Raw genomic sequence first — 57,671 nt, forward strand, 5'->3', positions numbered from 1 at the left:
TGTACACTGGACGATTTTTGCCAAATGGTAGCGAGAACGGCAGAGCTCGTTGGAGTCGAGCATCTAGGTATTGGCAGTGATTTATGCCTCAATCAACCACAACACGTTCTTGAATGGATGCGAAATGGTCGTTGGTCAAAAGTGATGGATTATGGCGAAGGATCTCAAGGGAATGCGGGTTGGCCAGATGCTTTACCTTGGTTTTGTGGTGCTGGTGGTATGGAAAATATCTATAACGGATTATTAAACATAGGCTTTAGCGAAAAAGAATCGGGAAGAATACTGGGTGACAACTGGTTTGAATTTTTGAAACAAGGGCTTGAGTCAAAGGCATAATTCTCATTTTTATTGTGGAGTCAGCGTATGTCTGATTTAGCGAAGAGTATCAAAGCGTCTGCGCATGGACGTTCAGTAAATAGCGTTTATCGCAAGAATTATTTTAAAGAAAATGCCACTAAGTTTGGCCTGAATAATCCAGCGCTTTGGTATAGCAGCAGTTTTGTAGGTGTTTTTGTTACTGCTGCACTCTATGATGGTGAAAAGTTAAATAAAATAGTAAACAACGGCTTTCAGCTTGCGGTTAGCTTCTTTGGTCCTTATTGGCAGGTTCTGCTGCTGCTGACCTTTCTCATTGGGCTTGGTTTAGCCTCTGGCAGAACAGGTCAGGTTAAGCTAGGTGGTTTAAGCAAACCAGAAATGAGCAGCTTTCGTTGGGTGGCAATCATATTTTGCACACTTCTAGCTGGTGGTGGTGTATTTTGGGCCGCAGCAGAACCGATTGCCCATTACGTTAGCCCACCACCGCTATATCTTGAGCAGACCGATAAACACCAACTTGCAGTCAATGCTCTTGCTCAATCCTTCATGCACTGGGGATTCCTCGCTTGGGCTATAGTGGGAGGCCTTACTTCGATTGTGGTTATGCATTTGCATTATGATAAAGGGTTGCCTCTTAAACCCAGAATTCTTCTTTACCCTTTATTTGGCAAGAAGGTCATCAAAGGACAACTCGGGGCGCTCATCGATGCTTGTTGTATTATTGCTGTTGCTGCAGGCACCATTGGCCCAATTGGTTTTTTGGGATTACAGGTTAGCTATGCATTAAATGCTTTGTTTGATATCCCTGATAGCTTTACTACGCAATCCCTGATCATTTTGTTTGCCATCGTTTTATATACCGCTTCTGCACTGAGTGGGATCAATCGCGGTATGCAACTCCTCAGCCGTTATAATGTTATTCTGGCTGTCATACTAATGGTTTATATCCTAATTTTTGGCCCGACAAGCTTTATCTTCAACGGTTATATCCAAGCTGTTGGCACTATGGTGGATAACTTTATACCGATGGCAACTTATCGTGGTGATGAAGCATGGTTGAGCTGGTGGACAGTGTTTTTCTGGGGCTGGTTTTTAGGTTATGGCCCAATGATGGCGATTTTTATTGCGCGTATTTCGCGTGGCCGTTCGATACGTCAATTGATAACCACAATTTCAATTGTTGCCCCATTAACCACTTGTTTTTGGTTCACCATTGTCGGTGGAGCTGGATTAGCATTTGAAATGTCACTACCGGGTACAGTCAGCAATGCTTTCGAAGGTTTTAATCTTCCGGGTGCTTTATTAGCAGTCACTCAACAATTACCACTTCCAACTTTGATCTCCATCCTCTTCTTGATTTTGACAACCATTTTTATTGTCACAACTGGAGACTCTATGACTTACACTATCAGCGTTGTTATAAGTGGTGAAACAGAACCAAACCCTCTGATTCGTGCATTTTGGGGAGTTGCAATGGGCGTGACAGCACTGATTTTAATTTCGCTTGGGGCGGGCGGGATTACTGCTTTGCAGTCGTTTATTGTCATTACAGCGGTGCCTGTTTCCCTCATTCTTCTGCCCTCTTTATGGAATGCTCCTCAGATAGCGCTTAGCTTGGCTAAAGAGCAAGGCGTTTAAGGATGGGTAACAGAGGAGAAGTTATTAGAGGAAACCATTAAAGGTTACTTGGAAATATAAAATAGTCTGAATATTAATGATAACAATAGGTGGTGAGCAAAATGGACGCACATCGTTCTACAGACGCAGAGACAATACTAAGAAAGGCAGCTATTGTCATGGACCCAAATCGGCTAGGAGCCATGCATCAAACTCGAATCAGTTTTGCGAGAAGTTTGATTCGAAAGATAGCGAGTCACGCTTGGCAATTTTCTTTAACGGAGTGGCAATTATGTCCACGCGGGTTTGGTTACGTTATCTATCGAATAGTCACGCCTGAAAACAGGTATCACTTTATCGCTTTTTGTAATGAAATAGAAGATGATGAGCGTAATGATAGAGTCATTGCTAATAAATGGGATGTGACTTTTGCACTTGTACAAGGTGAAGTAGATGCAGAGCTATTAAGGCAGTTAAGTGAAAACATTCCATTACAAGAAGCGGGGCGAAATTCTAACAAAGTATTAGTACTTGCCCGTGCAAATAAAAGTGTTCGTGTTTTTGAGCATATAATAAAAGCTTTATCTGAGGGGGTACAGCCACAAGCTCACGAGTTGATTGAAGTGGGTTATATTCTGCGTACTACAGCGGTTTATGGTAATGGTAAATTTGGTATTGCAGACTTTAATCGTCTAGAGAACAATCCTGATTTTTGCCAATCATTTAGTGCTCAAATGTGTGCCGTTTATCTGCTTAGGTCGTTCAGCTTAGATTGGGTTCATTATCTGGCAAGGCAGAAGGGAAATAATAACGCCGTTACCCTGAATAGAGAGCTTCAACGTTATCTTGGTGTGGGTAATGCAACTGGGTTAGGCATGGCCCCATTTTTAATTCATCACCCTTGTATCGTTGATCAGTGGATGACTACTCGAGAAAAAGCGATTGCTGAAGTCTTAGCATTAGATTGTGACATCCAGCAATGGAATGCTTTGGAGCGTTTGTTGCTTAAAGCGGTACGTCATTTAAAGCAGATTGTAACGATTAACGACTATCAGCAGCAGCTCAATCAACAAGCGATAAAAGACGTAAGGCAACTTATAAACTGTATGCCGTGGTTCATCGACAATCAGAAAACATGGTCAGAACTCGTTGAGCATAGTAGAAGTTTTGGTTTGGAGAGCCAAGAAATTCTGTTGTCATGTTTAATTGAACTCTACCCATGCATGGTTGATTCACTTTCTGAGCAAATGAATACAAGTGAATCCTTTTCTCTCTCGTCTGGACTTGCTGTAAAAGACTTAATGACCGCAATTGAGGAGAAGTATCAATGGGCCATCAAAGAAGATTACTCTCTTCCTGAAAGCTGTTACTGGTTTTGGTATCGCTCTAAAGATAAGGAGGAGCCAAGGCTAGGGGTTCGTGGCCAAGAAAAGGGGGAAGAAAACGAACTTCCTCTAGATATTGGCCGACAAGTTAATTGTCTCTATGGCAGCTTGCAGCAACATTCTTTCACGATGTCATTAGCAGAATTTTTATTGTTATACCCTCAATATCGGACTATAGCACGTCGTGTTTGGACGTTATGCCAGCGAAAGATGGGGGACGTACAAATGAACGTTATTCACCAAAAAACTCTACCTATTCATTTGTTACGATGTAAGCTATCAATGTTAGGTGCGACTAAATTTGACCCTCGTTCTGATCGTTGGGTACGCGTTACTTTCTTCCAAGGAGCGCCATTAATTGATGAAATTAATGATCCTAGCTATACCGATACATGGTTGTTTCCAATTATTGAAGCGACAGCGTCCATGAAAAAGCAAGCGCTGAAGGAGGGGTATGATGATTGTCTCTCATAATGAATTGGTTGCTTGTGTTTATAAAGCTTTCCTTGGTATGCGTCGTCAATGTGGAGAAGCGGATATTGTTGCTAACATGGTTGCAGATTTACAGATGGTCGGTTTGAATGGTATTCATTATTTTAACCAGGCAAGCCTGCGACTTAATTTGGACAATGACTGTGCTGCAAAGATAGTAAACGATACAAAAGAAGAATGTGAAATTGATTTAAACAATGGAAGTATCGCATGCCATTTACCAGCAATATTGGACTTTATTTTGGAAAAAATGGTCGCTTGCAAACAGGTTCGTATTAAAATAAACCGATGCCATGATCGTTGGTTAGCTTACAGTGAACTATTAAGGTTATCGGCTAAAGGGATATCTTGCAGAGTGGAATGGTTCAGTTTAAATGAGGCACTCCACGTCCAATACATCTTAAATCGTGGATGTATTGCTCCCGACATCTTTTTTGTAGAAAAAAACACAACAGATGAACAAAACGAAGTCGACTTTCAGCAGGGCAAGTCTATGATGATTGAGTTGTCAACTTCCTGCTTATCTGCTGAAAAGGCAGAAGGAAGCAATCTACGCCAAATAAGCAATACAACTCTGATTGAAAGGCGGAAACAATCTTTGGAGGAGGGTATTTATGTCGCAGATGGAGACTGGGAGCAATTAAAGCAAGCCGCCTCCATTTTCTTGGTTGAAAACAGCGAGCATTCTTCTTGTGGAGCAGGTGGGCTAGTGTAGAAAAAGACGGCATATACACAAGCATCTTAATATTACTTGGTTAGGATACTATGATGTATATACCGTCTCATGTTTTTATGCTTGATTAATAACATTTTTAATAATTCCTACCGCTTTGACTGTGGCACTCACCGCAACAGCAGTAACACCGACATCAGAAGCCGTGGACTCCACTGAGGTTAAATCGATTGAACTCGAAATCTCCTCAATGTTTTCCGTAGCTGCTGCAAGAACATCGTATGGAATTAGTAAGCCTGCTAAGCAGACAAAAAAGAGTTTCATGTACATAATAACCACTCCGTAAACAGTCAATTAAGCCGATTTTATTTGCCCAGACGTCATTTCACGTATTGGCATGGCAACGCGTAGTTGTTTTAACTCCATTGCTTTTGCTGCATGGATGTAAAAATCTTGTTCGACAACCCTAATTTTCTCCCAATGATCACGATAAACGATAGCTTGATCTTTATTCCATTCCTTGACACAAAGCCAGAAAGACACGGGATAACAAGCTTCACCGAAGCCTTCAAAACGCACACCACATTCATTGTGTAATTCAGGATGATTTGCACAGATTTCTTTAATTTTATCGATAAGATAACTGATATCTTCAGGTTGTGTTTCATGATGTAACTTGATGTCACCAGTGAGCAGGTAAAAGCCTCTTTTATCGATGTTTCTTACTGGGCTGTCCATGAAGACTTTATTTGGAAAGATTAAATGTTCACCACCAAACTCTTCTAATGTTGTACAACGAAGCCCTATATGATGTACAGCGCCAGATTTACCCGCAATATTTATCCAGTCTCCAGTTCTAAATGGTTTTTGTACCAATAACATTATGCCTGCAATAATGTTAGCTACTGCATCTTGTGCTGCAAAGGCGATGGCCATTCCACCAATGCCTAAACCCGCTAGAATAGTAAACGGGTCATGTCCTGCTGTTTGAATCGCGAGCATCAATCCATTCAGACCGATAAATAGAGAAGCTGCGAGTGACATAAAATCAACTAATGAGATGTCAAAGAAGTAGGGTTCTGCTGTCAGTTTTCTGCGCACAAAAGTAGCAAAAAAGACTTTGATGATTCTGGCGATTAAAAAAGTAAGACTCAGAATTAACAGAACGTCAAAAGTCAGCTTAATATTTGCAAAGTTATCACCGAGCATATCTTTGCAAGACTCAGCAAGTAATAGCGAGCCAGATAATCCTATTAATAATAAGACTGGAACACGCAAGCACTTATAAGTATCGGATGTGTAAACATACCGTAGAATACGCCAGAGCCTTAGGAAGCGGGCTAAACGTAAAATAGCGACATCTTCTAACCAACCAATACCACCGCTTAGGAACGGCTCGATAAGAACAGGTAAGCTTAAGACAACAATGGCGCAATCAAGACGGTTCCAGTTATCTGAAAAATACTTTTTAACGCCGAGATCGCTGAGTTTAACAAATAGCTCGAATGCAAAATAAAGCACACAAGCAAAATCGACCCATAAAATCCACGAGCCGATAGTTTTATCCAGAGATGGTTGAGTATCCAGAGCAACCATAACACTGGCGTTGATCAAGATAACAGTAAGAACAATAACTTCGTTAGTAATGAGTTTTGCGGCTTTTACCATAAAAATCACCTGTTGTTGAGTAGAAAATTCTAATATTGACTCGCATTTTGAGATGGTTTGCTTTATTGAACTAATGCAATAAGACAAGGAAGCATAAATACCAACCCACATATAGCGCCGACAAGAAAGCTGATGGTCTCCATACATACTCCTAGTTTTTTTACAATTTATAAGCAATTTCTTAGCCAATTTTAAGCTTCAACATAATTGGCCTGTATATTGCTTTGATGAAATTTTAAAGAGTATGCAAGTGAGGACTTATGTCAGACGATTATAAAATGATGAATAATCAGGCTAATCCTACTACTACAGCACCAATGAATGCCGATTTTGATTTCAACTATGGCCAAGATGACAGTCTAGGTAACTGTGAAAATTATGACATAGTAAAAGCGTTAGATAGAATCACAGTTGCAATACGAAACCATGAACAAGAAATTCATGTTGTAGACTTAGTTAATGAAGGATTCTTTTTAGGTTTTTTCTTAGTCATTTTTTGTGGTCTATTGGCACTTCCAATTGTTACTTTTATTAGGGTGTTAAGGGGATAACCATGTTGTCACTGATCTATGGCCGACCTGGAACTGGAAAAACGTATGAAGCAGTAAAGTTTCATATATTACCTAATTTAAAACTAGGTAATAAAATTTTCACAAACATCCCAGTAAGCATTACAGATCCAAATCTTGAGGTAAATGAAAGTCCACAACTGACTGATATAGTGAAGGTGATTGATGATTCAGAGTACGAGATCACCTTTATTTTAGATGAATTTCAATTTTTACTGCAAGAAGATGAAGAAGCTTGGTTTCAGCTTTTTGCGCAGCATCGTAAATTTAGAACTGATTTTTTTATTATTACCCAATCGCCTCTGTCTTTGCCTGAAAAAATACAAGATCTCATTTCATTTGCCCATAAAACAACACATAATCCATTTTTTTTAAAAAAGCTTTCATACATAAAAAAGGTTTATGATGGTGTTCCAACTGAAGAGCGAGTCGTTGTTTTAAACTCAAAGCTTCGTTTCTACAACAAAAAAGTATTTGGACTCTATGATTCTTACTATCAGAGGAACTATGTTAAAACTGGTAATTTACTTCATTTTGATAACAAAAGTAATATCATGATTTGGCCGATTATTGCAGTCTGTGTAATCGTATTTTTAATTTATAAATTCAGTGTTGAGAGAGAATTTAGTTTAAAGTCATACTTAGACCACTCATCACCTAGCATTAGTGCTAATAAAGAGGAAAAAGAAAAAATTGTGCCTGTAAAAGAAACAAAAAATAAAATTTATAACGAAGTTATGGTTGATGATAATAATGTTGGAGTAGATCAAGGAAGTTTGAAAAATAGCGATGACGAGCTTGTCGATATTATTTTTAAATCAAGGGTTTTTATTAATGGATGGCATTTGAAAAATAAAATTAAGGTATATTACTATGATGTTTGGCAAGAAAAATTTATGTTTAGAATTAAATCAGATAATCATATCTTTGATAAGATTGAAATAAAGGAGTATGAGGATTGCCTGATAAGTATCAATTATAAAAATAATATAAAGTTTATCGCTTGCCCTCCTGAATAACGGTGTAGAAACTTCTGTTCTATTCACTACGAAAGATGCTTTATTGTTTGCATTCTTTCCTTGTATGCAGTTTAATACTCCAGTTGAAGAAGAAAATCCAGAATTAACAACTTCTTAACATGCTTTCCCTGCTAAAATCTTATTTTTATATCTAAGCATAATTTTCTATTTTTTTTAACAAAAATAATTAATGTGTTATTTGTATTTAATTTATGTTCGATATGAGATCTTCTTTCATGAAATTTTCTTGATTTAACATTTCTGTAACCTTTAGAATTGCCAGTTGCATATATTTCACAGTTAACTCATCACAACTATTTAATTGATATTAAATATCGGTCTTCGTGTGTTTTTTTCTGATAGATTCGAAGTGAATACATCAAGGAGATAGATAAATGAGAATTAAAAAAAGACTGATCGCTATTGCCGTTGCCAGTGTAATGACGATGTCAGTATATGCAGGAGAGTCAGTCACTCTGACGAAGCCAGTTAATTTTACCAGCTTCTCTGGTCTAAATAAGCAGCTAGGTGTCAGTCATTCTTCAAGCTTTCAACAAGTTAAGAATATCTATTTAAAGAAACGTGGTATTTATAAAGTCAAGATTCAACAACATGTTTGGGGCGTACCCGTATGGGGACATTCACTAAATGCAACACAAAGCTTTAAAGGTGGTGCACTGAAAGGTGTACAAGGAAATTACCTACGCTTAAATGGTGTTGATCGTAGCTTCGTTAAACCCAAATTGAACCGTGCACAAGCGTTAAAAGTTGCATCAAAGAACTACGAAAATAAAGCGTTTGCTCGTCATATGCTGAAAAATGTCCAAGATGACTTGTATGTTTATCAAGATGGCAAAAAGACTCGACTTGTCTATGTCATTTCATTCTTAGACCGCAACAGTTTATCTCCTTCACGTCCATTTACGATGCTTGATGCGCATTCTGGTGAGGTACTTAATCGATGGGAAGGGATTACACATGCTGAAATAGGCACTGGCCCAGGTGGTAATGAGAAAACGGGCATGTATGAGTATGGCACGGACTATCATTACCTTGATGTTCAAGAAAATGGCACAAATTGTGTCATGGAGTCTGAAAATGTCATTACTGTAAACCTCAATGGTTCAACGGAAGGTCGTACACCATACAGCTATGAATGCCCACGTAATGAATTTAAAGAAATCAATGGGGCATACTCCCCGCTAAACGATGCTCATTACTTTGGAAACATCGTTTTTGATATGTATAAAAACTGGTTTGATACTGCGCCGTTAACCTTTAAGTTGATGATGCGAGTTCACTACGGCGATGGGTACGAAAACGCTTTCTGGGATGGAGAAGCAATGACATTCGGCGATGGTGAAAGTTACTTTTACCCGCTTGTGAGTCTGGATGTTTCTGCTCATGAGGTGAGCCACGGCTTTACCGAACAGAATTCAGCTCTTATCTATGCAGAGCAATCTGGTGGTATGAACGAAGCGTTTTCTGATATTGCAGGTGAAGCTGCTGAATATTACATGAAAGGCAGTAATGACTGGATGGTGGGGCATGATATCTTCAAAGAAGAAGGTGCTTTGCGTTATATGGATGATCCATCTCGAGATGGGACTTCTATCAATCATGCAGAAGACTATTATGAAGGTTTAAACGTTCACTACAGTTCTGGTGTTTTCAACAAAGCGTTTTACCACTTAGCAACGACCTCTGGCTGGGATACTAAAAAAGCATTTGAACTCTTTGTGCTTGCTAACCAGGTATACTGGACTGAGGATAGCAACTTCTGGGAAGGAGCCTGCGGTGTTAAAAATGCGGCTGATGATTTAGGTTATGATTCAGCAGCAGTGAACGATGCATTTGGTATCGTTGGTGTCGAACCATGTGCAGAGCCACCTCTACCACCTGAGCCAGAATATCAACGTCTTGAAAATGGCCAAGCGATGACCATCAGCGGATCAACGGGCTCGAAAACCTATTATGATATTGAAGTTCCGGAAGGGCGTGAGAAGCTCACAATAGAACTCGCAGTCGATAGTGGTGATCCAGATATCTATGTTGGTTTGGATTATGCGCCAAGTTCGACCAATAATATTTGTTCAAGTCTATCTGTTACTGATGAGATCTGTGAGATTGAGAACCCAGAAGCGGGTCGTTACACGATCAATGTATTTGGTTATACTGGTTACGATAATGCTGAACTAAAAGCCTCATTTGATGAAAGCGCAGAGAATATCCCTCCTGTCGCTGCATTTACTTACAGCGTAAATGGAAAAACAGTAGAGTTTGTCAGCTCTAGCACTGATAGTGACGGACACATTGTTTCTTATCAGTGGGACTTTGGCGATGGCAGCTCACAAACGGGTGAAACAGTAAGCCATACTTATTCTGATGCTGGAAGTTACAATGTCACGCTAAGCGTTACAGATAACGGCGGAAGCTCAACAGAAGCTAGCCAATCGGTAGTCGTAGAAGATGATGCTGTTGAGGCATTCCCACTTAAACTTAACTTCGGTAATAAGTTCCCAGATGGTAAAGCGCGCGTGAAACTGTCTTGGAAGTACGATACAGAAGACTACTTCATTATCAAGCGTAATGGTAAAAATGTTGGTGCAACTGACTTCCATTCCTACCTAGATAAGTTTGAGCATGATGGAACAGTTGACGTTGAATACCAAGTTTGTACGTCAGGAAATGTGTGTTCTGAAAAGAAACACTATCGTTTCATGAAAACAAATATGAAGAAAAATAGATAATAAACTAAAGCAAGGGCTCCAGTAGGAGCCCTATTTTTTTGGATAAATAATAACAGGACTATCAAATATGAAGAGGTCGCTTTTAGCGTTGGCGCTTTCTGGAGCTTTTAGTGTAACGGCAGGTTCGAATGTTGTAGAAAATGATAATACGCTGTGGATCACCACTGATGCAGACGCTCAACATCTAATAAGTAAACACGGAGCGAAAATATTCACAAGTGTTATAAATAATCGTCGTTCAGTTGTCGCTAAGCTAGATGCGGATCAATTAGCTTCTCTAACCAGTCACATGCATCATGAAAAAAATCGCTGTGGTGGCTATATGGTTCATAGCAGTCTTGAAGAGGCTAAACTGGCTGCTGAAATGCCTTTCACCCGTCAAGAATTTGAAAAACCGACAATTAGCCATCAAGACATAGTCACACCTCTGATAGCAATGATCGAGCCAAATCATATTGTCGATACGATTGAAATATTGTCGAACTTTACCAATCGATTTTATACCACCACTACTGGAATTGAGGGTTCAAACTGGTTATTAGAACGTTGGCAGCAAGAAATTGAAGGCGTCGATTATGCATCGGCTCGTCAAATATCACATCAAGATTACCCACAAAAATCGGTAGAAGTGACGCTTATCGGGAAAACTCACCCTGAGCAGATTGTTGTTATTGGTGGTCACTTAGATTCAACAGTAGGTAGTTTAACAACGGAAGGAACCATTGCACCTGGAGCGGATGATGATGCTTCTGGTATTGCAACGGTGACGGAGACATTGCGCTTGATGATAGCCAGCGGCGTTCAGCCAGATAAAACCATCAAGTTTTATGGTTATGCTGCTGAAGAAGTCGGTTTACGGGGCTCACAAGATATTGCTAACACACTCAAAAATAACGGTGAGCAAGTCGTTTCAGTGTTGCAATTAGACATGACAAATCATCAGGGTTCCGCTCATGACATCACTTTCTTGACCGATTATACAGACAGTAATCTCACTGAATTTCTCACTGAACTGTTAGATGAGTATGCCAGTGAGATAAGTTACGATTTTGATCAATGTGGTTATGCATGCTCCGATCATGCATCTTGGCATAATGCTGATTTCTCTGCTGCGATGCCTGCTGAGAGCTTATTTGCAGACACCAACCCTAACCTTCACTCTGAAGCGGATACACTGGATAACTCTGATCCGAGTGCGACTCATGCAAGTAAATTTGTCAAACTTGCCATCGCATATCTAGTCGAAACCAGTCTTGAATCCAGTTCGACCGTGATTGAACTAAAGGCAGGTGAAGCTGTTGAAAACCTCGAATCCGACTATGGTGAAGAGCAATTCTTTACCTTTGAGAGCCCTGAAGAAGGAAAAGTAACAATTGCAGTATCTGGTCCACGGAGTGGTGATGCTGACTTATACGTGAAATATGAAGACAGCGTATCAAGTACAAACTTCGATTGTCGTCCGTTTATTAACGGTAGCAATGAAATCTGTACGCTGAACAAGCCGGCTGGTGTTTTCAACATCATGCTGAAAGGGTACCGAAACTTCGACCAAACTCAGATCTTAGTTAACTTTGAAGCGACAGAAAGTACCGAAAAGTCGGGTGAATTTAAACTGGATATGGAGTTTGGTGACAAAAACCCGGACGGTCAGGCAAAAATCAAACTATCGTGGAATTATGATGTGGATGATTACTTCATCATTAAACGAAACGGCACCAACGTTGGTGCAACAGAGCTAAATAGCTATGTTGATGAATTTGAATTTGACGAGACGATTGATGTTGAGTACCAAGTGTGTACTTCTTCTGGAATTTGCTCGGAAAAACGAGACTACCATTTCGTCAAACCACTTATTAAAGCTTAGGTTCGGCTAAGTACACGTCATTTGGTTATTTTAAGGAAAAATAAATGAGAAAAAACCTAATATCTATGGCTTTGATCGGCAGTATGATGTCGCCTGCTTTGTTTGCTCAAACGGCAGAAAATAATTCTGTTTGGATTACCACAGATGCCGATGCGATGCATTTAATCACACAACATGGGGCTGAAATATATAAACCATTTTCTGGTAAAACACAGTCTATCGTGGCAAAAATAGAGATGAAGCAACTGGCAGCGCTTTCTAGCCACATGCATCACGATAAGCATCGCTGTGGTGGTTATATGGTCCATGAAAATAAGGCCATTGCTTTAAAAGCAGCGTCAATGCCCATTAACCGTCAAGACTACCAAAAACCGACCATAAGTCATCAAGAAAAGGTAAGGGAACTCATTGCTCAAATAGAGCCGAATAACATGGTCGAAACAATAGAAAACTTGAGTAATTTTACGAACCGCTTTTATACCACGTCCACTGGGATTGAAGCCTCCGATTGGTTGTTAGAACGTTGGCAACAAGAAATCGAAGGTGTAGATTATGCTTCTGCTCGCCAAGTAACTCATGCGGCTTACCCACAAAGGTCTGTGGAGCTGACTTTACAAGGTAAAACAACACCTGAGCAGATTATTGTGATTGGTGGACATTTAGACTCTACGGTTGGTAACTGGACGCGGGAAGGAACAATTTCCCCTGGTGCTGATGATGATGCGTCCGGTATTGCGACAGTCACAGAAGCATTGCGGTTGATGATTGCAAGTGGGATTCAGCCAGACAAAACCATCAAGTTTTATGGTTATGCTGCCGAAGAGGTTGGACTGCGCGGTTCGCAAGATATTGCTCAAAGCATGAAAGATGACAATGCCAATGTTTTGTCTGTTTTACAGTTAGATATGACAAACTATAATGGTTCTGCTAACGATATTACCTTTATTTCTGACTACACCGATAGCAATCTTAACGAATTTCTCAGTGAATTGATTGATACCTATGCCGATGAAATAAGCTATGACTTTGATCGCTGTGGCTATGCCTGTTCCGACCATGCTTCTTGGCATAATTTGGGCTATTCAGCTGCAATGCCATTCGAAACGATGTTTAGTGAATTCAACCCTCACATTCATACTGATGAAGATACGCTAGAAAACTCTGACCCAACGGCGAGCCATGCCTCTAAGTTTGCTAAACTTGCGATTGCGTATTTGATTGAATCTAGTTTGGGTCAAGAGGATGGCTCTATTCGACTTGAAAATGGTCAGCCAATTGACAACTTAGAAGCAGGGTATGGTGAGGAGCAATTCTTTACCTTTGAAACGCAAGAAGAAGGGCAGGTAACAATCACCATATCAGGACCGAGAAGTGGTGATGCTGACTTGTTCGTTAAGTATAACGATGCAGTATCCTTAACGAATTTCGACTGTCGCCCATTCCAAAATGGTAGCAATGAGCAGTGTGTGTTCAACAAACCTGCAGGTATTTTCAACATTATGATCCGTGGTTATCGAAATTTTGACCAAATCAGCATTGTTGCAAGTTTTGAAAAGACCGCAAATTGATGCTAAGAAGAGGTTAATTAGGTTAGACCTCGAGTAAAATGCCGCTCATTCCACAATGAGTGGCATTGTTTCTAAGCTAGCTAAAATGCGTTTATGCATTTGAGTGGGTATATATAAACATTTCAAAGTCACGTGGGTACAACATTAATCCCATGTTCATGGAAATAAAAGTGACTGGTTTCATCAGTCACTTTACCCCATAAAGTAACGTAAACTCACAACACCTCCAAATTAAATAATAATTAATTATTTTTTACATTATGACTTATTGTTGCTTAATTTAAATGTTTTTTGTTCATTCCTTAATGTTTAGATATCTTTATGGATTATTGATTTATTCATTATTATTATTTTTATATTTAGTGTTGTCTAATTTAGTTGTGTTATTATTATCAATAGCGATTAATTCAATCGCAGTGGTAATAAAAACACATGAAAAAACTTTCTAAAACGATTCAACTTGCTTGCGCAATGTTGTTTTTTTCTCCAACTTCTTTCGCACAAGAAGTAAACCACTCTACCGTGGTGCAAACGGTATATTACAATCAGGTAGACGCAAAGTACCAAGACCCGCTCTACCTATTTCAATTGGTGTTGTCGAAAAACTGTCTTAATTATCAGACAGAAGAACAGACATGCAGTACTTACTTAGAAGATAAGCGTGATAGTGTGTCATCGGCTTGGCACGCTGAGTCTGATCCGGTAAAAAAACAATACCTAAACATCAAGCTAGAAATGATAGAAAATACTCGTGTTGTTTTGGCAGACGTCCATCATGGTGATCAAGGTTACTTTAGCCCTATCGTCGCTGATAGCCGTGCAATCATGGAGGATCGCTTTGGTGCCCAAGCAAAACAACTGATCGTAGATCATTTGAAAGAAAACGATAATACTTTAAGTACTGACTATATCAGTACAGATCAACGTATGTTGTTAGATTATACAGAACAGGCATATGATTATCGCCAAGCTGTAATGGAACCTGAAGGTATTAATGTTCCACAACCGACTAAGAAAGAAAAAATCCACTATCAAGAACTGCTTTTTGCTAAAAAGTACCTTGAAAGTAAAATTTCTCTTACTGCAGCAGAAAACGAATTAAATGGCTATATAAAAGACGTGATTCGTGATCTTACTGAGTGTGCTGAATGTACTACTGATGTCATTGTAAAAGTCACAAATAACAATAACGTGACTTACCAAGAGATGTCTCTGGCAGAAATTGCTTTGGTCGGCTTCGAAAGGTTCGGGCCGGGAAGCGGTGATGTATCCGCTATCTACCCAGAGAAATACTTAGTCTCACAAAACGGTAAAATATCTGTAGCAAGGTTTATGTTTGAGCTCAGACAATATATTTTACAGAATCAGGAGACACTGCTGTTTACAAGAGATGAGCTCGAATCAGGAGCAATGCCTAGCGATATTGATAAAATGTCTTGGGAAGTCATGAAGGATGGCCTGGCTCAGCCGAAATGGGCAAGCAAGATTTGGAACTTAGGTGTGGTACCGAATATTCGTCGTTTATTTAATTCATTAGTCGCCATTACAACCGGCCCAACTGGAGCGACCTTTGTCGACTCTGCTTCGAAAGCAATGAATCAAGCGGTAACTTCAAACTTTAAGATCGCACACTTCGGGAAAACATTTAATATTGCAAGTGCTATTACAGCTGGAGTAAGACATCTACCAAAAGTAATTATTGGAGAGTCTGAGCGTCACCTATGTAACAGCGATGAGATTGCAGGAAGTGGATTTACCAACGGCATCACCCTAGAAGAAAAATGTGTTTACGTGCCTGACTTTTCATATAAGTCTTTCCCTATTACCGTAAGTTCACTGTTTGATCAACAAGAAGGTTCGGCACTCGTGGATCAGATGGCCAATGGTAATACGGCGACGGTAAGGTTATATCAAGTTCTGCCTTCTTTTATCAATCCTTGGGAATGGATTTTCTCAGGCCTTCATTATATTTCTGGAGTGGACCCAAGACAGTATGGCCAAGATATCATGGGATACAGAGTAAGCTTAGTTCATGATAGTGGTTCAATTGTGTTCAGAAATATCATCTTTGAAAAGCAACAACTTACGTTAACTAAAGAACCTTTATACGATGCAGATGTAAGCCACTATACATTAAAAATCTTTAGTAACTTAAACAACAATGAAGTTGCTAATTTTAGGCTAAACGAAGCCATGTTCTTACGAGTAAATTCTGGCGTGGTGAAAGGGAATAAATTTTACTTTGTTGAAGAGGTCTTTGATAACCAAAAACCAGAATACGTTAATAAAACGCGTGCTTCAAAAGTGTGTGGGTTAGCTCCACAAGGTACGAAAGATGAGGAATTCTATTACGAGTGTCTAAGCGATAAGTATTTCCCTCGTATTATTCCTGATTATTATATGGATAACATGCGTGTTGTATCAAAACCTGAATGAAAATTGAGCGCTGTTCTTACTCCGAGATCGTAAACTTGAGGGAGTAAATAAGAGATTTAAAGCGCTGAAATTCAAAGCTTTGATTTAACTCTTGTTGAATTACATGCCAATAAGACCAAACATGCCGCGTTAATTACTGATGCGGCATGTTTTTATCCGTTTGTACTACAGCGTCGAATTGTAATACTTAATCATTTCTTCTTGAGTCGCGGAAGTTAATTCAGAATTATTCTGTTGCGTTTTCATAATTTGTGCAAGTGAGGGGAGTATACTTCTTTCTACACGATGATCTTCCTGCCAGAGCTTGCCTCTCATAATGGCCTTAGCGCAGTGGAAGTAGACAGTTTTAACATCAATTTTAACGACTAGCTTTGGGGCTTTTTTGCCATCTGGGCATAATGCTTTTAATTCTTCGTCTATATGAAGAGTTGCACTTCCTTTGAGGCGAACGACTTCATCAATACCATTAACCATCAAAAGTAATCCAACATGTGGGTTATTAATGATATTTTTAAAGCTGTCTATGCGATTGTTTCCGGAGCTATCTGGAAGGAGTAGGGTATGAGAATCTAGTACCTTAATAAAGCCTGGTTCACCCCCACGAGGCGAAATATCGGTAAAGTTTTCGGAGTCAGTTGTTGCTAAAAGTGCAAAATGGCTATGCTCGATAAAGATTTTGGTAAAGCTATCGATTTGATATTGAACTTTGTTTCTGGCTCTTGTGCTCGGTTCGGGATATAGGGCTGCTAACTCATTTAACGTATTAATTTGGCTCATAATAGCTCTATGTCTTGTTGCTAAATAAGAAGTAGTATTATGTGTTTAGTTGTATTTTTTAACAATTATAAATATCTCTTTTGTGATTTTTGTCTAATGAACGAAGTATTGTATCTTGAAGCTACTTGGGGATAGCTATTGGGTTAGCATTGAATTCAGTAAAGCAACATTCAATCAGTGCTTTTAACTTTATTTATAGCGATAAAATATACAACCTGTTACTTATTTAAGTTTTTATACATTTTTCTTGCATAAAAAGTCAAAATTGTTAGTATAAATGCCAAGTGACAATTAATGCAGTATGGCAGCATGAGTATTCAAGTTAAAAGTATCAATAAATCTTACGGTAATACCCAAGTTCTACACGATGTCAGTTTTAATTGTGAAAGTGGTGAAACGTTGGTGTTACTTGGCCCAAGTGGTGCAGGGAAGAGCTCTCTACTACGTGTTCTTAACCTTCTAGAAGGAGCTGATAACGGTCAGTTAAACATCACTAATAACGCATTCGATTTTTCAACTGAAATCAAAGAGAAACAAGGTTTAGCGCTCCGCCGTAAAGTGGGCATGGTGTTCCAACAGTATAACCTGTGGCCACACATGACAGTGATGGATAATCTGATTGAGGCTCCGGTAAAAGTCTCTGGCATGAACAAAGAAGAAGCGAAGACGCAGGCAATGCAAATTCTCTCAACGCTGCATTTGGCCGACAAAGCGGATGCATGGCCGATGCAACTCTCTGGTGGTCAACAGCAACGTGTAGCGATTGCTCGCGCGTTAATGATGAAACCTGAAGTCTTACTTTTTGATGAGCCTACCGCAGCGCTTGACCCTGAAATCACGAACCAAGTGGTCAAAATCATTAATGATTTAAGCGAAACCGGAATTACACAAGTCGTTGTGACCCACGAGGTGGATTTCGCAAAGAAAATTGCTAGCCATGTTCTATACCTAGAAAAAGGGCACATCGTAGAGCACGGTACGCATGAAGCATTTGTTAATCCGAAAACCACTCAGTTTGCGGATTATCTCAATCACTAAATTAAATTTTTAAAGTTCAGTCTATTTAACAGATAAGCTCGGCTGTCATTGCGAGTGTCAGCCCACTAAGTACACACGGAGTATTGCAATGAAAAAGATTCTACTAGCTTCACTAATCGGCCTTTCTTCTGCAACCATGGCAGTGAATGCCGCGGCACAAGAAGAGATCAAATTCGCAATGGAAGCGACTTACGCACCGTTCGAATACATGGATGAAAACAACCAAATTCAAGGTTTTGATGTGGATCTTGCGAACGCACTATGCAAAGAAATGGAAGCAAAATGTACCTTCCACAACCAATCTTTTGACAGCCTGATCCCTGCATTAAAATTCAAGCGTTATGACGCGGCTATCTCTGCAATGGACATTACCGACGCGCGTTTGGAGCAAGTGAACTTTTCTGACCCTTACTACGACAACTCAGCAGCATTTGTTTCTATCAAAGAAAAAGTGGCTAATCAGAAAGCACTAGAAGGTAAGCGTATTGGTGTTCAAAACGGTTCAACACACCAAAGCTACCTGATTGATCAAATGCAAGGCGTAACAGCGGTTCCTTACTCAAGCTACCAAGACGCGTTCATCGATATGAAGAATGGTCGTATTGATTCTGTATTCGGTGACACAGCCGTCGTAGCAGAATGGTTCAAGAAAGAAGACAATCTAGAGTACGTGGGCGAGCACGTTACTAACCCTAAATACTTCGGTAACGGTTTCGGTATCGCGGTAAACAAAGGGAACGACGAGCTAGTGAACAAGCTGAACACGGCACTAAAAACAGTCAAAGCGAACGGCGAATACGACGTAATCTACAACAAGTACTTCGGTAAGTAATATGGCACTAACGGGTTACTCTTTATCGCTTGTTCAAGCTAGTTGGATGACTGTCCAACTAGCCTTCACAAGCCTTTTAGTCGGTTTGATTCTGGCAGTGGTATTCGCCAGTGGTGAAATGTCTCGGCGGGTTTTCGTTAAATGGCCAACGACGGCGTTTGTGACAATGGTACGTGGCTTGCCAGAAATCCTTGTTGTGTTGTTTATCTATTTTGGTTCGACGCAGGTTCTGTTTTTAATCACCGGAGACTTTATTGAGGTTAGTCCGTTCTTGTCTGGCGTGGTGGCGTTGTCATTGATCTTCGCTTCTTATGCTTCTCAAACTTTACGTGGCGCCTTAAAAGCGGTCGGGAGAGGGCAGAGAGAAGCAGCAAGTGCCCTTGGCATTAGTCAAGTACACGCTTTTGTTCGCATTGTTTTGCCACAAGCTGTAAGACACGCACTACCAGGATTAACTAACCAATGGTTGGTTTTGCTGAAAGACACCGCACTTGTATCATTGATAGGCGTAACGGATTTGTTGAAGCAAGCGCAGCTAACGTCTGCAGCGACGCATGAAGCGTTTACATGGTATGCAACGGCTGCTGCAATTTATTTAGTGATTACGCTTATTACGCAACGTGCCGTCAAACTGATTGATAAGAAGTTCTCAATTCAAGGTATGAGTATGGGACAGGAGGCGACCGCATGAACGAACAACACGTTTGGCAAATGCTGGATGGCTTAGGCACTAGCCTTCAATTGACCGCCGCTGCCTTGGTTGTGGGCTGTCTCTTAGCTCTAATGATGACGCTGACTCTGATCCTACGTACTCCGGGCTTGCATTGGATAAGCCGTGGCGTCATCACCTTGTTCACAGGTACGCCTTTATTGGTACAGATTTTCTTGGTGTACTACGGTCCGGGCCAATTTGATGTAGTAAGAGAAAGCATATTCTGGACATGGCTAAGCCAACCTTGGTTCTGTGCGATGTTGGCGTTAGCGCTCAATACCGCGGCATACAGTACTCAGCTGTTCAAAGGAGCGTTTAACGCGATTCCTTCCGGGCAATGGCAAGCGTGTCGTGCTCTGGGTATGAACAAAACGGCAACGCTAAAAGTGCTGCTGCCATACGCAATTCGTCGTGCTGTTCCGGCTTACTCGAACGAAGTGATTTTGGTCTTCAAAGGCACGTCACTAGCAAGCACGATTACGATCATGGATCTGATGGGTTACGCGCAGCGCATTAACGCGCAAACTTACGATACGCTGACGGTATTTGGTATTGCAGGTGCCTTTTATTTAAGTGTAAATGGTGCTTTGACTTTGATATTTCGCCAAGTTGAGAAAAAAGCACTGGCCTTTGAAGCGGCTTAAAGGAAACCTTATACCCAAGTAACCTCTTTCTGAAACAAACACCTTGAGTTCACTTGGGTATATAGACAAGTTGATGTTAATGATTACGTCTTTGCTTAATCAGTAACAGAACTTGTGGTAGCAAAGACATGATGATCATACCAAACATGAACCCGTACTGAAGCAGAGTAAAGTTTTCATCGAGCAACACATATCCAGCGACGATTCCCGCAAGCGGATTGGCGACGCCTCCAAAGGTAAAATCCACCACGCTCATTCTTTGTAACAACCAAACATAGACACTATAGGCGAAGACGGTGTTGAGTAAAATGACCCAAAGTAAGCCGACTAGGTTTCGTAAAGAAATATGACTCACAGCATCTAAATAAGGCTGTGGTTGTAAAAATGCAGACAGGCAAGTGGCAAGGGAAAGAACGACGCCACCTAAAATAAGTTGCCACGTCAAAACAGTCCACCAATGAATTCGAGAACCTAGAGTCTTGGTTACCGTGCTTCCTATTACGATACACATGATTGCAGAAAGCATCGCGATCAAACCTACAGGGTTTAAATTCATTGAACTGGGGTTAAATAACAACCAAGCCAGTAGGATTAAAGCTGAACCGCATAGCACTTGACTCTGAGAAGGTTTCCGTTGGTGGAAAAGCCAACTAAAAAGCATGGCAAAGACAGGGACAGATATCATCCCCACGCCAGAAATCGCTGATGGTAAAGTTAACGCCATAACAAATATGAGTCCAAAAAACATTGCTATATTAAGAGTGCCAAGCACAGTTAATACCTTCCAATCTTTTCTTTCTGGTAACGTTGGTTTTATGGCGAGAAGTATAAGGCCAGCGGGTAAAGAGCGAAGCGCTCCCAGCAGCAGTGGTGGCCACTCTGCGAGTGTATATTGTGTTACAGCATACGTAGTCCCCCAACAAAAAGCGGGCAGCATAGCAAAAATAATATTCATGTAAAGTATCTTTATATTGAGATAGTTTTCGCAAAGATACCTTAGTGTCTGGTTACTGTAAAGTATCATTATGCTAAGATATCTTTCTGAATGAAAAAGCTGTTGGAGGCGATCCTTTATATGGACGCGGTTGAAAGAGCAATCAGTCAATGGTCACAAGAACGACCAGAGCTAGATACAGAGCCCATGGCGGTCATGGGGCGCTTGATGAGAATTGTGAAGCACATGGAAACTCATGTTGGCGAATTACATAAACAATACGGCCTAAAATTAGGTGAGTTTGATGTACTTGCAACATTAAGGCGAAGCGGTGCACCATACAGATTGACGCCATCGGGGTTGCTTGGTTCATTAATGCTAACATCAGGGGCAATGACCAATCGTCTTGATAAATTGGAGAAAAAAGGCCTGATTGTGAGAGAGCATAGCAGAGACGATCGTCGAAGTGTGACTGTCGAACTGACTGCCCAAGGTTTAGAGTTGATCAACACCATGCTTGAACACCATCTTCAGCTGCAACATCAACTTATCAGTGCTTTGAGCAAAACTGAAATAACAGAGTTTAATCAGATCTTAAAAACACTATTAAAAAATTATGAAGCGTGATTTTAGCGGAGGTATTTATTTAGCAGGTATATATCTTTAGCGAGTATATACCCAAGTGACCTCAAGATGCTTGATTCAGAGCGAGGTCATCTCGCTGAACGCAGCATCTTTAGGTTATTTATAGTTAAACGGCGTTAAGAGCAAAAGCTTATTAACGCCGTTGTTGTTTAGGCAATACTTGTGGATGGAAATTTTAATCAGGCATCTTTAATTGATGTCATAATAATCCACAACATGCATATTGTCTAAATAGTAAGCAGGAATGGCATAAGGGTAATACTTGTCTTCTAAACATGAATAAAAGAAATCACTATCTTTGATTCCGGATCCTATTCGCTGGAGACCACAAACTTTTGATGCTCTCATACCGTTTACGAATTCCGGTTTATGGTTATCAAAAATTTCTTTAACAAAATAGAACGCGTTGCCTTTAACTACGCCGCCATAACTTCTTTTAAACATGGCTTCATTGAGTTGGAATTCAATGACCTTGTTATCTTGATTAAAAATCTTTAATGTGTAGTGAGTTATGTCTTCGTCAAATAGGGCTGATCTTTTCAGTGTTAACTCTTGTTTAATTGAAACTGTTGTATTGTGGATAATAGCACCACTATCGTGCACAAGAATTATCCTATAAGCTTTATTGTCTGAATCATTTAATTGTGAGCTGATACTGATCGGAAATGTACTGGACCTAAAGTTGGGGACATAAATACATAATTCCTCTAAACTTATACCTTTAGTGAATCCACTTCCTTCAAATTCATCTCCATAGCATAAATAGCGAAATGATTCACCAAAAATAAGCTTAGGTAGATGTTTTACCGTAAGGCCAACAGCACTTGCAATGTTGATTGTATTACCAATATTAGCCAGCTTGAAATTCGTTGTGACAGCTCTACTCATGGCTTTTGAGGACTCTTTCAAGAAAGTCACTTGTGTTTGGCCTGTTGTTACATCAATGATGGAATTATAGAGATCGCGTAAATTGGGAATTGCACCGACTTCCCAAATAGTCTGATTTAGTTCATTTTTATTCGATATACTTTGCTTCATCAACCTCCATGACTTTGTATCGATGTTATTTGGCTTTGTTGCTGATTGTAGTTTATCTAATGGAACAAAAAACTTCGCTTCATTTTGCATTACAAACAGTCTGAGTGCATGAATAAAATCTGTAACAGAAAAATCATTCTCATTCTTTATCGTATATTCATATGGGTAGGTAACTTCAATTCGTTCTGTGCCAGAAGTAAGAGTAGAAAACCCAAACAGGATTATATCCATTATTGTTATATCTTGATAAACCAATCTGCCGTTGATGCTTTTCTCTATTATGAGGTTGGTTGTACAAGTTTCACATTGAGCTATATCTTTTATTATTGACTTTATATAGTTTTCTAATGCTTGTTCAGTAGGGCTCCTAAATAGTTTTTTCTCCAAATATTTAACCGTGAATAACAGTTTTTGGTAATATATTTTTTCTTTTTTTGTTAGAACATTCTGTAGATTATAAGCATAGTCCATATTCTTTTTAGTGCGAAATTTATCGATGGATTGCATATATTTTTTTGCTAACTCTTGATATGAGCCAGAAAAATCAACCCCTGTTTTGCCTCCATTTTCATTTAACTCAGAAGAAATAACTTTTTCTACTCGTTCTTTTAGCTCTTTATCTATAATACTCTTTGTATCTTCGATAATCGGGCTGATCATCTTACCACTTCCAAAATGGATATCGTGAAGAATAATTCTTGTGTTTAAAAGAATATCTTCTTTAATAAATAAATATTGTTTTTTTACAGGGTCGTTTTCTCGATACCAAGCACGAGTAGTGCTTTCATTTTTACTTTTTAGGTATTTATGGCAAGTTTCATAATCGGTTTTGTAGTTGATGCACTCTCGTGATAGAAATAGTTGGAATAAATAAAGAGAATCATGAAATTTAGGATCAACTTGATTATAATATACTGTTTCTACTACAGGTGAATGTTCAGTTGCTTCGGCAAAACATAAATGACTTGTTAAAGGGAAAATACATAATAATAGTGTTTTTAGCTTCATGTTACCTTAACCATATGATTGATAATATTCGCAATACTAATATCTTTGGTTTGGCTTATAAATAAAACTGATGCTAGTTCAATTTAGATAAAAAGCATAAAATCTCAATTAAATAAATGTTTTGAGGGTTAAATGAATGTTTGGGTAAGTATAGTGATTAAACTGCCATGCAAAGTGATTATGATTGTTTTTTATCTATGTGATTTAAATCACGATTTTATTGTTGGGTTGCTTAGAGATAAAGCCTTTAATCAATGGAGAAAGCGGCTTTAATTTTAAGAAAAAGGCAACCTATAAAATGCTTTGTCTGATACAATTTACTTCTGAAAGACATCATAGAGAGCAGCAAAGTGAGTCAAAAGCAACCAAATAATCCATTACATGGTTTAACCTTAGAGAAAATTCTTGTACGTTTACAAGAACATTATGGCTGGGAAGGGCTTGATGCTGAAATCCAAATCAACTGTTTTTACAATGAGCCATCGATTAAATCCTCATTAAAGTTTTTGCGCCGGACTCCGTGGGCAAGAGATAAAGTAGAAGCGCTTTACATTAAAACCTTCTGTCAGTAATAGTCAATCAATCTTCTCAAGTAACCTTGTGCTAGTGTGCTCGAAAAGAAGGCAGGCTTTGCGATTTTTTGACACTGTCGCTTTGTCTGCCCTGCATCTCATCATACATTTTTTTAAATGGGTATACATTTAGCGTTCAATGACAATTTTACCTGTCCCAACAATCTTAGAGTCTTTTGACATTCTGATTTGTGCGGTGTGTTTTTCTGACGAGAAAAAAGATTTGGCATGCGTTTGATAGCGTTCTATCATTTGGGCGTGTTCTTGTTTTTGATAGTGAATTTCCCACTTTTTAATCTCAGTATTGTATTGCATAAAAGCAAAGCCAGTTGTATTTTTGAACGTTGTTTCCCCTTCTTGGTAAAAACCGTAGTCGAGAAAGCTCATGTAGTTAATAAGCCCATTACCATGCACTTTGACATGATTATACTGTTTATCTTCTCTACTGCCTTCAACATGATAAACCCTAATATGTTTGTCATCCCAGTCATCAACAACGAAAGAACAACCACTAAAGCTTGGGGTGAAAATGTATAAATGGTCACGATGTGGATCAGGATGTTTAGGGACGTTCAAAAATTTACCTTGCGCAACCCAATAAGCCATCTGACAGGTTAACTTTTCAGGTTTCTCTCCGGCAGGTACATCCACGATACGAATTGCCCCTAACGTACCATGGGCGTGTTGATACTGCATACCAGTGAACACCAACTCTCCACTTTCCTGAACTTCTTTCATTGTATTTGAGTTGAGTGTCATCAATTGACGATTGATCAAATCAACACTGACAGCTTGTGCGGCCAGGCTCTCTCCAAGAAGTTCTGAAGGCATGATTCGTTTTCCCGTCGCACTGATTGTTTCTATGGGGAAATGGGGGTCTGGAGAGTCAATCGCCCCTGCAATTTCACGTTCATCACCGACAAAGATTCGATTTTTTTGGACTATGGTTAACGTTGTGATATTGATGATGGGAAGTTGAGCTGGGAGAGCCGCATAATGAATATGTGTTGCGTTATCTGCAGTAATTGGGGTTGTATATTGTCCCCATATGCTTGAAAAAGGATACACGCCACCAATTTTATAATCTTTAATTAATGGCTCTTGAGGTTCTTGTTCAACAGGCCTTCGCCTAACTGGGCTGCCTTTTGCTGTTGCTATGGCCACAATATGTTCTAAATCTAAGCTTGTTGCATTATCGTCTAACCACGATTTATTGATGTCATTTAGCTGAGAAGAACTTAGCTTTTCTGCAGTGTAAAGTAAGTGTTGATTATCGCAAAGTGACTGCTCAACTTTATAAGGTATAATCATACTGCTGTAGTGATGTTCAGAGAGCAGTTCATCGGTTAAAAATTGTTTATTTGATAACGTTATTTGGTAAGCGTATCGATTCTTACCAAGAATTTTGTATTCTCGGAGAAGTTCGGCATCGACAAAATGATAAAAGTAACCTTCGGTTGGCCATGCAAGTAAGTTCGGGGTTATTTGAACAGCTAACTTAATGGGAATAAACTCTGCATTGATCTTGTTACTTTGCTTTGGGTTGGGAGTAACGTTGTAGGTTTGTGAATGACCACTGTTTATGAAGGCATTATGATGCAGTTTTTTGGGCTCAGATACTGAACATTGAGTGGTTAATATACAGCTATTCTCGTTCGTCTCTTCTATTTTCCAAGCAGAAGTTGAGGCTTCCGCTTCGGTTTTACCTAATAACCATTCGCCTGTTTTGAGATGGTGTGTCGCTTCTGCGTTACAATACAACTTGATATTGATTGCAAACATAGCATCAGGTTGTACAAACTCTTTAATCGGTGATTCTGCGGTTATGGATGGAGAGCATTCATCTGCAATTGGTTTATAGGCTGCATTCGTTGTTTTTCGGCTTTTATCCCATGGTGATAACATTCAATACAATCCTTAATAATAAATTTATCAATGATTGTATGCCTTTCGATGACGTGTTCCTTTAGGTATAAAAACCAAATTACTAGTAATATTAACGGTTATTTAAGAATTCGGATTTAAATCACAACTCTATCATTAGCTTTATTGATGGTTTTGCAAGGCTTAGATTTGTTATGTTTATGGCTTATTTCTCATAGGTTTAGAAGATAGGGCTTTAGTACGACTTTGTTAACAATGCTTAATGAAGCACCTATGTCTACGAATCGTTGTTGCACCTGAGACTTAAGGTTATTTCGCTGAAAGAGCACCTTGAAGGCACTATGTGTACCCAAGTTACCTCAAGGTGCTTGATTCAGAGTTACGTCACTGAGCTAACTTTTGCATTAGTTAGTATATAAGGTGGCATGCTATGAATTTAAGTTTTTAAAACTTATAGTTGACTTGAGCAGAGACAGAGTCTGATTGAAAATCTTTAGCTAGCATGAAACGGCGATATTCCAAGCCAATTCCTACATGCTGAAATAAGACAAATTCAGCACCGGCACCAAAATAAGCATGGATGCTGTCATCCGAAGTTTTTTTGCTGAACCCTGTGTTTTTATTCTTAATTGTTCTATCTAACTCAGAGTAGTTTGCCCCACCTATTCCATAAATATTAAAAAAGTTAACAGGGTAGTAGTTGGCTTTGAGGCCCAAATAAGTTGAGTTATATTCTATGGATTGTTCTTCATCGGACAGTGTGGTTGATAAAGCCGTGGTTAAAACACCTTTTGAAGCCATACGGCCAATTTCAGCTGAAAAGTTAGGATGAAATTGATAAGCATAATTGAACGTTTGACCAAACCCAATATCATCATCTTTATTGGATTCAATCGTTGCACCCCCAAGACCATAACCAATTTGATGGCTTGCTGCGAGTGCATGAGATGATGAAAGCAATAAACAAGCGATTGCTGCTGATTTTTTAAACATGAAAATGACTCCTAAAATCTAATCAATGAATTTATCAAATTCACATTCACCAGTCAAATGTATGGTGTTTTGTTAAATTTGCCTTGGAAATGAATTAACTTACTAGCAATGTAATAATTTTTAATCAGACATTTCACCTTCTGTTGTGAGTATTGATATGGGTTGGTCAGGCTTTGCGTAGCTTAAACGGTGTATTTTTTGTGGAGTGTGATAACTGTCCAGACCAGAAATAGAAACAATGTCCAATAGGCTGAGATCAAGATGTCCATCTGGCATCATTGCTTGTTCAGGAAGGCTAATTGTTTGAATTTCTCCGATTAACATCTCGGTTTGATTGCTATTTATAATAATGTGCTCTTTTAAAGCTAGGCCAATCCTTAAGTTACTTTCAAGAACAAAGGGAGCAGAAAAGTTATCTTGATAGTAGGGGGTAAGGCCTACACTTTCAAATTCTGAAATATCCTTCGCATAACGCGCTGATGTTTGGTGGGCTTGCTTGATGAAATCTCTATTGATTGCATTAATCGTGAAATAATGAGTATCTAAAATATTCTCAAGTGTATGACGGCGGCTCTTTCTGGGGCGCACAATGAAACCAAGTAGAGGTGGATTAGAACCGAGGTGAACAACGGAACTGACAATGGCAAGGTTCTCTTGTCCTTGCTCATCTCGTGTCCCGATTAAGTTTGCGCTTTTATATCCTGATAGAGAATTGATAAGACGAGCGCGGTGGCGGGTTTCCATCGCTTGAATGTCTTTGTGAGAAATTTTCTTTTGAGTCATAGTGGTCTCTTATTTTTTGTTTTAGGCTAGCTGATTTGTTTAAGATTCTTTCTGTTTCTGTTTCTGTTTCTGTTTTGTTGGTCGAACATGGGTCAATAAAATTCGTTTTCCCTCTGATCTGACATCCTGACGTTTTTTCCAACGCCAAAGTCTATCGCGGGCACTTTTGGCGCAATCGTCTAATGAGATAATCGGCTTTAAGTACGGTGAATCTTGATCAAGTTCATACATGATGGCTTCCATAGAGGTCATCTTCCATGGTTCGAACAAAAGTGGAATGGGGACCAAAGCGAGTTCTGGCAGCCATTTATGGATAAATTTCCCTTCAGCATCATGCTCCTGTGCCTGCTTGGTTGGGTTGTAAATTCGAATGGTATTGGTTCCTGTGATCCCCGCTTGCATTTGAAATTGTGGGTAATGAATGCCGGGTTCAAAGTCGAGAAACAGCTGAGCTAGGTGAGTGACGCCATCTCGCCAATCCATGTTCATGTGATGAGTTAAAAAGCTGACTAACATTGCACGCATGCGAAAATTGAGATAACCGGTATGATCAAGGCAGCGCATACAAGCATCTATAAGTGGAATTCCTGTATTACCAGATTTCCAAGCAAAGAGTTTTTTCGAGTCCTTGATACAAGAATTATTGAGTAATGGTTCGTATGCTTGATTGATACATCGAAACTCCATGTCACTTTCACTCTCAAACTTCTGAATAAAATGACAATGCCAATGTAGCCGAGAAGATAAAGCGATTAAGCTACGTCTAAATCCTGCTGTTTGCCAATTTTGCAATAGGTATTGATAAACTTCTCGTAGTGAAATGTTGCCCCAAGCCAAATAAGGAGAAAGACGAGTGCATGCCGTTCTCGACTCGGAAGGGCTTGAAATACTGCAATAGTACTTTTTACCTCTACGCGTAAAAAAGTCTTCAAGCGTTTGCCAAGCCAGTCTACTTCCACCAGTTTGCATTCCTCTGATCTTCACAAGCCAGTTTGCTGGGGGAGCAAAGGCTAAGCCAAATTCGTCTGGCTCTAAATAATGAAGAGAGCTAGCGTTGAGAACCGTATTACAAAGCGGAGCGCGCATAAACTTTTGCCAGTTTTTATCCCAATCTAAGCGGTTTTTTACTCCTCTTAGTACTGCTCCTTGCTGAAATTCATACCAATCTATTTGGTTTGAATTGAACCAAGTTGACATTTCTCTATCTCGGTCAAAAGTACAATTTAACCCGATTTCTTGATGAGAAAAAACAGCATTGATTTTGTATTGAGACTGAATGGCCTGGAAGCAAGAGCGTGCATCACCGAACAAAACCGAAACACGACTATCGTAGTCTAGTAATGCAAGGTTTAAGTCTTGTATGGATTGCCAGATAAAACGCCAATGACGAAGTGAATTGTGTGGATTTTCAATCAGAATTGGCTCGACGATGTATAACAACACGGTAGGGTGTTTGGAAATAAGCGAGTTGTATAAGGGAGCATGATCAGTGAGCCTCAAGTCTCGTTTTAGCCATACCACATTGATTTCTTTCATTTAAAGCTTACACCCCAGAAACTCAACAAACTTTAGATTTAACCTTTATGGAAACTTATGTGCACCCATGTGATACGCAGGTAAAAGCCGTTTTATGAAAACGATACTTTGGGTGTACTGGGTATATACGTAATCGAACGAAAAAAACACCAATCCTTGATCGGCTTTCATTGTTTATGGGTATACAAAAGTACACACCCAAGTGTCTTAAGGTCATTGGGGTATCTTCATTTGAAAGGGAAAGGAAATATGGCGATAGCACTGAGTAAACTAGAGAAGTACTTTTATATCGACAAGTTGGTTATCCATTCAATCGATTTAGCGCTGTATCAAGCTTCAGTCGTGATCGATGGCCAAGAATCAATGATTATCGATGATTCAGGTCAGCTTTTACGTGAACATTCGATTTTAGCCGTGCAAAAGCGCTGCCGCCATTTGAAAGCCAATTCTCATGTTTTACGTCAGAGTAGTGCTTATGACGAGATGGTTGGTCAACCAACTCGAGAAACAGCAAACACGTTAGAAGTTCCAATTGGGAATCATAAGCTCTACTGAAATTGGGCTCTATATTGTTGTAACCCTGTTAATCAGACAAACTTCACAGGGCATTACTACTCGCTTTTGTACTGAGGTGGATTGGATAAGTGGTAACATTTATCTCCTTATCCAATATTCACCCATACCCGAGTATCTTTAGGTCATTTGGATACACACCTCTATGCGTCAGACCCTTTGTAACGCTCGACTAATTTATGCATCACTCTTATTCCTGCAAGGGCAAGGACCACTCCTATCATCACGTTGAACACGGATTCCGAGGTTCCTTGATAAGCATTACTTCCTAAATCAATAGCAGCAGAAACAATCAACAGCCTTAATGCAGTGACTAACGATGCTGCGATGCCAGTTAGATCCGGAAATATCTGCATCGATTTAGCGAAGAACAAACCGATAGACAATCCTGCTCCGACTGAAAATAAACACATGACACTGGTTAAAAACAAAGGTGAGTTCAGTAATGTCTCTGGAGCCAAAGCAAATATGGTTGTACTCGCAAATATTAAGCTGAGACCAGTATTTTTTAATTTATCAACGCCAAATCTATCTATTAAGCGCGAGTTGTTTAAGTTGACCAATACAAATGTACCCAAGGTTGCCATTTGATAGAATGGAAAAACATCGGGTTTGACACTTAAATGTTCGATGTACAGTAAAGACATATTCGATACGTAAATCATGTAAGCGGCAAGGATCAAACTGGTTATAAGAGTGTTGTACCAAAATAAAGGCGATGATAACACTGTCCGATAATCAGTGGCGATTCGCTTAGGTGCTAGCTTTTTTCTTTTCGTCTGGCTAAGGGACTCCGGTAAGAATAAGAAACACTTTATTGCAGAGATAAAGACGAGGACTGCGATAAAAATAAAGTTAGTGCGGTAACCAAAATTTAGGCTTATCCAGCCCCCAATCAAAGGTGCGAAAGCCATTAAACTCACAACGAGTGTATTCAAATCAGCGATAAGCTTGGCGGCAGACTCTTTCTCGAATAGGTCAAAGATCATCGCTGTCCCAACGATTACGCACGCCGAACTTCCAAAGCCCTGTAAGAGTCGAAAAGCAAGAAGTTGTTCAATATTGTCAGCGAAAATGCAACCAAAACTGGCGATGAGAAAAATACTGAATCCAAACATCAATACTTTACGGCGGCCAAAGTGATCAGATAATGGTCCATAAAGCAATGAACCGACACAAATACCGATAAAGTTATAACTTAAAATGCGCTGTACCATCACTGCATCGGTATTGAAATCTTTGAGTATGTCTGGGAAAGTCGGTAGATAAATGTCAGTTTCCATTGCTGCACCAAGGAATATAAACACCATCAAAAATCGAAACCACTTTCCAGTATGGGAAATAGGAAACATAGTTAATCCAATAATAATTTTTGAGTAATATACCCAAGCACTGAGGTCACTTGGGTATACCCGAGTACCTGAAGTTACTTAGGTATAAACATGACTAAACGAGTAGGGCGAACAGTCGGTTCTGAATAGATTTTTATACGCAAGTAGATTGAGGTTACTTGGGTATACATGAAATAACGCATAATCGAGAGGGATATTACGCAAGGGTTAAGATTTATCACTTGTTTGTGAACAAGCGAAATCAAAATTTAACATATTTAATTTTGATTACAAGCATGAAAGTAGGAATTCTTTTATTTTATTGAAAATATACCCAAGTAGCCTGAGGTTACTTGGGTATGGGGGAATCTTGAGTTATTTAAGTGTTGAAGTCATTCATCCTGAAGTAATGAATTTAATCGCTACGCGATTGCAGACTCTAAGATCTCACGCGTTTTCTCAAGTGTAATTGCTTGGTTTTCACCTAGTTGTGTATAGCCGTGTGAATCTAATTGAGCCACAACTTGTTCAATCGCTTGTGCTTTTGTTCCTTCGTAATCAGAAAATTGTGTGGCGACATTCAAGCTCTGGTAGAAATTTTCAATCGCATCAATAGTACGTTCAGCTAAGTCTGAGCTATCATTCAAGCCAAATACATTACGGCCCATTTGCTCCAATTTATTGCGCTTAGCTTCAATTTGGTTTCTCAGTAGTGATGGCTGAACAATAGCGAGTGAACATGCGTGGTCGACATGCCAAAGCGCGGTAAATTCATGCCCGATCATATGAGTCGCCCAATCTTGAGGTAGGCCAACACCGATCAATCCATTAAGAGCTTGGTTGGCTGTCCACATAAGATTTGCACGCCAAGCATCGTTATTGCGTTCATCAAACTGCTCGCCAAGTGTCAGCAGGTTTTTTAGCAGTGTTTCTGCATAACCATCTTGTACCATCGCATTGGTTGGTAGGGTAATATATTGCTCGCATACGTGTACCCATGCATCAACCAGACCGTTGAGCAATTGACGTTCAGGCAGAGACTTCATTACGTCTGGATCCATGATGGCAAACTTAGGCTGAACTTCAGGGCTCATAAAAGCAAGTTTTTCCTGAGTTGCTTTGCGTGTGATCACCGCTCCCATATTGGACTCAGAACCGGTAGCTGGCAAAGTAAGCACTGCGCCAAGAGGTGTTGCTTGAGTCACTTGATGTACACCAGTCAGGATATCCCAACCATCACCATCATATTTCGCTGCTGCAGCAACGTACTTTGAGCCGTCAATAACAGAGCCACCGCCTACAGCGACAATGAAATCAATATGCTTTTCTTTAACGAGTGCAACGGCTTTATCCAATGTTTCCTTTGTTGGATTGGCTTCTACACCTGAAAATTCAAGCCATGAGTGGTGACCTAAAGATGCAATAACTTGCTCATAAACACCATTCTTTTTGATCGACCCACCTCCATAGATGATAAGTACTTTTTTATTACTATCAATCGCTTGGCTAAGAGAGTCGATCTGTCCTTGGCCAAAGTGAATAACCGTTGGGTTAACATAGGTGAATTGCATGCTTGGTTCCTTGTATAAACGGGATCTTATTATTTTGACTTTTTAGTCATTATTTAATTTGCATATTAGTCCTAGCTGGTGGGTTGTTGAAGCCCATATTCTCTTTATTAATTGCCTATTCCTACAAAATCGTTATTATTGACCTTGTTTTTACCAATTAATGTTTCTACATGGGTCTACTTTTATGAATACACTTGCTCAGTTGATGCACTCTTACGTTGAAGCTAAAGGCTGGGGGGAGCTCGAGGGAATCAGAGAAACAGAAGTAAAAAATGTATGGTTCTATAGGAGTAGTACTGGTAACCCACGTCAGCCGTTTACTTACCAATCCGGCATCATTATGCTCGGACAAGGCCAAAAAAACATTTATCTTGGAGAGAGGCCTGTTACTTATTCCTCGGGGAATTATCTCGTGGTTGGCGTTCCTATGCCACTAGAGTGTGAAGCATTGGCTATTGATGGCGAGCCTCTGTTAGGTTTGTCGATCAGTATTGATTCTCAACGTTTACAACGGTTGGTCAAAAAGCTAGAACAACAAGATTTCCAAATTGATCAAGGAAATAAACATAACTCGAGTGGCCTTGAGTCTACGAAGATGGAAGAACACATGGCTGACTGTTTTGTTCGTTTAATGAGAGCACTCCACAGTAAGACTGAAGCGGATATACTTGGTGATGCGTTGGTTAATGAAATTGTATATCGAGCATTAATTGGTTCAAAGGGACGCGTTCTCTTTGACCTTGCTCACCATGATGGTCATTATGCACGAATTGCCAAAGCACTTTCTAAAGTGCACGAAGAATATGATCAACCCATTACGGTTCAGTTGCTTGCTGACGAAGCGAACATGAGTATTTCAGCATTTCACAATGCTTTTCGCAAAGTGACTTTTGAATCACCTCTGCAATATTTAAAGAAAGTAAGATTAAACAAAGCGAAAGAGTTGATCCAAATAGAAGGTTTACGCATTAATGATGCTGCGCGCAGAGTAGGTTATTCAAGCCCCTCTCAATTCAGTCGTGAGTTTAAGCGTCACTTTAACCACTCACCGCGAACAATTTAGTGTCTATAGCCAAGTGACTTCAAGATACCTATAAAAATAATCATTGGTAATTGAGTTTATAGTCCTTAAAATGATTTATATACCTAAGCATCTTGAAATTACTTGGGTATCTATCCTTGATAACTAATGTAGAGTGATTTTATGCTTCGTGATTACACCTTCGAATGTCTTGTAACTATGCCGCGCCACGAATTAGAAGAGTTCAGTGCTCGTATGATCAGCAAAATGGTTCCAGAAGATGTGATGAATGAACTATTTACCTTCGAGCAAGAAGAAGTGGATAGTGAAGACCGAATGTTATCTGCACGACTTGATGCCATGCTGCGAATGACAGCAATCGCTTTAAGCGAGATACAGCAAGCGTTTGATGAATCAGAAAATGCAAAACAAAACAGTGAGAGGATGACTCGATTAGTGCTTTGGCACTTTTATGCTATCTCATTTAACTTAGAAGAAGCGATTACTCTCGAAGCACATTGTGCACAAGTTGAAAAGATCTTAGCCGAGGCCCCCATTGATGTTTTTGCCTGGGTGAAAAGGTTAACCGACTTGCTACACATCTACGCTGAGATCAATGCTAATGAGAATGGGGAAGTCTAAAAAAGGTAAAGGCGGAGACATAAAATGTTACTCGAAGATCTTCAAGTCGTGGTTAAAGTCGCCGAATGCCGAAGTATTACAGGAGCCGCGACTCACTTAGATATGCATGCGGCAACGGCCAGTGCAGCAGTTAAAAGAGTGGAGAAATCGTTGGGTGTTGAGTTATTTGTGAGAACGACTCGTCACCTTCGTCTTTCTCATGCCGGAGAACGATATTTACCACAATGTGAAGCGGCCTTACTGGCACTTGAACAAGCAAAACAAAACTTGCACGATGATTTAGACATTATCGATGGTGAGTTAAGAATGACCATTCCATCTGATCTTGGAAGAAACCTCGCTAGCCGTTGGCTTGATGATTTTATGGAAGCCAACCCTAAAGTTTCATTAAGAGTCAGTGTCGGAGATAGTCGAGTTGATTTTTACCGCGATTCAGTAGATATTGCATTGCGCTATGGCTCCCCGACGGATTCGAATATCTATGGGTTTAAAGTGTGTAATGTTCCCAGACTCTTGTGTGCCAGTCCTGAATATCTAAAAAAGTACGGAACGCCTTGCCACCCTAAAGATCTAACAGCATATAATCCTCTTTTCTATCAAATGCATGATGTGCTTCATGATGTATGGGGGTTTAACGATGGTGAACAAGATTACAAAATAAAGCTCAAGGGCAATCGAGCTTCCAATGACAGCGATTTGGTTCGACGATGGTGCATAGAGGGCAAAGGGTTAGCAATGAAATCTTGTTTGGATATGTCGACTGATTTACTGTCAGGCAGAGTCGTGAGTGTGATGCCAGAGTTCAAACCCACACCGACAGAACTTTGGTTAATATGCCCAAGCAGGCAATTGATCACCCCTGCGATGAGAATACTCAGGGACAGTTTTAGGCGCAATACACAAGAGATTCTGTTGCAATTGGCAAATAAAGGGCTGATTGAAAAAAGTGACTTTGAATAGAGTGTCTTTCAATAGAGAGTGAGCCTTTAAATAGAAGAGCGGGCACATAGTAACCTTGCTCTGAATCAAGCATTTTTAGGTCACGTTGGTACAAGTATTTTGAGAAAAATTGGATAGATGAATAAAAGGGGCATCAACATGCCCCTAACTAAGAAGGTTATAAAACCGTTAATATCTTTTCTCGTGCCAAACGTGATTTTGGCAAACTTGCATTGTAGTCTTCTTGCTGATGATGATATCCAATAGCCAGTGCTACATCACATTGATACCCATCTAACTCTTGTTCAAACTCTTGGTTGACTAAATCGATATCAATGCCTTCCATTGTGGTTGAGTCAATGCCTAAACGTGCCAAGACATGCAGCGTATTACCCAGTGCAAGGTAAGTTTGAGCTTTTGTCCATGCTGAATTATCACCATTTATATCAGTATTTAGCTCTGCAAATGCAAAAGGACCAAAAGCTTGTTCACGTTGTTCTAAGGGAGTTCGACCGTCTTTAATACCTTTATCGACCACTTTCGCATAGTCATTGCGTGTGTAGTTAGGTTTATGAGCAAATAAAATAATGTGCGATGCTGCTTTGACATGAGGTTGATTGAACTGATGCATGTTGGCGAAAGTATCGTGCATACGTTGTTTTGCTTCATCACTTTCAATAACAATAAACTTCCAAGGTTGTGAGTTAATGGAAGAGGCAGAGAGACGCATCGCTTCATAGAGAACCTCAAGATCTTGTTGAGGAATACGTTTACTTGGATCGTAGCGTTTGGCAGTGTAACGGTGTTCTAAATCAGTAATGATTGGATGAGTCATGATGGTCTCCAAAACTAAAAATCGATGAATGACATAATGTCATATTTCCAAGTATCTTGAAGTCACTTGGCTAGATGTTGTAGATATTAACGGTATTACTCGAATTAACAAACGGCCGCTCATTTGATTAATTGTCAAAAATAATTTGATAATAAATCAGATTTTCAATTGGTTTTTTACGGTAATACTTGATATTTGGTCATTTAGATACAGCGCAGTGATGTCGTTCAGAGTTCAGCATCTTGAGGTTACTGGGCATCCCTAACACAGACAAAAACAAAATGGTAATCAATGCTAATTTATTTTATTATTCATGATCTTATAATAAAATCTAATTTTAATTACTACTAATATGATATCGTTATTTTTTATCGCTCTACTTGGTTCCATGGTACCGGGAGCAAGCTTCGTGATTACTGTACGTAATAGCCTTTTTGGTTCAAGATTATGCGGATTGGCGACCGCATTAGGGTTGTCATTGGGAATGGCTTTCCATGCCTCTTATTTGTTACCTGGGTTGCGTTGGTTTACCGATCATTCTTCTATTTTTCTGCTGGTTATTGGTTATATTGGAGCAGCATATCTCTTTTATTTGGGAGTTAATTGCCTAAGAGTAGAGAAAGCGGATGTTGATCCTGATGTTACTGCGACTAAAGAGGGGATTACGCCATGGAAATCATTTCTGAGTGGTTTTATTACCGATGTCTTAAATCCCAAAATTGTGATCTTTATTTTAGCTTTGTTGAGCCAGTATATTGATCATGATTTAACCGTAGAAAAATATGTTTCCTATGGGGTTATTTTATCTTCTGTTCAGCTACTTTGGTTTGGGTGTGTGGCGATGTTCTTTTCATCGGCTGTTCTAAGAAAAAAACTTTATGCTGTTTCCCACTGGATTGAAAGGCTATCTGGCGTTGCGTTAATCTCACTTAGTACAACGATTATGTTGCAAAATTTGAGTATTCTGTGATTGTACCCAAGTGATCTCGTTCAGAGTCACGCATTAGAGATTATTGCGATAACCAACTAATAAAATAAACATTTAATGTGAGGTACTTACTGAGGCACCTCATTTTTAATCCAAGTGATGTAATTGATTTAAGTATCACTTTCATTCCTTATCCTAGCCGAGTGCAAAGATTGAGCCATAAACAAGGTAAAAATAAAAAAACGATAATGTCTTGTGTAAGTTTATTCTTGTAGTAACGCTCATTAAAACAGCGATATAGTGAGATGCTGTTTCCAAGTATATTGCGATCTACTTGGGTATGGAAAAAGTGAGCTTATTTTTCACCTTCGAATGAATGGATTCACTCAAAAATGAAATCAACTCTGCATCTTGAAAAACTATCAGCTAAAAATGAACATATTGCACTCCCTTGGATTGACCAATTTGAACTCATCGCCAAAGAGTTCCCTCACCATAAAGCAATAGTTAACCCGTCTGGAGAACATTACACATATCAACAAGTTGATTTAAAGGCAAATCAGCTCAGTCGTTACTTACATAACATGCTACTGAGTCATCGAGTTGAAAAAGAGCAGATTATTCTTGCTCTGTGTACTTCGAGAACAAATCTAGATATTTCGGTGATGCTGATTGCCGCTCTAAAAGTCGGTGCGGCCGTTCATATATTGGAACCTAAATTAGGTGCAGACGTTAACGGTAAACGACTGATGCAAATAAAACCGGATCTCATCATTCTTGATCAGGAATATTCCGATCTAGAGGGGGATTTTTCTAACTTCAATACCCTTGTATTAAATGCTCATCAACCTAATATTGAACAAATTTTGACTTCGCCGCTTAACATAAATTGTGAGAGAAATAATGCTCTGGTGTTATGCAGCTCGGGGACAACAGGCGAACCAAAAGTGATGGTGATCCCGATGTTACCTCTTGCAAATTTGACCAGAGCAGGGCACGAAGAGCTCAATATTGATCACAAGAGTAACGTGGCTCAGTTAGCTCGGCGTAATTTTGACGCATTTTTCCATGAAATTCTTATTACTTTAGGCAACGGTGCTTGCTTGGTTTTACTAGAAGATCCCGTATTATTTTGCCCTGAGCAATTTGCTACTTTTGTAAGACAGTACTCGATCTCTCATATCACTATAACGCCTTCTCATATGGGACATTTGCTACAAAAGAGGCGTCATAGACCAGATAAGATCTTCTCCGCAGTAGAGACAATTATGCTGATTGGAGAAGGATTTACGGAAGTGCTTCTACACAACCTTGTTGAGACGGGAGTCTCGCGTGTCGTGAATGGATATGGGCCCTCTGAAACTGGAATATGGGCCATGAGTGCGATACTTTTCGATCAATCTACGTCTAACAAAATCAGTGCTCCTCATTTGGGTAAACCGATTCGAGGTGTTGATGTTAGAGTAATGAGACAAAACACAAAAACTCAACTTTGGCAACTTTGCGGAGTCGGTGAACAAGGCGAGTTATTTATCAGCAATCGTCTACAAAATGTCTATTTAGACCCAAAGAAAAATCAAAATAGTTACCTTTATTTACCTGACCCAATAACAAATAATATTGAGTGCTTTTATCGTACAGGAGATATTGTCACTATTAGCAAAACACATGATCTTGAGTTTGTTGGTAGAAGAGACAATCAAGTGAAAATATCAGGCCAACTTGTGGTGACAGATGAGGTGAGCAATCAATTAAAGTTGGCTTGTCAGCAGTTATTCAAAGATATGAATATCAATATATATGTTGATATTGAAAAGAATAAGCAAGGCGTACCGACTTCGCTCACTGCTTACCATACTGCTTCGGATGCAAAATTTGCGTTGTACATATCGAACCGTTTATCTGATTATTTATCGTCGCAACTGCCGACGTATATGCAGCCAGCGCGTTACGCATGGGTTGCAGAATTCCCAGTCAAAGTGAGTGGTAAACTCGACGTTGATAGCATAAAAAGTCATGCTCGGAATTCTAAGCAAGCTGATGGGCCCAAAATAAAGCCTCACACTCGCGTTCAGACATATATTGCAGAGCTTTGGCAGCAAACACTAGCGCTCGACACACCTGTTTATTTGCACGATGTTTTTAATGAGTTGGGTGGTACCTCTCTTCAAGTAAACTCGATGTTATCTAGGTTAAATCATGAGTTTAAAACCAGTCTTAAAATTGATTCTGTTATCAAAAGAGTGACTTTAAAAGAACTTGCCCATCTCATTGAAACATCAGTGCAAGGTAACAACAGTTTGCAACGAGTAAATAAACTCCATAGTCATACATCAGAAGCTCTTGAAGCATCGATTCATTCACTTATTGAGATGAAAGCATCTGATGGAAAAGACAATCTATTTTTGGTTCACCCTGGGGATGGGCACATTCAAGTTTACCAAAAGCTTGTTAACCAACTTGCTGAAAATGTCCGTGTTTTTGGATTAAGAGCTCCCGGTTCTGAAGCGGGAGAAAAGATAGAAGCCATGAGTGTCGAAGATTTTGCGGAGCGTTATGCCCAATTAATCATGACTCAGCAGCCAAAAGGGAATATTTCACTGCTTGGTTATTGTGCAGGAGCACCAATCGCAGTTGAAGTTGCCCGTTTAATTGAAAAAACCGGACGAAAAATTTCATTACTCGCTTTACTTGATATGCCCAACGGATATCACTCTCCTGAAAATATCGATATTTCTCAGGGGCTAGCGAGTTTCTTCGCACAACGCTATCAGTCTAAAATCAGTGCTAAAGAGTTGCGTTGCCACAGTGATTCACTCGAAGACCAATATGATTATCTTTTTGGTCATGCCCAAGCAGAAAATAAAGTGTCTCATTCTGAGTACGGTGTGATCCGTGATGCGTTGACTGGCGTGATGTATGAGCCGGAGGAAGACGATCCTCGTGAAACCATGCGTCTGTTTTTTAAATATGCGTTCAAACTTGACATTGATCATAAAGATTTGCACAACAAAGGTTCATTTGAGGAACAATTAGACTTTATTGTTGCTGAAGGTAAACGGCTAGGCCTGTTCCCTCATGAACTTAATACGGACTACTTTACTCGACTTTTGGCAATGGAAAATATGTCTAAAAATGCCATTCATGGTTATGTTCCTTCACCACTAGACATTCATGGCAAGATACTTTATTTGCATGCAACGCCGAGTATTACAAACCCTATGGCTTGGTACCCTAACTCAGACACGTGGCGAGAGTTCATACCCACAATGCATGTCCATCAACTCTCGGGTGATCATTATTCTATTGTTCGTGATGAAAATGACATCAAAGAAATGCTTCATGTCCTCGAAACCTACAGTGACTTTTTGTTAGTCGGTTAGTGGACTTTCATTATACCTATGACCAAGTATCTTGGGGTCGCTTGGGTATAAGCTTTTTATTTGCTAAATTAGACCTCGCGACTCTTAGCCAAGTGTCATGAACACCTTTGAGCGAACAATATTCAAACGAGATAAGGGATAACAATGGATAATCAATACATACCAGCAAAAGTATGGGCATACGACAGCGCAAATGGCAGTCAAGGGTCGACGTTGAACCGTCCTGACTCTGGGGCACGCCACGAGCAAACACTTCCTATTGGTATTCACCCATTTCAACTTTACTCGATGGGGACACCCAATGGGCAAAAAGTAACCATTATGTTTGAGGAACTATTAGCGGCTGGTGTGAAAGAAGCTGAATACGATGCGCATCTCATTAAAATTGGTGATGGCGATCAATTTGGTTCTGGTTTTGTAGCGGTCAACCCAAATTCTAAGATCCCCGCACTCGTTGACCGCTCAGGAGCAGAAGTCGTTAATGTGTTTGAATCCGGCAATATCCTATTGTATCTGGCTGAGAAATTTAACCATTTTTTACCTAAAAACCCTTTGAAGCGAGTTGAAGCGATGAATTGGTTGTTCTGGCTTCAGGGTTCTGCCCCCTATTTAGGCGGCGGGTTTGGCCATTTTTACGCTTACGCGCCAGAGAAATTTGAATATCCAATTGATCGCTTTACGATGGAAGCTAAGCGCCAGTTAGATGTGCTCGACAAACGTTTGGCTGACCATACATATTTAGCCGGTGATGAATACAGTATTGCAGATATCGCAACATGGACCTGGTACGGAAATCTTGTTTTAGGTCGCCTTTACCACGCTGCTGAGTTTCTCAACGTTGCGAGTTATACTAATGTGATGCGTTGGGCTAAGGCGATTGAACAACGTGAACCAGTTCAACGTGGCTCGATCGTCAACCGCACATGGGGTAAAGATTGGGAGAAAGTGACAGAACGTCACCAAGCCTCCGATATTGATGCCGTATTAGCTAAAAAACCGTCTTAATTCATTTGCCTAGAATAAAAAGGGATGTCTACCCCTAATGATAAGCTTTCAATGAGGTGAGTGGTTCACTCATCTTCAGCATCTTGAGGTTATTTGGATATATACCCAAGTGACCTCAAGGTGCTTGGGTATATTTTATTTGAATACCTAGAACTTTCACTAAAAATAAAAATTAAACTTTTAATAGTTTATACTTCTTATTCATAAATATTAATTAATGTTTATCTTTTGAATCTTTAACTTGTTGATTAAATTTGATTTTTAAGTAAAAAGACGGCATTGTATAATATCGAATAAAAGTTTAATGATTATACTCAGTATTTCTAGATTACTTGGGTATACCAATAATATGGAATTAAATCTTATGCAGAAATATTATATTGTGCCGCTGGTTACTTTTTTACTCGGAAGTCTATCAGGCTGTGCCTCGATTAGCCAAGAGGAATGCTTGCTTGGTGACTGGTATCAACTTGGGTTAGCTGATGGTCAAGACGGTAAAAAGAACTACGCTGCTGATTATAAGAAGGACTGTTCTGAATATAAGGTAAAAATGGATATCAAAGCGTACAATCAAGGCCGAGATGAAGGACTAAAAGCCTATTGCACCTATGAAAATGGTGTATCACTTGGACAATTAAATCAAACTTACAATTACGTTTGTCCAGCTGGCCTTTCTGATGCATTTTTATTTGGTTATAGGCCATATCACAACTTGGCAAGTGCAGAGGCCGAAAGAGAAAATATTGAAGAACGAATGGACCGCTATCGAGACTTGTTGCGAGATGAAGAGATAAGCAAAAGCGACAGGAAGGAATACCGTCGAAGCTTAAAAGTGGCTAAACGTGACTTCAGCCAAGCTGAGATTAAAATAAAGAAATACGGAAAGGAACTTGAGCTTCACAAAATTTCAGTCGAGAAAGCCAAGATCACCAAACAACTTGCCAGTCCTCATCTCTCTACTAGCCAGAGAATTAAATTAAGAGAGCGTTTAGACTCACTTACGCAGCAGGAGTCTGTTTATAAAAGCCTGTCATACGTAGAAAACACACTACAAGGTATAAAAGACATTGCTGACATGTTTGAGTATGAGTCAGTAAGCTACTAGTGAATAAAACCTCGGATCTTAAGTGAGCGTAAATTAAGTAATTAGCTTCGAGGTTTTATTATACGTTTACCAATCGATATGGTTGACGCCAGAGGCTAATAAATAGCCCCAAACAATAAACTGCCCTATACCGAGTACTAAACCAATAAAAGTATAAAAAGAAAATCGCTGCCAACGAACTTGATTCACTCCTGCCATAAAGGGAACAAACCAGGCGACGGGGCCAAGTAAACGAGCAAAAGTCATTACCTTGCATGAGTGACGATTCATTAATAAACGACATCTTGCCATTGTACGACGAGCGCTAGGAAACCTACGTAAGACTCTTTTTTGAGCAAAATAACCATAATGTCGACCAATAAAAAAGCTTATTTGATCTCCTATTAATCCTCCTAAAAATACAGCAATCACGGCATGGCTGTTTCCTTTGTATAACTGGTAACCTGCTGTTATCAAGAAAGGCTCACCAGGTACAAAAATGTTTGGTCCAATGAGCGAATCAAAAAAAGAGCCTAGGAATAGGCCCAATTCATCCAACATAGCGATGCCTAATATTGCGAGAGATTAAGATTGTTGGTAATGACCAAATTTGTATTCAATTTCGTTATTTCTCATTTCGCCGAAAAATAACCGGCGAACATTTGCTTTTAGGTAAGTAAACCCTGTTTTGTACAATCCATCTTGCTCTAGGCGACGAGGATCGAATTGAAATGTCATAGGAAGCAGTCTGAAACGCCAAGTTTTGCTGGCTTTTTTAACATAATGGCAGTCTTCACATAACACGATCTCTTCGTCAAAGCCGCCAATTTCATCATGAACGCGCTTAGTTGAAAATATGCAGGCCCCGACAGCTGTAGGGAAAAAGAATTGAGTGCAAAATAATCCAATATTGAATAGGCCATAGCCAGCTTTATAGCTCTTAGAAAGATTCTTAGAACCCATGTAAATGCCAGCAATTTCAAGTTTTTCTTTTGTCAGTTTTGTGATTGCTTTTGCCAGAAAATCTTTATCCAGCCTTACATCCGCATCTAAAAACAAGATTCGTTCATATTGAGCTAATTTAACTCCGGTATTACGACCTAGGCTTACACCGCGACGATCCATACGATGAATGGTCAATTCAGGTAGAGCTGTACGATATTTTTCGGCGACGTCACAAGTATGATCGTCACTATTAGAGTCAACAATAATCACTTCGTAGTTTTGAAACGTTTGGCGACTTAAGTCATCCAAGAGGCGAGCAATTTTTCTTTCTTCGTTAAGAGTAATAATAACAATACTAAGTGGTTTCATAATCATAAGCTCCCGATACCAATGTGTTTGATTAGGAGAATTATGCACATGCTATGCTGAATAACTTATGAGAGGTTGGTTCATATTCAGTTAATTACAGCTGCAATTGAAAAAAATGCGCATAAGTTGACATATGCTTACATTCTTACATATAAATAACTTTAGCTTGCGGTTATCACTATAAGTTGCTGATTTTATGTTGAAATGCGCGAGGTTTGGCGGCACTATACCTAACACTCATACCGTTCTCTATTGGAGTCTAAATTGATAATAGAAATATCCACACAACCAACAGAAGATGAATTAAATATGATCAGTGAAGGTATTCGTTCATTTAATGCCCCATTCTTGCCCAATGATGGTGAATATGAGTCAAATGGACGATTTGTTATAACGGTTAAAAACGATAAAGGTGAATTTATCGGAGGAGCTCAAGCCAATGTCATGTGGAGCTACTGTGTTTTAGAATTACTTTGGCTGTCAGAAGAGTGTCGTGGTAAAGGAGTGGGAACGTCACTCATTAAGCAACTCGAAAGTTTTGCTACAGAAAAGGGATTAACTCAGATTCGAACGGAAACGTTATCCTTTCAAGCAAAACCTTTTTATGAAAAGAATGGCTTTCGCGTATATGGAGAATTACATGATACTCCCAAAGGCCATTCGACATACTTTTTGGTTAAAGACCTTTAAATAAGGTCACTTGAGAATATATTTAATAGTGATTGGATTGAGCTTTGCCTTTATATCTTCAATCCACTAATATTTTGGCCAAATTAGTGGGCGATCACATCATTACACCAGAGGCTAAGACATTGAGCGACCAATCAACTGTCGTCATCATTGAAGATGAACCTGCCATCGCAGAAAACCTTATCCATGTATTAGAAATGGATGGCTACCAGGTCGAATGGTTTGCTACTGCCGGAGAAGGCTTAACATTCTTACATAATCATTTGGCGGCGTTGTTAGTATTAGATGTGGGCTTACCCGATGGAAATGGTTTTGAATTATGTAAAACCATTCGTCAATTTTCTGATATTCCAATCATTTTTCTTACCGCAAGAAGTGATGAGCTTGATCGTGTGGTTGGGTTAGAAATAGGGGCTGACGATTATGTAACAAAGCCTTTTAGCCCAAGAGAAATGTTGGCACGCATCAAACTTCGAATTAAATCAAAAACATTCCAGACTCCTCAAAACACAGAGCAAGAGGGAATGACGAAAACGGTAACGTCCGTTGATGATTTGATGGCCGACAATTTTGACTACAGTGTCGGCGACCATATGCTTGGCCTAACGGCGGTCGAGTTTAAAATTCTTGATAAGCTGATTAAGCTATCGGCCAACGTATTAAGTCGAGAACAGCTAATGATTGCGGCAGATATGGCCCCAGAAGCCGTCTATGAGCGTAATATCGACACTCATATAAAGGCAATTCGTCATAAGCTCAAACCATTTGATATGGCCGAGCGAATCGTCACTAAGCGCGGTTTTGGTTACTTTTACAGTGTAAAGGGGGAGTGATGAGCCGTTGGCCAAGGATACCAATTGGACTGAGGTTGTTCTTTCTCTACTTTCTTTTAGTCGGGTTGACCGCTTACATGGTGAGTAAAACCGTAGTACAAGAACTTAAGCCAACCGTTCGACAAACCACCGAAGAGACCTTGGTTGATATGGCGAACTTACTCGCTGTTTTAGCTGAGGAAGAAGTTGCTAACGATAAATTATCGCAGAGTCGTTTTTCTAAACTTTTAGCCGCATATGGGCAGCGAGAGCCTCAAGCTCGTATCTGGGATGTCGGCAAAAAAGCAATCAACCATCGAATTTATATTACCGACAGAAACGGAACCGTGATTGCTGACTCTTGGCAACAAGATATAGGTAATGACTTTTCACAGTGGAATGATGTGTATCTCACGCTTCGTGGCCAGTATGGAGCACGTAGTACTATGGAAGATCCCAATGATCCTCTTTCTACTGTGATGTACATTGCTGCTCCTATCTATCACAAAGGGGAAATTATTGGCAGTGTAACGGTTGCTAAATCGAATCGTTCAGTGCAGCCATTTATCGACCTTTCTATACGTAATGTTCTGTTTTGGATGGTATTAATGAGTGTCTTAGTGTTACAGGCAGGTGCATTGTTTGCTTGGCGAATCCACTCAGCACTGAATAAACTTGAGAACTATGCCATAAAAATGGGGCAGGGAGAAAAGGTCTCCAAGCCGACATTTAGAATCTTCTATGAATACGGCACACTGAGTGATGCTCTAGAAAAAATGCGAAATCAACTTGATGGTAAGCAGTATGTCGAAGAGTACGTACAAACATTGACTCACGAATTAAAGAGCCCTTTATCGGCGATTAAGGGAGCCAGTGAGATTTTGCAAATGCCATTGCCAAATCATAAGGTGACACGCTTTGCGAGCAACATTGAGCGAGAAAGTGATCGGATGCAGTCATTGATTGACAAAATGTTGGAGTTGGCTCGCTTAGAAAAACGGCCAGATCTTGAGCGAGTTGAGTCGATTTGCTTAAACAAAATGGTCAAAGAAGTTGTCGATGCGGCAGATGCTCGTTTAAGTGGTAAGTCTGTGGTGGCTAAGATTCACATTGATGAACAACAAACAATATTAGGGGATGCTTTTTTACTTAAGCAAGCGGCTTTTAACCTCATGGATAACGCATTAGATTTTGTGGATGATGGAGGTAAAATTGAGTGGCAAACTGAAATTTCAAAACACACCATCCACTTATCTATTTTTAACACTGGCCCACACATTCCAGACTATGCTATGCCGCGTTTAACAGAGCGATTTTATTCTCTCGCACGTGAAAATGGCGTTAAAAGTACAGGGCTAGGGCTAAACTTTGTCGAACAAGTGGCCAAGCTGCACAAAGCAACGTTACTGATTGAAAACGTTGAATTTGGCGTCAAAGTAAGCTTGATTTTATCAACTCCATAGAAACTCCATATTAGCTCCATTCATTCTCCAAGTTACGGGATTACATTACTTATACCCAAGCATATTGAGGTCACTTGGGTATACCCAAATGGAGAATAATAAATGAAAAAAATGCTCAATAATCAGATAGCAGCAAAGATTGCCCTAGTCCTGGGCTTGGTTGCTTTACTGCAAATCCCACTTTCAATGGTCAGTGGGTTGATATCGGAACGATCTTATCGGCAAGAACAAGTAAAAAAAGAAATTGCACACAGTAGCAGTGGTGAACAGCGAATTATTGGTCCGTTCATTATGGTGAATTATACCGAGACAAGTTATCAAAATGAAAAGCGCCATACGTCTAAACGGCAAAGATTTATTTTACCGAGTACTTTTAATATGGGCGCAAATTTAGACAGTTTTGAAAAATATCGCGGCATCTACCGTGCACGGTTATATAAAGCCAAAGTAGGACTGAAAGGGGTCTTTGATGCCCAAGATTTAGCGGCCCTACGTTCACTAAACATTGAAAATGTTAACTTAGTGGTTGGCATTGAAGACAGTCGAGGACTGATTCGTATTGATGACATGACTTTGGCTAACTCAAAAATCAAAGTAATGCCAGGGACGGGATTAGAGTCGTTGCCTCAAGGTTTCCATAGCCGAATAAAACTGAACAACTTCAATTTAAATCAGCCTTTGGCGTTTGATCTTAATTTCCTGCTGCAAGGAATGGGCCAGTTGAAAGTGACGCCAATTGGAAGTGATACTAAAGTACACCTTTCATCGGTGTGGGCACACCCAAGCTTTATTGGAGACTCTTTGCCTATCTCTTCTGAAATCTCTGAAAATGGTTTTAATGCGCAGTGGGTGAGTAATAATTTTTCCACCAATATATCGCAACTATTTCAAAGTTGTATTGTCTCTAATAAAGCCTGTCGTGAATTAGAACAACGACAAATGGGCGTTGATCTGATTGATCCCGTTGACCACTACCTGAAATCCCATCGAGCCGTGAACTACTCTTTATTAGTGATCACACTCGTATTCGCTAGCTTTTTCTTATTGGAGCTCTTGCAAGTACGTCCGGTTCACCCAGTGCAATACAGTTTTATTGGTTTAGGTTTAGCGCTGTTTTACCTGCTATTGATTTCGATGAGTGAACATTTGGGCTTTAACTGGGCTTATGTTATCTCTTCAGCAGCTTCAGCCGGATTATTGGGTATTTATGTGAGTGGCATCTTGAACAAGAACAAACACGGTGTGGTATTTGGATTATGTCTGTTTGGCTTATACCTGTTGTTGTTAGGCCTGCTACAGGCAGAAAACTATGCGCTGGTGATGGGGTCGTTATTATGTTTTGTGGTACTGAGCGTCATCATGGTGGTGACTCGAAATGTGGATTGGTACTCTCGCAGTGCGAAACCAAATGAATCAGAAATCAATGAATTAAAAAATGACAATGTCGAGAATAATAGCGTGGAAGACACGGAAATAAAACAAAGAAAAAATTCTACCGAGGCGGTTGAAAATGATTAACGATAAGATGCAAGGCCCGCTACAAAGTAATAAACATAATGCTTCAGCAGAGTTTTACTTTCGTTTCTCGATGAATAACCTGGTAAAAAGTTGTGCAATATTAGTCTCAATGGTAGTGATTGCACTTTATGTTCGAGATAGTTTTATCCGGCCTACTTTTGGGGATGTATTGGTTGTGATGTGGCTATACTACCTCGTCGCCAGTGTCATTCATATGCCTGCAAAGTGGCTATCAGTTTTAGTTATTTCACTGGCGTTTTTTATTGAGTTTGCACAATTGCTACAGGTAATAGCTTGGTTTGATATCGCACCATCATCGCCAGTAGCCATTATCTTTGGCGCGACGTTTGACTGGAAAGATCTTCTTGCTTACTGCGTGGGAGGTTTTATTTGCTGGTGGTTAGAAAGAAAATGAGCATTGTACAGTCACAAAGTTCTACAAATAGAACCTATACATTAATCAACTTAAACAGTGGGCTAACGGTGTGCCGTCCCTGCCAATTAAAGCGAAAGGTACGCAATAAATCGAGGCTAAGTTTGCTTAAGAAAGCCTATCTTTGGTCACTGATTCATAAAGAGTCAGCTTAAAAATGCAGTAAGAGATAAAGGTAAGCGGGTTTACCAATCGATAATGCGAGCCTTTTCTCTTATCATTTTCTATACCCAAGTATCTTGAGGTTACTTGGGTATATATACACTAGGTGAATTCGGGGTCATCAAACAATACAACGTTGTGGGTTGAACTGAACTTCTGCGTGGTTGGGTGATAAATCATCAATGATATCTTGTATAAGGTTATCGACTTTATCGGTGTGGTCGTGATGTGGCATAGTAATAATATGAGCAATATTACCAGCGTGGGCGAGTGAATATTTTCGCCAAATAGGCTTGGAAGGGCATGGAATGACAACAATATTTGAGTTCCTATTACGCCACGCCTTGATATTGACAGATTGGAAGCGTTGGACAATATATTCTGCCATTTCTAAACAAGTGCTCACTTTTCTTTTCCAATCAGGTAAGGCATTACTTTTTATCGCTACCCAAAGAAATAAAGTGCTATGGCCATTTCTGGAGCCACTGATAGTCTGATCTCTTGACACAATATAATCAACCTCAACAGAGATTTGCTCAACCATCTTCCTCTTTACGAGAACGATCCCACAGGGGAGGGGTGAACCAATCATTTTGTGACCTGAAAGACTGATTGAATCTATGCCATCATCAAAAGAGTAGGGCTGCGGTTCTTCCACAAACGGCATAATCATCCCACTGAGAGCGGCATCTGCATGGATATAGTATTCCTCGCGTTTTATTCCTAAAGAAGCGATATCACTTTGGATTCTTTTTATGTTATCTGTGGCACCAAGCATGGTTGTACCAATATTAGCGAAAATAATGGGATGTTTTTGTCTGTCTTCTTTAATTTTTTCTATTAATTGGAGATAATTTATTTCACCATTAGGCAAAGAACTGATCTTTCTTGCTGGTATTTTTAATAATCGAATGATCTTTTCAACGGAATAATGTGTATCTTCAGAGTAATAAATATAAGCGGATGGAAACATCTCACGAGCAAGATAGCATGAAAATAGATTACCTTCTGTCCCACCATTGGTGACATAGCCCCAGCTATCTTCAGTGGGGATCTTAAAAAGTTGTGAGAAGAATTCAATTATGTCACGCTCAAAATCAAAAGAATTTAGCTTGTAAATGCCATCTATTCTCCAATCACCACAGTTATTCAGAGAAAACCTTATAAACTGCTCTACCAGGGTGGAATCAAAATCCTCTGAGCTTGGATAGCCAAAGTTAAAGTATTGATTATCTTTGCAATGTTGCCAAAAATTTGTGAGTTTACAGCGGTCTTCATCAGATAGGTTCATTGATTTACTTTCCAGCTCGTTTTAGGTATGGTCTTCACATCAGCAACCATAGGTTCTGACTCATAAAAGTGTTCTGATGTTAAAAAACTTAATCCAATCTTTTACTGATCACCAAGATAAATAGGCACTTTTTGAAGGTATCATGAATAAGATAAGCGCAAGTTCAAACTTTATTGACACATTATTGTAATACGATTGCCAGTTCTGAGGCCTTACTTTTGCCAGTGTACTATCAGCGATGAACTATGGGACTGTAAACTATGGCCTTATTTTTAGGGGGAAATGTGACGCCATTTATTTTATCTCAGGTGTTGGTCTCGGTGGCGATTTTATTTGATTTCGCTTCTTTTCAGTTCAAAGATCGCCAAAAAATTGTAACTTGTTTGTTCTTCTCAGCTGCACTGATTTCAAGCCACTTTATGCTACTTGAACAATGGACAGCTGCAGCTTTAATGAGTGTCGCCTCAGTTCGGTATTTGGTGAGTGCGTTTTCTACCTCACCCAAGCTGAAATATACCTTTTGCACCGTATCAATTGTCACAAGTATTGTTACTTTTTCTGGTTTAGTGAGTGTTGTGAGTTGCTTGGGAACATTGTTTCAAACGGTAGCTGCGTTTAATAAAGATGACCGTCTATTAAGGCAACTTATGATAGTCGGAACATCTTTATGGCTACTCAATAATTACCTCGTGGGTTCGCCCGTTGCAGTGATTATGGAGGCGCTGTTTATAGCCAGTAATTTAGTTGGTTATTATCGATACTACGGTAAAAACTACCAGAGAAAGATCTGAAGCACAGTTAGTCATTTAAGCGTTATTTTTGATGATCGTTTCATCGCAAGGTGCGATCTTAAGTGGCTAATATTTATAGATTTTATTTTTTATTGATGTATTATACGGGCCGAGTCGGTATATGCCCATAAAGGATATTTGGGTATAGATAAAATCAATAATTAAAGGGATGAATTATGATAAAAATACAAACGACACATAAAATATCCAAAGGGTTAGTAAGCTTAATGGTTGGTTTGTTTTGTTTACTCGTTGGCTATAACAACATAGTCGATTACGACACTAATCATCAGTTTGTTCAGCATGTACTCAACATGGATGCCATGGAGTCATGGTTTCAGGGAGAGCAGCTTAAGGGCCGAGCAATCAAGAATGATACGCTAGTAAAAATCGGTTACTGGATAATTATCGCAGGGGAATTTGTTGCTGGATTTTTTTGCGTACTCGGTGCATTCATTATGCTAAAAAATATCCAGCAAGATAGGTTTGAGCATGGACAATCTTGGTACCTCATAGGTGGTACAATCGCTGCACTTGTTTGGTATTTTGGATTTTGTGTCATAGGAGCTGAGTGGTTTCAAATGTGGGCGAGTAAATGGAACGGGCAAGATGCGGCGTATTCATTTGTCAGCTTTATCATGATTACGATGGTGTATATTGTGATGCCATCACCAAAGGAAGCCATTTAAGGTTAGTCTGTCAATTTAACAAGTTGAGTCGGTCGAATGCGTGCAAAATTAAAATTTATACTGGCACTATCTCTACAGATGTTTTCTTAAAGGGTCTGCTATCAGTGCCAGTGTATTACGGATATACGACCACATTTTTAAATTTAAACTGAAACTCTTTATTTTAATGGCTTTTAATGCATTCACATCTAGTTATTTTTATTCATAAGTTTATTTTAATTGGTTTTAATTAAAATATAGTAATTAATGTGGCTCTATAATATTGACTTAAATATTTAAATTGATATGATCTTACCGATCCTTTCTTTGTGTCGTATTAGTTTGAATAAAATCACATTATACCTATTAACCTTATCATTTAGTATAATCTCTAATTTTTCTTTTTGTCATGATAATGACAGAGATGTAAAAAATGACTGGTCATATATTAGTTCATTACCCAAATGGCTTCTGCTTACTCATCATGAAGAGGGGTTTTTATCATCAGGCAGTAGTGTCTCAACAAATGGTTTTTTCTTATCACTAGATGGCAAGAAGGATCCAGAAAAAGAATTAGAAGCAACAGTTAAAGCTTTTTTGAAAAATCCAGACTCTCAGTGCCGTTTTCCTGCAAGAAAGATCTGGATTAAACAAGTGATGCCAGATATCGACTTACCTAAAGTTAATTGCCCCGATTATGAAAACTATATAAATAAATTTAGAACTGATAGTATAAGTGTGATATACGCGAGTGGGTATCTCGGAAACCCTGCATCAATGTATGGGCATGTTCTATTAAAATTCAATGGTAATAACAACAGGTTATTGGATAATACATTTAGCTATGGTGCTCAAGTACCCAATAATGAAAATAAAATAGTGTATATGTACCAAGGTATAACTGGTGGTTATCAAGGTCATTTTTCCAATCAAAAGTACCATCATCAGAACCTAGTATACAACGAATCAGAACTTCGTGATCTTTGGGAGTATAAACTTAATGTTTCTCAGGATAAGATTGATTTCTTACTTGCACATTTGTGGGAGTTAGAAAATGCTCATATGGACTACTATTTTTTTAAACAAAACTGTGGTTATCAATTAGCCAAACTTCTGGAGCTTATACTTGATCGCCCTCTGTTAGTTGCCGAAAAATCATGGGTTGTACCATATGATCTAATTATGATGCTCAATCTGGGGAACAAGGAGTCAAGCCTTATTGACGATGTAATATACCATGAATCTCGACAAGAAAAACTGTATAAGAGGTTCAGCCAACTTAATGCACGAGAGAAAAGTTACTTAGAAAAGCTTATCACTCTTCCAACAGAGGCAACATTAGAAGAAATTCGTACTTTAAGTGAGAGAGAGGCTAAAAGAGTTATTGATGTAATGTATGATTATTTTGCATTTATTGAGGTTAAAAATAACGGCCTTAATGAGAGTGAAACTTCAAAGAGAGACATACTACTTAAAGAACGATTCAGATTGCCTGCGGGAGAAGTTGTTTGGAAGGAAGAAAAATATACACCGCCACATCATGCTCAAAAAACTGCAATGATTCAAATATCGCCAACATTTAACAGCGAACTTGGAAGGAGTATTAATTTACGTTTTCGTGCAAGTTATTACGACTTTCTAAATCTAAATACTGGTCGAGTACCTTTTTCAGAGCTCAGTCTTTTTGATGTCAATTTCTTGTATTCTCAAACTGCTAATAGTTTATCTTTACGTGAATTGAGACTTTTTAATATAAAAAGTCTCAATGTATCTAATACAGAATTGGAACAAGATGAATCATTTGCATGGGCTTTATCTTCAGGATATAAACCCAGTAATCTCTCTTGTTTAGATTGTTCCAATTTATTTATGGAAGGCTTTCTGGGTAAAAGTCTTGGTTTGAATGAACACTCAGCTGTGTATGCAGCGTTAGCAGGCGAACTTCAACTATCAGATCTAACAGAAGCAAAAGCTTATATTGGGCCTGAGTTAGGTGCGGTGTTCAATATCACACCGTATTGGGCTACTTCTCTAAAATTGGGTAGTCATTTTAAATTAAATGATATGGAACAACACAAAAACTACTTTCAATGGGAACAACGTTTTCTTCAAAGTCGTGATTTTGATTTAAGAACGTCGATTCTTTACGATGAAGCTTTTGAATACACAATTAAATTTTCAATCTATTGGTAATAAAATGAACAAAAGAACATTCTGTACACTTATTGCATCCACTTTTTTAGCAGTAAACGCATCTGCAGCAAACAAAAATAATATTAATCCATGGGAAGACTGTGGTATTGGTGCCATCATTTTTGAGGATAACAGTACAGCAGCTGCTATTTCTAATGTTATTTTTGACCTAGGTACAACCGCAGTGTCTTCTCAAGTTTCTTCCGAAGATTCATGTAATGGAAAAAGAGTTAAAACTGCTCAATTCATACAAGATAACTTTGATCAGATAATCGAAGAAACATCTCAAGGTACAGGCATTCATCTTACTGCAATGCTCGACATGCTTGAGGTTGACGAACATCAAAAGCCAGAGATGATCAGCTCGATCAGAAATAAAACTGCTCAACAAGTTTTTGAGAAGCGAAGTACTCCTCAGAGTTATTACGATAATGTTGTTGCAAGTCTATAGCCTTTGCTGACTATTTAAATATAAGGGGGCTTTCATTTAATGAAATAGCCCCCCACTTAATGAAATAGTTCCCAAAGAACTTAAATTCTTATTTGGAAGCTGCACTAAAAGTACGTAACATTTGACTTTTTTAGATATAAACAGGCGTTAAACATAAAAGCCAGATCCAACTCTTAATTAAGAAGTAAGAAGTAAGAAGTAAGAACAATGAGTAAATTTATTAGGGGACTATTTTCTGCTGATCTATTAGTAGAGCTCAGTGAGAGTAAAGTAGCCGTTAAAACACTTGGGGGTGGGGCACAACTTGAGTATGAACCTTACTTGGCAGTGGAAAACACAGGGAAGTATAATAAAGTCAAAGGTGTGGGAGCGGAAGCAAAATCATTAGCAGATGAAGTGACTGTGGTGGTAAATCCATTTTCACATCCACGTCTATTAATCTCAGACTTTTATTCTGCTGAAAAACTGATACAGCATGGCTTACGCAGCATTCAGAAAACAAAATTCTTTCAACCATCGCCTCGAGTCATCATGCATCAATTGGATAAATTGGAAGGTGGGTTGACCCATCTTGAAGACAGAGTTTTGCGAGAACTTGCCATAGGTAGCGGTGCTAGGGATGTTGTCGTTTATCTTGGAGACGTATTGGATTCTAGTAACACGACTTTTGATGAAATTAAAAGAAGCATACCCAACGGACCTCAAGGTGGTTGAGTATATATTTCTTTTTCAATTGATTAATTGATATTTCTCTATTGCCTGAGCTAAAAGCTGAGTTAGAACGTATATATTCTGTTCCCAAGTTGTCTGACGCAAGAAGTCGTCTCAGTGACACGCTCCCAAAGGTCATCTCGCTGAACGCAGCATCTTGAGGTTACTTGGGTATAAAACCTAATATTTTTAGAATAGGCAGATCGAAATGAAACTGACTTCAGCAACAGAATCAAGAATTATAGAAATGGCCTGGGAGGATCGCACGCCATTTGAAGCAATTAAGTTACAATTTGGCTTAAGTGAACCTGAGGTTATTCGCTTTTTGCGTCGTCGACTTAAGCCAAGTAGTTTCAAGTTGTGGCGGCAAAGAGTGTCAGGCCGCAGCACGAAACACATCAAATTACGCAACCCAGAAGTTTCTAGAGGCTATTGTCCAAGTCAGTATAAAAACCGTTAATTTTGCCTGATAGCTACACTCACTCTCATAGCTAATTTGAATCTTTTTTCAAAAAATGCTCGTTATATTAATGTGATCTATATCACCTTATGAGTTAATCAGATAGAATAGCAGTTCTATTCAATATGACCTTTTTTAACATTACCTCGAGAGTAGATTAAGAGATTGTTATTAAAAGAAGTTTACTTCGAGGATGTTGCTATCTTAAGTACAAATAATATCACCATGCAATTTGGTGCTGAACCACTATTCGAAAATATTTCAGCTAAATTTGGCAATGGCAACCGTTATGGACTTATCGGTGCGAATGGCTGTGGTAAATCTACATTCATGAAAATTTTAAGCGGAGCTCTAACGCCAAGTTCCGGTAATGTTTCGATGACTCCAGGGTTAAAACTGGGTGTCTTAAGCCAAGATCAGTTCGCGTTTGAACAATTTAGCGTCATTGACGCTGTGATTATGGGTGATCGAAAACTGTGGGAAGTTAAGCAAGAGCGTGACCGTATCTACTCATTACCAGAAATGAGTGAAGAAGACGGTATGAAAGTCGCTGAGCTTGAAAGCGAATTTGCAGAGATGGATGGGTACACTGCAGAAAGTCGTGCAGGTGATATATTATTACAAGCTGGTATTGAAGAAGAACTGCATTTTGGTTTAATGCAGCAAGTTGCTCCTGGTTGGAAATTGCGTGTGCTTTTAGCTCAGGCTCTTTTTTCTAACCCAGATGTGTTATTACTTGATGAGCCAACCAACAACTTGGATATTCATACCATCAACTGGCTAGCCGGTGAACTGAATCAACGAAAGTGTACGATGCTCATCATTTCACACGATCGCCATTTCTTAAATTCAGTATGTACCCATATGGCAGATATTGATTATGGTGAGCTACGCATCTATCCAGGTAACTATGAATATTTTCTTGAGGCGTCGGGTCTGCGTCGTGAGCAACTTCTGGCTTCAAACGCTAAGAAAACAGCCGAAATTAATGAACTACAGGATTTCGTAAACCGCTTTGGTGCGAATGCATCAAAAGCCAAACAAGCCAGTTCTCGTGCTAAGAAGATGGATAAAATTCAACTCGACGAAGTAAAAGCAAGTAGCCGTGTCACACCATCAATTGATTTCGGTGAAGGTAAAAAATTACATCGTTTAGCATTAGAGCTACAAGACCTAGGTCACTCATTTGGTGATGAACATTTGTTTGAAAAAGGCAATTTATTGCTAGAAGCCGGTACGCGTCTTGCTATCATTGGTGAGAACGGCGTTGGTAAAACAACATTCTTACGTTGCTTAGTCAATGAGATCGACCAAACTCAGGGTATTGTAAAGTGGTCAGACAATGCATCGATTGGTTATTGTCCTCAAGACAGCAGTGCAGACTTTGATAATGACCTTACTATCTTTGAGTGGATATCTCAATGGCGAACAGTTAAGCATAACGATCTTGTAGTGAGAGGAATTCTTGGGCGCTTGTTGTTTACGGCTGATGATGCGAATAAAAAAGCCAAAAATTGCTCTGGCGGAGAGAAAAACCGCCTGCTCTTTGGTAAGCTCATGATGCAAGACATTAATGTACTCATCATGGACGAGCCAACTAACCATATGGATATGGAAGCCATTGAAGCCTTAAATAGTGCGTTAAAA

50 protein-coding genes and 1 pseudogene (2 of these 51 cut by a window edge) are annotated in these 57,671 nt (G+C 39.4%); 36 read left to right on the forward strand and 15 right to left on the reverse strand.

Features of this window, described 5'->3' with window-relative positions; all coding sequences use genetic code 11:
* From BS333_RS16505 to BS333_RS16520, 4 genes and pseudogenes are all read left to right on the forward strand, one after another.
* On the forward strand, positions 1–336 hold the 3' end of the coding sequence (locus BS333_RS16505) for a membrane dipeptidase (protein WP_021709812.1). 654 nt of this gene lie to the left of the window's left edge; only the last 336 of its 990 coding nucleotides appear in the window; its start codon lies beyond the left edge, outside the window; its stop codon occupies positions 334–336.
* 120 nt (positions 337–456) lie between these two features.
* A pseudogene (locus tag BS333_RS16510) lies at positions 457–1,956 on the forward strand (BCCT family transporter); the annotation flags it as partial.
* Positions 1,957–2,057: 101 nt separating this feature from the next.
* Positions 2,058–3,794, forward strand: coding sequence for a hypothetical protein (locus tag BS333_RS16515; protein WP_033003759.1), 1,737 nt, complete (start codon positions 2,058–2,060; stop codon positions 3,792–3,794).
* Complete coding sequence (locus tag BS333_RS16520) at positions 3,778–4,527, forward strand: DUF3726 domain-containing protein (RefSeq protein ID WP_021709815.1); 750 nt, start codon at positions 3,778–3,780, stop codon at positions 4,525–4,527. Before BS333_RS16515 ends, BS333_RS16520 begins: the two co-directional genes overlap by 17 nt.
* A gap of 75 nt (positions 4,528–4,602) precedes the next feature.
* Here the strand turns inward: BS333_RS16520 and BS333_RS16525 are convergent, their stop codons facing one another.
* Together BS333_RS16525 and BS333_RS16530 are read right to left on the reverse strand one after the other, a co-directional pair.
* Positions 4,603–4,815, reverse strand: coding sequence for a hypothetical protein (locus BS333_RS16525; protein ID WP_021709816.1), 213 nt, complete (start codon positions 4,813–4,815; stop codon positions 4,603–4,605).
* Between the two features lie 24 nt (positions 4,816–4,839).
* Entirely contained in the window at positions 4,840–6,153 is a 1,314-nt protein-coding gene (locus BS333_RS16530) for a mechanosensitive ion channel domain-containing protein (protein WP_021709817.1), read from the reverse strand.
* Positions 6,154–6,413: 260 nt separating this feature from the next.
* Here BS333_RS16530 and BS333_RS16535 point away from each other — a divergent pair, with 260 nt between their 5' ends.
* The 6 genes from BS333_RS16535 (at position 6,414) to BS333_RS16560 (ending at position 16,359) form a co-directional block, all read left to right on the forward strand.
* The gene (locus tag BS333_RS16535; protein ID WP_021709818.1) at positions 6,414–6,704 is read left to right on the forward strand and encodes a hypothetical protein; all 291 of its coding nucleotides are present in this window, start codon (positions 6,414–6,416) and stop codon (positions 6,702–6,704) included.
* Between the two features lie 2 nt (positions 6,705–6,706).
* Positions 6,707–7,741 carry a zonular occludens toxin domain-containing protein gene (locus BS333_RS16540; RefSeq protein ID WP_021709819.1) on the forward strand — a complete coding sequence of 345 codons (1,035 nt, stop codon included), beginning with the start codon at positions 6,707–6,709 and terminating at the stop codon, positions 7,739–7,741.
* Positions 7,742–8,136: 395 nt separating this feature from the next.
* Positions 8,137–10,491 (forward strand): M4 family metallopeptidase, encoded by a 2,355-nt coding sequence (locus tag BS333_RS16545; RefSeq protein WP_021709820.1) that lies wholly within the window; start codon positions 8,137–8,139, stop codon positions 10,489–10,491.
* A 67-nt stretch (positions 10,492–10,558) separates the two neighbouring features.
* Positions 10,559–12,355, forward strand: a complete 1,797-nt coding sequence (locus BS333_RS16550; RefSeq protein ID WP_021709821.1) for a M20/M25/M40 family metallo-hydrolase — start codon at positions 10,559–10,561, stop codon at positions 12,353–12,355.
* Between the two features lie 44 nt (positions 12,356–12,399).
* Positions 12,400–13,923 (forward strand): M28 family metallopeptidase, encoded by a 1,524-nt coding sequence (locus tag BS333_RS16555; protein WP_021709822.1) that lies wholly within the window; start codon positions 12,400–12,402, stop codon positions 13,921–13,923.
* Between the two features lie 432 nt (positions 13,924–14,355).
* A complete protein-coding gene (locus tag BS333_RS16560; RefSeq protein WP_021709823.1) occupies positions 14,356–16,359 on the forward strand; it encodes a hypothetical protein in 2,004 nt (667 codons plus the stop codon).
* Positions 16,360–16,524: 165 nt separating this feature from the next.
* Here BS333_RS16560 and BS333_RS16565 read toward each other — a convergent pair whose 3' ends face one another.
* A complete protein-coding gene (locus BS333_RS16565) occupies positions 16,525–17,136 on the reverse strand; it encodes a pyridoxamine 5'-phosphate oxidase family protein (RefSeq protein ID WP_021709824.1) in 612 nt (203 codons plus the stop codon).
* A gap of 309 nt (positions 17,137–17,445) precedes the next feature.
* Here BS333_RS16565 and artP point away from each other — a divergent pair, with 309 nt between their 5' ends.
* From artP to artM, 4 genes are all read left to right on the forward strand, one after another.
* Positions 17,446–18,174, forward strand: a complete 729-nt coding sequence (gene artP, locus BS333_RS16570) for an arginine ABC transporter ATP-binding protein ArtP (RefSeq protein ID WP_101903981.1) — start codon at positions 17,446–17,448, stop codon at positions 18,172–18,174.
* A gap of 88 nt (positions 18,175–18,262) precedes the next feature.
* Complete coding sequence (locus BS333_RS16575; protein ID WP_021709826.1) at positions 18,263–19,006, forward strand: arginine ABC transporter substrate-binding protein; 744 nt, start codon at positions 18,263–18,265, stop codon at positions 19,004–19,006.
* A 1-nt stretch (position 19,007) separates the two neighbouring features.
* Complete coding sequence (gene artQ, locus BS333_RS16580) at positions 19,008–19,697, forward strand: arginine ABC transporter permease ArtQ (RefSeq protein WP_021709827.1); 690 nt, start codon at positions 19,008–19,010, stop codon at positions 19,695–19,697.
* Positions 19,694–20,362 (forward strand): arginine ABC transporter permease ArtM, encoded by a 669-nt coding sequence (artM, locus tag BS333_RS16585; RefSeq protein ID WP_021709828.1) that lies wholly within the window; start codon positions 19,694–19,696, stop codon positions 20,360–20,362. Before artQ ends, artM begins: the two co-directional genes overlap by 4 nt.
* 76 nt (positions 20,363–20,438) lie before the next feature.
* Here the strand turns inward: artM and BS333_RS16590 are convergent, their stop codons facing one another.
* Positions 20,439–21,317, reverse strand: a complete 879-nt coding sequence (locus BS333_RS16590; protein WP_021709829.1) for a DMT family transporter — start codon at positions 21,315–21,317, stop codon at positions 20,439–20,441.
* Between the two features lie 120 nt (positions 21,318–21,437).
* Here BS333_RS16590 and BS333_RS16595 point away from each other — a divergent pair, with 120 nt between their 5' ends.
* Positions 21,438–21,923 (forward strand): MarR family winged helix-turn-helix transcriptional regulator, encoded by a 486-nt coding sequence (locus BS333_RS16595; RefSeq protein WP_021709830.1) that lies wholly within the window; start codon positions 21,438–21,440, stop codon positions 21,921–21,923.
* A 207-nt stretch (positions 21,924–22,130) separates the two neighbouring features.
* Here BS333_RS16595 and BS333_RS16600 read toward each other — a convergent pair whose 3' ends face one another.
* Entirely contained in the window at positions 22,131–23,987 is a 1,857-nt protein-coding gene (locus tag BS333_RS16600; RefSeq protein ID WP_021709831.1) for a hypothetical protein, read from the reverse strand.
* A gap of 350 nt (positions 23,988–24,337) precedes the next feature.
* Between BS333_RS16600 and BS333_RS16605 the strand changes: the two genes are divergently transcribed.
* The gene (locus BS333_RS16605; RefSeq protein ID WP_021709832.1) at positions 24,338–24,559 is read left to right on the forward strand and encodes a VF530 family protein; all 222 of its coding nucleotides are present in this window, start codon (positions 24,338–24,340) and stop codon (positions 24,557–24,559) included.
* 129 nt (positions 24,560–24,688) lie between these two features.
* Here the strand turns inward: BS333_RS16605 and BS333_RS16610 are convergent, their stop codons facing one another.
* The 4 genes from BS333_RS16610 to BS333_RS16625 all read right to left on the reverse strand — a co-directional run bounded on the left by BS333_RS16610 (position 24,689) and on the right by BS333_RS16625 (position 29,755).
* Positions 24,689–26,464: a hypothetical protein gene (locus BS333_RS16610; protein WP_021709833.1), complete on the reverse strand. Its 1,776-nt coding sequence runs from the start codon at positions 26,462–26,464 to the stop codon at positions 24,689–24,691.
* A 423-nt stretch (positions 26,465–26,887) separates the two neighbouring features.
* A complete protein-coding gene (locus tag BS333_RS16615) occupies positions 26,888–27,436 on the reverse strand; it encodes a porin family protein (RefSeq protein ID WP_021709834.1) in 549 nt (182 codons plus the stop codon).
* Between the two features lie 120 nt (positions 27,437–27,556).
* Positions 27,557–28,219 (reverse strand): flavin reductase family protein, encoded by a 663-nt coding sequence (locus BS333_RS16620; protein WP_021709835.1) that lies wholly within the window; start codon positions 28,217–28,219, stop codon positions 27,557–27,559.
* Between the two features lie 39 nt (positions 28,220–28,258).
* Entirely contained in the window at positions 28,259–29,755 is a 1,497-nt protein-coding gene (locus BS333_RS16625) for a cryptochrome/deoxyribodipyrimidine photo-lyase family protein (protein ID WP_021709836.1), read from the reverse strand.
* A 249-nt stretch (positions 29,756–30,004) separates the two neighbouring features.
* Between BS333_RS16625 and BS333_RS16630 the strand changes: the two genes are divergently transcribed.
* Entirely contained in the window at positions 30,005–30,310 is a 306-nt protein-coding gene (locus BS333_RS16630; RefSeq protein ID WP_021709837.1) for a DUF6482 family protein, read from the forward strand.
* Between the two features lie 161 nt (positions 30,311–30,471).
* Here BS333_RS16630 and BS333_RS16635 read toward each other — a convergent pair whose 3' ends face one another.
* The gene (locus BS333_RS16635) at positions 30,472–31,680 is read right to left on the reverse strand and encodes a multidrug effflux MFS transporter (RefSeq protein WP_472579708.1); all 1,209 of its coding nucleotides are present in this window, start codon (positions 31,678–31,680) and stop codon (positions 30,472–30,474) included.
* A gap of 401 nt (positions 31,681–32,081) precedes the next feature.
* The gene (locus tag BS333_RS16640; protein WP_021709839.1) at positions 32,082–33,230 is read right to left on the reverse strand and encodes an iron-containing alcohol dehydrogenase; all 1,149 of its coding nucleotides are present in this window, start codon (positions 33,228–33,230) and stop codon (positions 32,082–32,084) included.
* Positions 33,231–33,414: 184 nt separating this feature from the next.
* Between BS333_RS16640 and BS333_RS16645 the strand changes: the two genes are divergently transcribed.
* The 3 genes from BS333_RS16645 to BS333_RS16655 all read left to right on the forward strand — a co-directional run bounded on the left by BS333_RS16645 (position 33,415) and on the right by BS333_RS16655 (position 35,853).
* Positions 33,415–34,293 carry an AraC family transcriptional regulator gene (locus BS333_RS16645; RefSeq protein WP_021709840.1) on the forward strand — a complete coding sequence of 293 codons (879 nt, stop codon included), beginning with the start codon at positions 33,415–33,417 and terminating at the stop codon, positions 34,291–34,293.
* 141 nt (positions 34,294–34,434) lie between these two features.
* A complete protein-coding gene (locus BS333_RS16650) occupies positions 34,435–34,893 on the forward strand; it encodes a hypothetical protein (RefSeq protein WP_021709841.1) in 459 nt (152 codons plus the stop codon).
* 24 nt (positions 34,894–34,917) lie between these two features.
* On the forward strand, positions 34,918–35,853 hold the full coding sequence (locus BS333_RS16655) for a LysR family transcriptional regulator (RefSeq protein WP_021709842.1): 936 nt from the start codon (positions 34,918–34,920) through the stop codon (positions 35,851–35,853).
* 157 nt (positions 35,854–36,010) lie between these two features.
* On the opposite strand, the gene BS333_RS16660 is transcribed toward BS333_RS16655, so the two are convergent.
* Positions 36,011–36,667 (reverse strand): nitroreductase family protein, encoded by a 657-nt coding sequence (locus BS333_RS16660; protein WP_021709843.1) that lies wholly within the window; start codon positions 36,665–36,667, stop codon positions 36,011–36,013.
* A gap of 388 nt (positions 36,668–37,055) precedes the next feature.
* Between BS333_RS16660 and BS333_RS16665 the strand changes: the two genes are divergently transcribed.
* From BS333_RS16665 to BS333_RS16680, 4 genes are all read left to right on the forward strand, one after another.
* Positions 37,056–37,637, forward strand: a complete 582-nt coding sequence (locus tag BS333_RS16665) for a LysE family transporter (RefSeq protein WP_255209437.1) — start codon at positions 37,056–37,058, stop codon at positions 37,635–37,637.
* A 350-nt stretch (positions 37,638–37,987) separates the two neighbouring features.
* Positions 37,988–40,978, forward strand: a complete 2,991-nt coding sequence (locus BS333_RS16670) for a non-ribosomal peptide synthetase (RefSeq protein WP_021709845.1) — start codon at positions 37,988–37,990, stop codon at positions 40,976–40,978.
* A 144-nt stretch (positions 40,979–41,122) separates the two neighbouring features.
* On the forward strand, positions 41,123–41,983 hold the full coding sequence (gene yghU, locus BS333_RS16675; RefSeq protein ID WP_021709846.1) for a glutathione-dependent disulfide-bond oxidoreductase: 861 nt from the start codon (positions 41,123–41,125) through the stop codon (positions 41,981–41,983).
* Positions 41,984–42,347: 364 nt separating this feature from the next.
* The gene (locus BS333_RS16680; protein WP_021709847.1) at positions 42,348–43,088 is read left to right on the forward strand and encodes a DUF2799 domain-containing protein; all 741 of its coding nucleotides are present in this window, start codon (positions 42,348–42,350) and stop codon (positions 43,086–43,088) included.
* Positions 43,089–43,154: 66 nt separating this feature from the next.
* Here the strand turns inward: BS333_RS16680 and BS333_RS16685 are convergent, their stop codons facing one another.
* Both BS333_RS16685 and BS333_RS16690 read right to left on the reverse strand, forming a co-directional pair.
* On the reverse strand, positions 43,155–43,628 hold the full coding sequence (locus BS333_RS16685) for a DedA family protein (protein WP_021709848.1): 474 nt from the start codon (positions 43,626–43,628) through the stop codon (positions 43,155–43,157).
* Between the two features lie 24 nt (positions 43,629–43,652).
* Positions 43,653–44,381 carry a glycosyltransferase family 2 protein gene (locus tag BS333_RS16690; RefSeq protein ID WP_021709849.1) on the reverse strand — a complete coding sequence of 243 codons (729 nt, stop codon included), beginning with the start codon at positions 44,379–44,381 and terminating at the stop codon, positions 43,653–43,655.
* Between the two features lie 264 nt (positions 44,382–44,645).
* Here BS333_RS16690 and BS333_RS16695 point away from each other — a divergent pair, with 264 nt between their 5' ends.
* From BS333_RS16695 to BS333_RS16715, 5 genes are all read left to right on the forward strand, one after another.
* Positions 44,646–45,071, forward strand: coding sequence for a GNAT family N-acetyltransferase (locus BS333_RS16695; protein WP_021709850.1), 426 nt, complete (start codon positions 44,646–44,648; stop codon positions 45,069–45,071).
* 122 nt (positions 45,072–45,193) lie between these two features.
* Complete coding sequence (locus BS333_RS16700) at positions 45,194–45,904, forward strand: response regulator (RefSeq protein ID WP_033003774.1); 711 nt, start codon at positions 45,194–45,196, stop codon at positions 45,902–45,904.
* Positions 45,904–47,346 (forward strand): two-component system sensor histidine kinase CreC, encoded by a 1,443-nt coding sequence (gene creC / locus BS333_RS16705; RefSeq protein ID WP_021709852.1) that lies wholly within the window; start codon positions 45,904–45,906, stop codon positions 47,344–47,346. The genes BS333_RS16700 and creC overlap by 1 nt, the downstream gene beginning before the upstream one ends.
* Before the next feature lie 102 nt (positions 47,347–47,448).
* Entirely contained in the window at positions 47,449–48,864 is a 1,416-nt protein-coding gene (gene creD, locus BS333_RS16710) for a cell envelope integrity protein CreD (RefSeq protein ID WP_021709853.1), read from the forward strand.
* Complete coding sequence (locus BS333_RS16715; protein ID WP_021709854.1) at positions 48,857–49,279, forward strand: ribosomal maturation YjgA family protein; 423 nt, start codon at positions 48,857–48,859, stop codon at positions 49,277–49,279. The genes creD and BS333_RS16715 overlap by 8 nt, the downstream gene beginning before the upstream one ends.
* A gap of 301 nt (positions 49,280–49,580) precedes the next feature.
* Here BS333_RS16715 and BS333_RS16720 read toward each other — a convergent pair whose 3' ends face one another.
* Positions 49,581–50,750, reverse strand: coding sequence for a histidine decarboxylase (locus BS333_RS16720; RefSeq protein ID WP_021709855.1), 1,170 nt, complete (start codon positions 50,748–50,750; stop codon positions 49,581–49,583).
* Positions 50,751–51,034: 284 nt separating this feature from the next.
* Here BS333_RS16720 and BS333_RS16725 point away from each other — a divergent pair, with 284 nt between their 5' ends.
* From BS333_RS16725 to BS333_RS16755, 7 genes are all read left to right on the forward strand, one after another.
* Complete coding sequence (locus tag BS333_RS16725; RefSeq protein WP_033003779.1) at positions 51,035–51,541, forward strand: YgjV family protein; 507 nt, start codon at positions 51,035–51,037, stop codon at positions 51,539–51,541.
* 176 nt (positions 51,542–51,717) lie between these two features.
* Complete coding sequence (locus BS333_RS16730) at positions 51,718–52,230, forward strand: DUF2165 family protein (RefSeq protein WP_021709857.1); 513 nt, start codon at positions 51,718–51,720, stop codon at positions 52,228–52,230.
* Between the two features lie 321 nt (positions 52,231–52,551).
* A complete protein-coding gene (locus BS333_RS16735) occupies positions 52,552–54,402 on the forward strand; it encodes an Lnb N-terminal periplasmic domain-containing protein (RefSeq protein WP_227739144.1) in 1,851 nt (616 codons plus the stop codon).
* A 4-nt stretch (positions 54,403–54,406) separates the two neighbouring features.
* Complete coding sequence (locus BS333_RS16740; RefSeq protein WP_033003780.1) at positions 54,407–54,853, forward strand: DUF3015 family protein; 447 nt, start codon at positions 54,407–54,409, stop codon at positions 54,851–54,853.
* A gap of 207 nt (positions 54,854–55,060) precedes the next feature.
* Complete coding sequence (locus BS333_RS16745; protein ID WP_021709860.1) at positions 55,061–55,567, forward strand: rod shape-determining protein; 507 nt, start codon at positions 55,061–55,063, stop codon at positions 55,565–55,567.
* Between the two features lie 205 nt (positions 55,568–55,772).
* Positions 55,773–56,024, forward strand: coding sequence for a TIGR03643 family protein (locus BS333_RS16750; RefSeq protein ID WP_021709861.1), 252 nt, complete (start codon positions 55,773–55,775; stop codon positions 56,022–56,024).
* A gap of 201 nt (positions 56,025–56,225) precedes the next feature.
* Positions 56,226–57,671, forward strand: the 5' portion of a protein-coding gene (locus tag BS333_RS16755; protein ID WP_081638550.1) for an ABC-F family ATPase. It continues 159 nt past the right edge of the window; 1,446 of the gene's 1,605 nt are visible here — the first part of the coding sequence; its start codon is at positions 56,226–56,228; the stop codon falls past the right edge of the window.

The sequence above is a fragment of the Vibrio azureus genome (assembly GCF_002849855.1).
Classification (GTDB): Bacteria; Pseudomonadota; Gammaproteobacteria; order Enterobacterales; family Vibrionaceae; genus Vibrio; species Vibrio azureus.

What these genes read in the sequence shown, in the direction of transcription:
- yghU (WP_021709846.1), top strand. Translation starts at nt 41,123, where the DNA reads ATGGATAATCAATACATACCAGCAAAAGTATGGGCATACGACAGCGCA.
- BS333_RS16525 (WP_021709816.1), bottom strand. Translation starts at nt 4,815, where the DNA reads ATGTACATGAAACTCTTTTTTGTCTGCTTAGCAGGCTTACTAATTCCA.
- BS333_RS16680 (WP_021709847.1), top strand. Translation starts at nt 42,348, where the DNA reads ATGCAGAAATATTATATTGTGCCGCTGGTTACTTTTTTACTCGGAAGT.
- BS333_RS16740 (WP_033003780.1), top strand. Translation starts at nt 54,407, where the DNA reads ATGAACAAAAGAACATTCTGTACACTTATTGCATCCACTTTTTTAGCA.
- BS333_RS16550 (WP_021709821.1), top strand. Translation starts at nt 10,559, where the DNA reads ATGAAGAGGTCGCTTTTAGCGTTGGCGCTTTCTGGAGCTTTTAGTGTA.
- BS333_RS16625 (WP_021709836.1), bottom strand. Translation starts at nt 29,755, where the DNA reads ATGAAAGAAATCAATGTGGTATGGCTAAAACGAGACTTGAGGCTCACT.
- BS333_RS16645 (WP_021709840.1), top strand. Translation starts at nt 33,415, where the DNA reads ATGAATACACTTGCTCAGTTGATGCACTCTTACGTTGAAGCTAAAGGC.
- BS333_RS16750 (WP_021709861.1), top strand. Translation starts at nt 55,773, where the DNA reads ATGAAACTGACTTCAGCAACAGAATCAAGAATTATAGAAATGGCCTGG.
- BS333_RS16610 (WP_021709833.1), bottom strand. Translation starts at nt 26,464, where the DNA reads ATGTTATCACCATGGGATAAAAGCCGAAAAACAACGAATGCAGCCTAT.
- BS333_RS16650 (WP_021709841.1), top strand. Translation starts at nt 34,435, where the DNA reads ATGCTTCGTGATTACACCTTCGAATGTCTTGTAACTATGCCGCGCCAC.
- BS333_RS16560 (WP_021709823.1), top strand. Translation starts at nt 14,356, where the DNA reads ATGAAAAAACTTTCTAAAACGATTCAACTTGCTTGCGCAATGTTGTTT.
- BS333_RS16515 (WP_033003759.1), top strand. Translation starts at nt 2,058, where the DNA reads ATGGACGCACATCGTTCTACAGACGCAGAGACAATACTAAGAAAGGCA.
- BS333_RS16670 (WP_021709845.1), top strand. Translation starts at nt 37,988, where the DNA reads ATGAAATCAACTCTGCATCTTGAAAAACTATCAGCTAAAAATGAACAT.
- creD (WP_021709853.1), top strand. Translation starts at nt 47,449, where the DNA reads ATGAAAAAAATGCTCAATAATCAGATAGCAGCAAAGATTGCCCTAGTC.
- BS333_RS16565 (WP_021709824.1), bottom strand. Translation starts at nt 17,136, where the DNA reads ATGAGCCAAATTAATACGTTAAATGAGTTAGCAGCCCTATATCCCGAA.
- BS333_RS16520 (WP_021709815.1), top strand. Translation starts at nt 3,778, where the DNA reads ATGATTGTCTCTCATAATGAATTGGTTGCTTGTGTTTATAAAGCTTTC.
- BS333_RS16715 (WP_021709854.1), top strand. Translation starts at nt 48,857, where the DNA reads ATGATTAACGATAAGATGCAAGGCCCGCTACAAAGTAATAAACATAAT.
- BS333_RS16640 (WP_021709839.1), bottom strand. Translation starts at nt 33,230, where the DNA reads ATGCAATTCACCTATGTTAACCCAACGGTTATTCACTTTGGCCAAGGA.
- BS333_RS16620 (WP_021709835.1), bottom strand. Translation starts at nt 28,219, where the DNA reads ATGACTCAAAAGAAAATTTCTCACAAAGACATTCAAGCGATGGAAACC.
- BS333_RS16630 (WP_021709837.1), top strand. Translation starts at nt 30,005, where the DNA reads ATGGCGATAGCACTGAGTAAACTAGAGAAGTACTTTTATATCGACAAG.
- BS333_RS16615 (WP_021709834.1), bottom strand. Translation starts at nt 27,436, where the DNA reads ATGTTTAAAAAATCAGCAGCAATCGCTTGTTTATTGCTTTCATCATCT.
- artQ (WP_021709827.1), top strand. Translation starts at nt 19,008, where the DNA reads ATGGCACTAACGGGTTACTCTTTATCGCTTGTTCAAGCTAGTTGGATG.
- creC (WP_021709852.1), top strand. Translation starts at nt 45,904, where the DNA reads ATGAGCCGTTGGCCAAGGATACCAATTGGACTGAGGTTGTTCTTTCTC.
- artM (WP_021709828.1), top strand. Translation starts at nt 19,694, where the DNA reads ATGAACGAACAACACGTTTGGCAAATGCTGGATGGCTTAGGCACTAGC.
- BS333_RS16575 (WP_021709826.1), top strand. Translation starts at nt 18,263, where the DNA reads ATGAAAAAGATTCTACTAGCTTCACTAATCGGCCTTTCTTCTGCAACC.
- BS333_RS16540 (WP_021709819.1), top strand. Translation starts at nt 6,707, where the DNA reads ATGTTGTCACTGATCTATGGCCGACCTGGAACTGGAAAAACGTATGAA.
- BS333_RS16555 (WP_021709822.1), top strand. Translation starts at nt 12,400, where the DNA reads ATGAGAAAAAACCTAATATCTATGGCTTTGATCGGCAGTATGATGTCG.
- BS333_RS16730 (WP_021709857.1), top strand. Translation starts at nt 51,718, where the DNA reads ATGATAAAAATACAAACGACACATAAAATATCCAAAGGGTTAGTAAGC.
- BS333_RS16600 (WP_021709831.1), bottom strand. Translation starts at nt 23,987, where the DNA reads ATGAAGCTAAAAACACTATTATTATGTATTTTCCCTTTAACAAGTCAT.
- BS333_RS16685 (WP_021709848.1), bottom strand. Translation starts at nt 43,628, where the DNA reads ATGTTGGATGAATTGGGCCTATTCCTAGGCTCTTTTTTTGATTCGCTC.
- BS333_RS16720 (WP_021709855.1), bottom strand. Translation starts at nt 50,750, where the DNA reads ATGAACCTATCTGATGAAGACCGCTGTAAACTCACAAATTTTTGGCAA.
- artP (WP_101903981.1), top strand. Translation starts at nt 17,446, where the DNA reads ATGAGTATTCAAGTTAAAAGTATCAATAAATCTTACGGTAATACCCAA.
- BS333_RS16595 (WP_021709830.1), top strand. Translation starts at nt 21,438, where the DNA reads ATGGACGCGGTTGAAAGAGCAATCAGTCAATGGTCACAAGAACGACCA.
- BS333_RS16655 (WP_021709842.1), top strand. Translation starts at nt 34,918, where the DNA reads ATGTTACTCGAAGATCTTCAAGTCGTGGTTAAAGTCGCCGAATGCCGA.
- BS333_RS16590 (WP_021709829.1), bottom strand. Translation starts at nt 21,317, where the DNA reads ATGAATATTATTTTTGCTATGCTGCCCGCTTTTTGTTGGGGGACTACG.
- BS333_RS16535 (WP_021709818.1), top strand. Translation starts at nt 6,414, where the DNA reads ATGTCAGACGATTATAAAATGATGAATAATCAGGCTAATCCTACTACT.
- BS333_RS16545 (WP_021709820.1), top strand. Translation starts at nt 8,137, where the DNA reads ATGAGAATTAAAAAAAGACTGATCGCTATTGCCGTTGCCAGTGTAATG.
- BS333_RS16635 (WP_472579708.1), bottom strand. Translation starts at nt 31,680, where the DNA reads ATGTTTCCTATTTCCCATACTGGAAAGTGGTTTCGATTTTTGATGGTG.
- BS333_RS16745 (WP_021709860.1), top strand. Translation starts at nt 55,061, where the DNA reads ATGAGTAAATTTATTAGGGGACTATTTTCTGCTGATCTATTAGTAGAG.
- BS333_RS16690 (WP_021709849.1), bottom strand. Translation starts at nt 44,381, where the DNA reads ATGAAACCACTTAGTATTGTTATTATTACTCTTAACGAAGAAAGAAAA.
- BS333_RS16530 (WP_021709817.1), bottom strand. Translation starts at nt 6,153, where the DNA reads ATGGTAAAAGCCGCAAAACTCATTACTAACGAAGTTATTGTTCTTACT.
- BS333_RS16660 (WP_021709843.1), bottom strand. Translation starts at nt 36,667, where the DNA reads ATGACTCATCCAATCATTACTGATTTAGAACACCGTTACACTGCCAAA.
- BS333_RS16665 (WP_255209437.1), top strand. Translation starts at nt 37,056, where the DNA reads ATGGTACCGGGAGCAAGCTTCGTGATTACTGTACGTAATAGCCTTTTT.